Origin of the sequence: Bradyrhizobium sp. JYMT SZCCT0180, assembly GCF_018130165.1 — a bacterium.
Classification (GTDB): Bacteria; Pseudomonadota; Alphaproteobacteria; order Rhizobiales; family Xanthobacteraceae; genus Bradyrhizobium.
The window spans coordinates 1-56,085 of sequence record NZ_JAFCLZ010000004.1 but is presented as its reverse complement, the minus strand read 5'-3'; the positions used below and the strand labels follow the sequence as shown (position 1 = coordinate 56,085).

General features: G+C 63.0%; 54 protein-coding genes (1 of these 54 only partly in view). 29 read left to right on the top strand and 25 right to left on the bottom strand.

What is annotated here, in order from left to right; genetic code table 11:
• Together JQ641_RS07185 and JQ641_RS07180 are read left to right on the top strand one after the other, a co-directional pair.
• A protein-coding gene (locus JQ641_RS07185; RefSeq protein ID WP_211995318.1) for an aminotransferase class I/II-fold pyridoxal phosphate-dependent enzyme crosses the window boundary here: on the top strand, window positions 1-284 show its final stretch. It extends 832 nt beyond the left edge of the window; only the last 284 of its 1,116 coding nucleotides appear in the window; its start codon lies beyond the left edge, outside the window; it ends in the stop codon at window positions 282-284.
• Window positions 281-1,126 (top strand): hypothetical protein, encoded by an 846-nt coding sequence (locus tag JQ641_RS07180; protein ID WP_211995317.1) that lies wholly within the window; start codon window positions 281-283, stop codon window positions 1,124-1,126. Before JQ641_RS07185 ends, JQ641_RS07180 begins: the two co-directional genes overlap by 4 nt.
• Here JQ641_RS07180 and JQ641_RS07175 read toward each other — a convergent pair.
• Window positions 1,123-2,337, bottom strand: coding sequence for a penicillin-binding protein activator (locus tag JQ641_RS07175; RefSeq protein WP_211995316.1), 1,215 nt, complete (start codon window positions 2,335-2,337; stop codon window positions 1,123-1,125). The genes JQ641_RS07180 and JQ641_RS07175 overlap by 4 nt on opposite strands.
• 366 nt (window positions 2,338-2,703) lie before the next feature.
• Between JQ641_RS07175 and rsmI the strand changes: the two genes are divergently transcribed.
• The 10 genes from rsmI to JQ641_RS07125 all read left to right on the top strand — a co-directional run bounded on the left by rsmI (window position 2,704) and on the right by JQ641_RS07125 (window position 13,645).
• Complete coding sequence (rsmI, locus tag JQ641_RS07170) at window positions 2,704-3,663, top strand: 16S rRNA (cytidine(1402)-2'-O)-methyltransferase (protein WP_211995315.1); 960 nt, start codon at window positions 2,704-2,706, stop codon at window positions 3,661-3,663.
• Complete coding sequence (locus tag JQ641_RS07165; RefSeq protein ID WP_211995314.1) at window positions 3,650-4,063, top strand: YraN family protein; 414 nt, start codon at window positions 3,650-3,652, stop codon at window positions 4,061-4,063. The genes rsmI and JQ641_RS07165 overlap by 14 nt, the downstream gene beginning before the upstream one ends.
• Window positions 4,064-4,099: 36 nt before the next feature.
• Entirely contained in the window at window positions 4,100-5,047 is a 948-nt protein-coding gene (gene gshB / locus JQ641_RS07160; protein ID WP_211995313.1) for a glutathione synthase, read from the top strand.
• 156 nt (window positions 5,048-5,203) lie between these two features.
• Entirely contained in the window at window positions 5,204-6,175 is a 972-nt protein-coding gene (locus JQ641_RS07155) for an MBL fold metallo-hydrolase (protein ID WP_211995312.1), read from the top strand.
• Window positions 6,176-6,463: 288 nt separating this feature from the next.
• The gene (locus JQ641_RS07150; protein ID WP_211995311.1) at window positions 6,464-7,057 is read left to right on the top strand and encodes a calcium-binding protein; all 594 of its coding nucleotides are present in this window, start codon (window positions 6,464-6,466) and stop codon (window positions 7,055-7,057) included.
• A gap of 319 nt (window positions 7,058-7,376) precedes the next feature.
• On the top strand, window positions 7,377-7,688 hold the full coding sequence (locus JQ641_RS07145; protein WP_192736149.1) for a hypothetical protein: 312 nt from the start codon (window positions 7,377-7,379) through the stop codon (window positions 7,686-7,688).
• A 120-nt stretch (window positions 7,689-7,808) separates the two neighbouring features.
• Window positions 7,809-8,114, top strand: coding sequence for a hypothetical protein (locus tag JQ641_RS07140; RefSeq protein WP_211995310.1), 306 nt, complete (start codon window positions 7,809-7,811; stop codon window positions 8,112-8,114).
• 91 nt (window positions 8,115-8,205) lie between these two features.
• Window positions 8,206-9,744 (top strand): YifB family Mg chelatase-like AAA ATPase, encoded by a 1,539-nt coding sequence (locus JQ641_RS07135; RefSeq protein ID WP_211995309.1) that lies wholly within the window; start codon window positions 8,206-8,208, stop codon window positions 9,742-9,744.
• A 1,033-nt stretch (window positions 9,745-10,777) separates the two neighbouring features.
• Window positions 10,778-11,245, top strand: coding sequence for a hypothetical protein (locus JQ641_RS07130; RefSeq protein WP_211995308.1), 468 nt, complete (start codon window positions 10,778-10,780; stop codon window positions 11,243-11,245).
• A gap of 150 nt (window positions 11,246-11,395) precedes the next feature.
• On the top strand, window positions 11,396-13,645 hold the full coding sequence (locus JQ641_RS07125) for a PAS domain-containing hybrid sensor histidine kinase/response regulator (protein ID WP_211995307.1): 2,250 nt from the start codon (window positions 11,396-11,398) through the stop codon (window positions 13,643-13,645).
• A 101-nt stretch (window positions 13,646-13,746) separates the two neighbouring features.
• On the opposite strand, the gene coaA is transcribed toward JQ641_RS07125, so the two are convergent.
• From coaA to hisB, 7 genes are all read right to left on the bottom strand, one after another.
• A complete protein-coding gene (gene coaA, locus JQ641_RS07120) occupies window positions 13,747-14,703 on the bottom strand; it encodes a type I pantothenate kinase (RefSeq protein WP_192736144.1) in 957 nt (318 codons plus the stop codon).
• Window positions 14,704-14,718: 15 nt separating this feature from the next.
• Window positions 14,719-15,042 carry a phosphoribosyl-ATP diphosphatase gene (locus JQ641_RS07115; RefSeq protein ID WP_192736143.1) on the bottom strand — a complete coding sequence of 108 codons (324 nt, stop codon included), beginning with the start codon at window positions 15,040-15,042 and terminating at the stop codon, window positions 14,719-14,721.
• Window positions 15,043-15,122: 80 nt separating this feature from the next.
• Window positions 15,123-15,899, bottom strand: a complete 777-nt coding sequence (gene hisF, locus JQ641_RS07110; protein ID WP_192736142.1) for an imidazole glycerol phosphate synthase subunit HisF — start codon at window positions 15,897-15,899, stop codon at window positions 15,123-15,125.
• A 10-nt stretch (window positions 15,900-15,909) separates the two neighbouring features.
• Entirely contained in the window at window positions 15,910-16,650 is a 741-nt protein-coding gene (gene hisA / locus JQ641_RS07105; RefSeq protein WP_211995548.1) for a 1-(5-phosphoribosyl)-5-[(5-phosphoribosylamino)methylideneamino]imidazole-4-carboxamide isomerase, read from the bottom strand.
• Window positions 16,647-17,297: an imidazole glycerol phosphate synthase subunit HisH gene (gene hisH / locus JQ641_RS07100; RefSeq protein WP_192736140.1), complete on the bottom strand. Its 651-nt coding sequence runs from the start codon at window positions 17,295-17,297 to the stop codon at window positions 16,647-16,649. The genes hisA and hisH overlap by 4 nt, the downstream gene beginning before the upstream one ends.
• Complete coding sequence (locus JQ641_RS07095; protein ID WP_211995306.1) at window positions 17,294-17,824, bottom strand: DUF2628 domain-containing protein; 531 nt, start codon at window positions 17,822-17,824, stop codon at window positions 17,294-17,296. The genes hisH and JQ641_RS07095 overlap by 4 nt, the downstream gene beginning before the upstream one ends.
• Before the next feature lie 137 nt (window positions 17,825-17,961).
• Window positions 17,962-18,555, bottom strand: coding sequence for an imidazoleglycerol-phosphate dehydratase HisB (gene hisB / locus JQ641_RS07090; RefSeq protein ID WP_211995305.1), 594 nt, complete (start codon window positions 18,553-18,555; stop codon window positions 17,962-17,964).
• 179 nt (window positions 18,556-18,734) lie between these two features.
• On the opposite strand from hisB, the gene hslV reads away from it, so the two are divergent.
• The 5 genes from hslV to JQ641_RS07065 all read left to right on the top strand — a co-directional run bounded on the left by hslV (window position 18,735) and on the right by JQ641_RS07065 (window position 23,004).
• Entirely contained in the window at window positions 18,735-19,292 is a 558-nt protein-coding gene (hslV, locus tag JQ641_RS07085) for an ATP-dependent protease subunit HslV (protein WP_211995304.1), read from the top strand.
• 3 nt (window positions 19,293-19,295) lie between these two features.
• Window positions 19,296-19,778: a GNAT family N-acetyltransferase gene (locus tag JQ641_RS07080; protein ID WP_211995303.1), complete on the top strand. Its 483-nt coding sequence runs from the start codon at window positions 19,296-19,298 to the stop codon at window positions 19,776-19,778.
• On the top strand, window positions 19,775-20,386 hold the full coding sequence (locus JQ641_RS07075; protein ID WP_211995302.1) for a DUF2585 domain-containing protein: 612 nt from the start codon (window positions 19,775-19,777) through the stop codon (window positions 20,384-20,386). Before JQ641_RS07080 ends, JQ641_RS07075 begins: the two co-directional genes overlap by 4 nt.
• Window positions 20,387-20,435: 49 nt before the next feature.
• Window positions 20,436-21,737 (top strand): ATP-dependent protease ATPase subunit HslU, encoded by a 1,302-nt coding sequence (gene hslU, locus JQ641_RS07070; RefSeq protein WP_192736134.1) that lies wholly within the window; start codon window positions 20,436-20,438, stop codon window positions 21,735-21,737.
• Window positions 21,738-21,879: 142 nt separating this feature from the next.
• Window positions 21,880-23,004, top strand: a complete 1,125-nt coding sequence (locus JQ641_RS07065; RefSeq protein ID WP_211995301.1) for a hypothetical protein — start codon at window positions 21,880-21,882, stop codon at window positions 23,002-23,004.
• On the opposite strand, the gene JQ641_RS07060 is transcribed toward JQ641_RS07065, so the two are convergent.
• The 3 genes from JQ641_RS07060 to JQ641_RS07050 are packed head-to-tail and all read right to left on the bottom strand — an operon-like array spanning window position 23,001 to window position 25,841.
• Window positions 23,001-23,597, bottom strand: coding sequence for a Smr/MutS family protein (locus JQ641_RS07060; RefSeq protein WP_211995300.1), 597 nt, complete (start codon window positions 23,595-23,597; stop codon window positions 23,001-23,003). The two genes, JQ641_RS07065 and JQ641_RS07060, sit on opposite strands and share 4 nt — an antisense overlap.
• Window positions 23,594-25,159, bottom strand: coding sequence for a murein transglycosylase A (gene mltA, locus JQ641_RS07055; RefSeq protein WP_502754934.1), 1,566 nt, complete (start codon window positions 25,157-25,159; stop codon window positions 23,594-23,596). Before mltA ends, JQ641_RS07060 begins: the two co-directional genes overlap by 4 nt.
• Window positions 25,137-25,841 carry a Tim44/TimA family putative adaptor protein gene (locus JQ641_RS07050; protein ID WP_211995298.1) on the bottom strand — a complete coding sequence of 235 codons (705 nt, stop codon included), beginning with the start codon at window positions 25,839-25,841 and terminating at the stop codon, window positions 25,137-25,139. The genes mltA and JQ641_RS07050 overlap by 23 nt, the downstream gene beginning before the upstream one ends.
• Before the next feature lie 438 nt (window positions 25,842-26,279).
• On the opposite strand from JQ641_RS07050, the gene secB reads away from it, so the two are divergent.
• Window positions 26,280-26,768, top strand: a complete 489-nt coding sequence (secB, locus tag JQ641_RS07045; RefSeq protein WP_192740657.1) for a protein-export chaperone SecB — start codon at window positions 26,280-26,282, stop codon at window positions 26,766-26,768.
• A gap of 34 nt (window positions 26,769-26,802) precedes the next feature.
• Here the strand turns inward: secB and dnaQ are convergent, their stop codons facing one another.
• The 4 genes from dnaQ to JQ641_RS07025 form a co-directional block, all read right to left on the bottom strand.
• On the bottom strand, window positions 26,803-27,501 hold the full coding sequence (gene dnaQ, locus JQ641_RS07040; protein ID WP_211995297.1) for a DNA polymerase III subunit epsilon: 699 nt from the start codon (window positions 27,499-27,501) through the stop codon (window positions 26,803-26,805).
• 93 nt (window positions 27,502-27,594) lie between these two features.
• Window positions 27,595-28,194 carry a dephospho-CoA kinase gene (gene coaE, locus JQ641_RS07035; RefSeq protein ID WP_211995296.1) on the bottom strand — a complete coding sequence of 200 codons (600 nt, stop codon included), beginning with the start codon at window positions 28,192-28,194 and terminating at the stop codon, window positions 27,595-27,597.
• Window positions 28,195-28,216: 22 nt separating this feature from the next.
• On the bottom strand, window positions 28,217-28,825 hold the full coding sequence (locus tag JQ641_RS07030; protein WP_211995295.1) for a Maf family protein: 609 nt from the start codon (window positions 28,823-28,825) through the stop codon (window positions 28,217-28,219).
• Window positions 28,826-28,898: 73 nt separating this feature from the next.
• Window positions 28,899-29,738 carry a pyruvate, water dikinase regulatory protein gene (locus tag JQ641_RS07025; RefSeq protein ID WP_192740653.1) on the bottom strand — a complete coding sequence of 280 codons (840 nt, stop codon included), beginning with the start codon at window positions 29,736-29,738 and terminating at the stop codon, window positions 28,899-28,901.
• A 453-nt stretch (window positions 29,739-30,191) separates the two neighbouring features.
• Between JQ641_RS07025 and hemJ the strand changes: the two genes are divergently transcribed.
• The 7 genes from hemJ to JQ641_RS06990 all read left to right on the top strand — a co-directional run bounded on the left by hemJ (window position 30,192) and on the right by JQ641_RS06990 (window position 38,628).
• Window positions 30,192-30,638 carry a protoporphyrinogen oxidase HemJ gene (gene hemJ, locus JQ641_RS07020; protein WP_211995294.1) on the top strand — a complete coding sequence of 149 codons (447 nt, stop codon included), beginning with the start codon at window positions 30,192-30,194 and terminating at the stop codon, window positions 30,636-30,638.
• A gap of 254 nt (window positions 30,639-30,892) precedes the next feature.
• A complete protein-coding gene (gene rho, locus JQ641_RS07015; RefSeq protein WP_074821153.1) occupies window positions 30,893-32,158 on the top strand; it encodes a transcription termination factor Rho in 1,266 nt (421 codons plus the stop codon).
• 323 nt (window positions 32,159-32,481) lie between these two features.
• Entirely contained in the window at window positions 32,482-33,813 is a 1,332-nt protein-coding gene (gene mnmE, locus JQ641_RS07010; RefSeq protein ID WP_211995293.1) for a tRNA uridine-5-carboxymethylaminomethyl(34) synthesis GTPase MnmE, read from the top strand.
• A 167-nt stretch (window positions 33,814-33,980) separates the two neighbouring features.
• Window positions 33,981-35,864 (top strand): tRNA uridine-5-carboxymethylaminomethyl(34) synthesis enzyme MnmG, encoded by a 1,884-nt coding sequence (gene mnmG / locus JQ641_RS07005; protein ID WP_211995292.1) that lies wholly within the window; start codon window positions 33,981-33,983, stop codon window positions 35,862-35,864.
• A 221-nt stretch (window positions 35,865-36,085) separates the two neighbouring features.
• Window positions 36,086-36,751 carry a 16S rRNA (guanine(527)-N(7))-methyltransferase RsmG gene (gene rsmG / locus JQ641_RS07000; RefSeq protein WP_211995291.1) on the top strand — a complete coding sequence of 222 codons (666 nt, stop codon included), beginning with the start codon at window positions 36,086-36,088 and terminating at the stop codon, window positions 36,749-36,751.
• Window positions 36,751-37,593 (top strand): ParA family protein, encoded by an 843-nt coding sequence (locus JQ641_RS06995; protein WP_211995547.1) that lies wholly within the window; start codon window positions 36,751-36,753, stop codon window positions 37,591-37,593. Before rsmG ends, JQ641_RS06995 begins: the two co-directional genes overlap by 1 nt.
• A gap of 150 nt (window positions 37,594-37,743) precedes the next feature.
• Window positions 37,744-38,628: a ParB/RepB/Spo0J family partition protein gene (locus JQ641_RS06990; RefSeq protein WP_211995290.1), complete on the top strand. Its 885-nt coding sequence runs from the start codon at window positions 37,744-37,746 to the stop codon at window positions 38,626-38,628.
• 185 nt (window positions 38,629-38,813) lie between these two features.
• On the opposite strand, the gene holA is transcribed toward JQ641_RS06990, so the two are convergent.
• The 3 genes from holA to leuS form a co-directional block, all read right to left on the bottom strand.
• Window positions 38,814-39,842, bottom strand: coding sequence for a DNA polymerase III subunit delta (gene holA, locus JQ641_RS06985; protein WP_211995289.1), 1,029 nt, complete (start codon window positions 39,840-39,842; stop codon window positions 38,814-38,816).
• 145 nt (window positions 39,843-39,987) lie between these two features.
• On the bottom strand, window positions 39,988-40,539 hold the full coding sequence (locus tag JQ641_RS06980; RefSeq protein WP_211995288.1) for an LPS assembly lipoprotein LptE: 552 nt from the start codon (window positions 40,537-40,539) through the stop codon (window positions 39,988-39,990).
• The gene (gene leuS, locus JQ641_RS06975; protein ID WP_211995287.1) at window positions 40,526-43,150 is read right to left on the bottom strand and encodes a leucine--tRNA ligase; all 2,625 of its coding nucleotides are present in this window, start codon (window positions 43,148-43,150) and stop codon (window positions 40,526-40,528) included. Before leuS ends, JQ641_RS06980 begins: the two co-directional genes overlap by 14 nt.
• Window positions 43,151-43,435: 285 nt before the next feature.
• Between leuS and JQ641_RS06970 the strand changes: the two genes are divergently transcribed.
• On the top strand, window positions 43,436-44,425 hold the full coding sequence (locus JQ641_RS06970; RefSeq protein WP_211995546.1) for a GGDEF domain-containing protein: 990 nt from the start codon (window positions 43,436-43,438) through the stop codon (window positions 44,423-44,425).
• 157 nt (window positions 44,426-44,582) lie between these two features.
• Here the strand turns inward: JQ641_RS06970 and JQ641_RS06965 are convergent, their stop codons facing one another.
• Window positions 44,583-46,274 (bottom strand): diguanylate cyclase domain-containing protein, encoded by a 1,692-nt coding sequence (locus tag JQ641_RS06965; protein ID WP_211995286.1) that lies wholly within the window; start codon window positions 46,272-46,274, stop codon window positions 44,583-44,585.
• A gap of 106 nt (window positions 46,275-46,380) precedes the next feature.
• On the opposite strand from JQ641_RS06965, the gene JQ641_RS06960 reads away from it, so the two are divergent.
• Window positions 46,381-47,070: a YggS family pyridoxal phosphate-dependent enzyme gene (locus JQ641_RS06960; RefSeq protein WP_211995285.1), complete on the top strand. Its 690-nt coding sequence runs from the start codon at window positions 46,381-46,383 to the stop codon at window positions 47,068-47,070.
• Window positions 47,071-47,189: 119 nt separating this feature from the next.
• On the opposite strand, the gene JQ641_RS06955 is transcribed toward JQ641_RS06960, so the two are convergent.
• Both JQ641_RS06955 and JQ641_RS06950 read right to left on the bottom strand, forming a co-directional pair.
• The gene (locus tag JQ641_RS06955; protein WP_211995284.1) at window positions 47,190-47,975 is read right to left on the bottom strand and encodes a 2-keto-4-pentenoate hydratase; all 786 of its coding nucleotides are present in this window, start codon (window positions 47,973-47,975) and stop codon (window positions 47,190-47,192) included.
• A gap of 25 nt (window positions 47,976-48,000) precedes the next feature.
• Window positions 48,001-48,570, bottom strand: a complete 570-nt coding sequence (locus tag JQ641_RS06950; protein ID WP_211995283.1) for a L,D-transpeptidase family protein — start codon at window positions 48,568-48,570, stop codon at window positions 48,001-48,003.
• Between the two features lie 260 nt (window positions 48,571-48,830).
• Here JQ641_RS06950 and JQ641_RS06945 point away from each other — a divergent pair, with 260 nt between their 5' ends.
• Together JQ641_RS06945 and JQ641_RS06940 are read left to right on the top strand one after the other, a co-directional pair.
• Window positions 48,831-49,517: a response regulator transcription factor gene (locus JQ641_RS06945; protein ID WP_044539278.1), complete on the top strand. Its 687-nt coding sequence runs from the start codon at window positions 48,831-48,833 to the stop codon at window positions 49,515-49,517.
• A 48-nt stretch (window positions 49,518-49,565) separates the two neighbouring features.
• Window positions 49,566-50,006 (top strand): Crp/Fnr family transcriptional regulator, encoded by a 441-nt coding sequence (locus JQ641_RS06940; RefSeq protein WP_192740640.1) that lies wholly within the window; start codon window positions 49,566-49,568, stop codon window positions 50,004-50,006.
• Between the two features lie 6 nt (window positions 50,007-50,012).
• Here the strand turns inward: JQ641_RS06940 and JQ641_RS06935 are convergent, their stop codons facing one another.
• The 4 genes from JQ641_RS06935 to JQ641_RS06920 all read right to left on the bottom strand — a co-directional run bounded on the left by JQ641_RS06935 (window position 50,013) and on the right by JQ641_RS06920 (window position 55,642).
• Window positions 50,013-50,828 (bottom strand): exodeoxyribonuclease III, encoded by an 816-nt coding sequence (locus JQ641_RS06935; protein WP_211995282.1) that lies wholly within the window; start codon window positions 50,826-50,828, stop codon window positions 50,013-50,015.
• Between the two features lie 142 nt (window positions 50,829-50,970).
• Entirely contained in the window at window positions 50,971-51,810 is an 840-nt protein-coding gene (locus JQ641_RS06930) for an outer membrane lipoprotein carrier protein LolA (RefSeq protein WP_211995281.1), read from the bottom strand.
• Between the two features lie 142 nt (window positions 51,811-51,952).
• Window positions 51,953-54,403 carry a DNA translocase FtsK gene (locus JQ641_RS06925; RefSeq protein WP_211995280.1) on the bottom strand — a complete coding sequence of 817 codons (2,451 nt, stop codon included), beginning with the start codon at window positions 54,401-54,403 and terminating at the stop codon, window positions 51,953-51,955.
• A gap of 12 nt (window positions 54,404-54,415) precedes the next feature.
• Window positions 54,416-55,642, bottom strand: coding sequence for an aminotransferase class I/II-fold pyridoxal phosphate-dependent enzyme (locus JQ641_RS06920; RefSeq protein WP_211995279.1), 1,227 nt, complete (start codon window positions 55,640-55,642; stop codon window positions 54,416-54,418).
• Window positions 55,643-56,085 lie beyond the last annotated feature (443 nt).

Here is a 56,085-nt window from a genome sequence, read left to right as displayed (position 1 = left end):
TGCTGGAACGTCACGACGTGTTCGAGCTGCCGCGCCGCTACAAAACCGTTCAGCGCGAAGCGGCCATTCAAGTCGGCCAACGCCTCGGGCTGACGCTCCTACCCTGCGACGTCACCGTGCTCGCCCAAGCAGAAGCAAACGCCACCACCGACCGCGCGCTTGCGGATTTCCTGCGTCGCCCGGCCGGAGATCCCGATGCACGTTTGCGGCTGTGCCTGACGCCAACGATGGCCGAAATGATCGGCACCGCCGGGCCCATCGCCGCCCCTGGAGGCGCGTCGTGAAAAACCTGGTCGTCCTGACGGATGTAAAAGAGATTCACCGCCACGTTCACGGTCTGTGGCGCAGCGCGCCGATCCGTGCTTCCCACACTGATGGCGGATTCATCCACGACATCGTCGAGCAGTTCGCGAGTCTGCCGCGGCTGTTCTGCGACTCCACCGACGACCGATTGGAACGCGCGCATTTCTGCTCCTGGTGGGGCGTCACAATGAACCGCACTTACGACAATCCCGCGATCGAGGACCTCTACCGATTGCATGAGATGTTCCACGCGGCGTTCATGCCCTACTTTCCCGGCATCGGTTTCGATGCCTTCCACCGCAAGATGGAAGACAATGAACTGAAGGCCAGCGTCTGTTCGGAAATCCGCGTCTATTTCGAACTGCCGCATTTGCGCGACCAGGCCTTTGCGCATCCGATCTATGCGGACCGCTATTTGTCCGATCCTGCGATGCAGACGCTGTGGGCCAGGAACAAACCCGTTGCGATCGAAACGCTGCAGGAAGCGCGGCGCGACGTGATGTTTTCAAAACCCGAACACGAGATGGATTTGACGGAGCGCTGGATCCGCCGCTTCGCGCTGCAGAACCGTCAATGGTCGACCTGCTGGTACGATCGCTATCTGGAGATCGAGAGCCACATGTTCGAATTCCAGATCAGGGCGTTGCGCGGTGATCGCTCGGGCGCGATCGCACATCATGCGGCATGGATCGAGGCGCAGGCCAGTCAGGATGCCGACGACCACATCCCCTACCGCCAGGAAGCGGCGCTGTTCGCCAACATCTATTGGAGCAACCGGCGCCGTTACGAGGCGGAATTCGCGAACGCGAAAGCGGCTAATTAAGCCCCAAAACTCTTCGGCGAGCCCGCAACCGGCGTGCCGCCGCCTTGCGCCACCTTCATGACCGCAAGCCCGCGTTCGTTGCTGCCGTCGGAGCGGAACCGGAACAGCCCGTCGATGCCGGCAAAGCCCGACGGATTGGTCAGCGTTTCCGGCGCGAAACGTTGCGGACCTTGTGTGCGCGACAAGGCGGCGACCAGCGCAACGGCGTCATAGGCCAGCGTCGCGGTGCGCACCGGCTCGCCGCCATATTTGGTGCGGTAGCGGCCGGCGAAACTTCGAAAACCCGACGGATCAGGTGCCGCGTAGAGACCGCCCTGCAGCGCCGGGCTCGCGAACACCCGCGGATTGTCCCACAGGCCGGTGCCGAGCAACTGGATGTTGCGCAAATTCACGCCCGCCGCGGTGAGCGCATCGGCCGTCGCCACCACCGAATCGCCGTCATCGGCCATGAACAGCGCATCGGCCTGGCCGAGCGACTGCGAGACGGTACGCACGGCGGCCGAGCGGTCGGCGCCATATTTTTCGAACGCGACGATGCGGCCCTTGCGCGCCGCCGCCTGCTTGAAGGCGGCCTCCACGACATTGCCATAGGCGTTGTCGGGCAGCAGCGCCGCAAAGGATTTCTTGCCGATGCCGGCTGAGTAATCGACGATGCGGTTGACGTCGGATTCCGGCAGGAAGCTGAGCAGATAGACGCCGCGTCCGGCCACGCTGGAATCGGTCGAGAACGCAATCACGGACACGCCCTTCGCGCGCGTCTGCTGCGCGACCGCGGGAACCGACTGCGCAAACAGTGGGCCGAGGATGATCTCCGCGCCTTCACCGAGCGCCTGCTGGGTGGCCTGGCTGGCGCCTTGCGGGCTGCCGCCGTCGTCCTTGATCAGAAGCTGGATGTTGGGATTCTGGAACTCGGCCAGCGCCAATTCGGCGGCGTTCTTCATCGACTGCGCGGCGACACCGGCATTGCCGGCGGCCGAGAGCGGCAGGATCAGGCCGACCTTGACCTGCCCGGTGCCGACCGCGAGCGGTTGCTGCTGCGGCCCTGCGGGCCCGGCCTCGGGTTGCGGCGAGGAGAACGGGTTGGAAAACTGGCCAAAGCTCTGCTGCACGCTGGAGCAGGCGCCAAGCAGCGGCGCGCCGAGAATAAGGCCGACCGCCGTCCGCCGGGTTGCCCCTGACGGCTGAGGTTTGCGAATGAGCGGGCCCACCATCTTATCTCTTCTCTTGACCGACCTTGATCGGCCAGTCCTTGAACCTCAAGGACTTAAACCCAAAGGACCTGAACCTTAAGGCTCCAACCTCCGGAATAAAGGCGGGCGGATTCAGGCATATTGTCGGCGAATAGTTAACCAAAACAAAAGGATTATGGTCCCGCGGCCCCGTCGCCGGTTGCGGATACCTGCCCCCTTCCCGTCATGCGTAGCACCAACGTTGCCACCGCGCTGTGGCGCTGGCGCTACTCCCACTGTGTTCCGGTTCTGATCTTATCAGAACCGGAACACCCGGTCTTTGTATTGACGCGTTTTCTTCACGCGAACCGGTATCCACTTCGCTCGAAAACGCTCTAGATTGGTATGATGCGCGCAAAAACCAGCTCCAACTACGGGTCTGAAGCCGAACCGGGTTCCGTGATCAGGACATTTTCGATTGGCGGCCACGTCCTGACCGCCCCAAAGCCGGTTCCCGGGCTCTATCTGGTAGCCACCCCGATCGGCCACCTCGGCGACATCACGTTGCGTGCGCTTGAAACCCTGGCCGGCGTCGACATCATCGCCTGCGAAGACACCCGCATCACCCGCCGGCTGACCGAGCGCTACGCGATCTCAGGCTTGCTCAAGCAATATCACGAGCACAACGCCGCGATGGCGCGGCCAAAGATCCTGGAAAAGCTGGCGCAGGGCGCCTCGATCGCGCTGGTCTCGGACGCCGGCACGCCCTTGATATCAGATCCCGGCTTCAAGCTGGTGCGCGAGGTATGCGCCGCCGGCCATACCGTGATCGCGGTGCCGGGCGCCTCCTCGGTGCTGACGGCGCTCTCGGTGGCAGCACTGCCCACCGACCGGTTTTTCTTCGAGGGATTTTTGCCCGCCAAGCAGCAGGCCCGCCGCACGCGGCTGGCAGAGCTTGCGCGGATCGATGCCACGCTTGTGATGTTCGAATCCGGCAACCGTATCGCCGACACGCTGGGCGATCTTGCCGGGATCATGGCCGAGCGGGATGCCGCGATCTGCCGCGAACTGACAAAACTGCATGAGGAAATTTTGCGCGCGCCGGTCGCCGAACTGGCGAAGCTCGCCGATACGCTGGAAACCCGCGGCGAGTTCGTGCTGGTCGTCGGCCCGCCCCGGGCGGATGCGCTTGTCATGACCGAGGCTGATCTCGACGACCTGCTGCGGTCATCGCTTGGGCAGGACAGCGTCAAGGATGCGGTCGCCCATGCCGTTGAATTGTCCGGCCGGCCGCGCCGCGAGGTCTATGCCCGCGCGCTCGAGCTTGCGAAAGAAATTCGGGATGGAGAGGACGATGGCGAAGACTGACGGCGCCACGCCGCCCGACCCTTCCACAAAACTCGCCGCGCCCGAGCGGGTCGCGGCGTTCCAGACCGGGCTTTCGGCCGAGACCCGCGCCGCCGCGTTCCTGATGGCCAAGGGCTACCGCATTCTCGCCAAGCGTTTCAAAACCCCCTATGGCGAGATCGATCTCGTCGTCAAAAAGCGCAATCTGATCGCCTTCATCGAGGTCAAGGCGCGAGCCCGGCTCGACGACGCCGCCTATGCGGTGACGCCGCGCCAGCAGGCCCGCATCATCGATGCCGCGCAGGCCTGGCTGATGGCGCATCCCGAACATGCCGAATTCGAGCTGCGATTCGACGCCATCCTGATTGCGCCGCGGCGTTTGCCACGCCATCTGTTAGCGGCATTCGACGCCAGCGTATAAGTATAAATAGACCCCTCCAGAGACCCGGATCGTCCCATGAAATTGAATGTCGCCGTCCAGATGGACCCCATCGCGCGTATCAACATCCGCGGCGATTCGACCTTTGCCCTGATGCTGGAAGCGCAGAAGCGCGGCCATGGACTGTTCTATTTCACGCCGGACCAGCTCTCGCTGCGCGGCGAGGAACTGGTGGCGCCGGTGCAGCTGGTGACCGTGCGCGACGAGCCCGGCAACCATTTCACCCTCGGTGATCCCAAGCGCACGGCGCTGAACGGCTTCGACGTCATCCTGCTGCGGCAGGAGCCGCCGTTCGATATCGCCTACATCACCTCGACGCATCTCCTGGAACGAATCCATCCCAAGACGCTGGTCGTCAACGATCCCGCCAGCGTGCGCAACGCGCCGGAAAAGATGTTCGTGCTGAACTTTCCGCAGCTGATGCCGCCGACGCTGATCTCGCGCGACCTCGACGAAATCAATTCGTTCCGCGACGAGCATGGCGCGGTGGTCATGAAGCCGCTGCACGGCCATGGCGGCGCGGCGGTGTTTCGCGTGATGCCGCAGGACATGAATTTCGGCTCGCTGTTCGACATGTTTTCCGTCACCTTCCGCGAGCCCTGGGTGATCCAGCGCTTCCTCCCCGAGGTCAAGCACGGCGACAAGCGCATCATCCTGGTCGACGGCGAATTCTCCGGCGCCGTCAACCGCGTGCCGGCCGCCGACGATCTGCGCTCCAACATGGTGCGCGGCGGCGCCGCTGAGGCCACCGACCTTACCCCGCGCGAGCGCGAAATCTGCGCCACGCTCGGCCCGGCGCTGCGCGAGCGCGGCCTGCTGTTCGTCGGCATCGACGTGATCGATGGCAACCTGACCGAGATCAACGTGACCTGCCCGACCGGCATTCGCGCCATTGCACGGCTCAACGGGCCTGACGTCGCTGCAAAGGTTTGGGACACCATTGAGGCGAAGCGATCCCAGAAGTAATTTTCTTCGCGCGGTTGTCCGCCTGCACATCTCGTCTGCACGCCTGTTAGGCGTCTAATCCTACTTGCCAATTTCAGGGCGCGGGAGCAGCCTGTAACCGCGGATGAATCTGTCCGGGCGGCAACGCCAAATTCCATAAAAAGTGGAGGAAGACCCATGACGATGGACGTATCGCGACGGTCCCTGCTTGCTCTCGGTGCGGGGCTCGGCGCCTCGACCATGCTCGGGGGCAGCGCGCTAGCGAAAGCACCCAAGCTCGGCACGCAGACGCCCTACTGGCACCGCTTCGTTCTCGGTGACGCCGAGGTAACCGTGGTCTCCGACGGCCCGCTGCCGCTCGGCCCGCCAAAGGGCACCTTCGTCGGCGTGTCCGACGACGAAGTGAAGAAGATGCTGACCGAGAACTTCCTCGACCCCGAAAATGTCGTGCTCGAGCAGAACTCGCCGATCGTCAACACCGGCGACAAGCTGATCCTGTTCGATACCGGCATGGGCACTTCGAAAGCGTTCGGCCCGACCACCGGCCGCCAGCAGAAGAGCATGGCGGAAGCCGGCATCAAGCCCGGCGATATCGACGCCGTGGTGTGCTCGCACGCCCATATCGACCACATCGGCGGCCTCGTCGGCGCCGACGACAAGCCGCTATTCCCCAACGCGCAGGTCTACATCACCCAGAGCGATTTCGATTTCTGGACCGATGAAGGCAAGCTCGGCAGTCCGCTGAAGGATTTTGTGATTCATGCCCGCAAGAATTTGATGCCGGTGCGCGATCGCATCGTCTTCATCAAGGACAACCAGGAATTCCTGCCCGGCGTGACCGCGATCGCGGCGCCCGGCCACACGGTGGGACACACCATCTTCATGGTGAATTCGAAAGGCAAATCCTTTGCCTTCCTCGGTGACCTCACCCACCACCCGATACTGCTTCTGGAAAAACCGCGGATGCAATTCTCCTACGACTCGGATCCGAAGCAGGCGGCGGACACACGCGTTAAACTGCTCGACATGATCGCGGCCAACAAGACCCCGGTCATGTCCTATCACTTCGCCTGGCCCGGCTTTGGTCACATCGGCAAGACCAGCGAAGGTTTCCATTACTATCCGTCGGCGATGGTGATGAACCTCTGAGCCGGAGAAGCGTTCGGGGGCGCGCTTCGGCGCGCCCCTCATCCATCCGGATTTGCGAGAACGATTCGCAGCCGCACGCCTTGCCCTGATTGTGCATCCTGATCGCGCCTCGTTGGCGACAACGGGGAATCGCGACAAGCGAATCCGCGTCCTCTCCATCTGTTCGTCCGTGACGGCGATCACGGCGCGCGCGCCGACAATGCGGCATCGTCTGTTCCCGATGGGATGGCCCATCGCGGAGGGACATACAACGCTCCCGTTTCCGCTCACTCAGAACAGGAGAATTGAATGTCTAACCTTTATGGCACTTATACCTGGCGCACGCGCTACGGCCTCGACGATTTCGTCTCCGATACGTTGCGCGGCGGCAGCGGTGACGACGTCATCCGCGGCTATGGCGGCGCTGATACTCTTTACGGAAACGGCGGCCATGACGAAATCTATGGCGGCCGCGGCGACGACTGGATCAGGGGCGGCACCGGCTGGGACACGTTGAGCGGCGGTTCCGGACAAGACACCTTCGAGTTCTACAGGGGCCATAGCGGTCCCAGCTACGACCAAGCCGACGTCATCACCGACTTCAATACGAACGAGGACTCGATTCTCTTCCAGACCAGTTCGCCCCGCGGCTCCCAATCCAACTATCATGAATTCCTGTGGACTGGCGACGACCTCGGCAGCGACGAGGCCAATTTCAACGAGATGAAGCAACTGGCCCAGGAAGACTTCAACGACGACAGCAGCCTCTGGTTCGTGTTCGGCACCAACGGAACGGACGGCTACCTGTTCGCCGACCTCGATGGCAATGGCACGATCGACACCAGCATCGAGCTGCCCGGTCTGAACTCGACCGGCGACTTCTCGGCCACCAACATCTTCTGAGGGGAGGCCGGATACCGGCGCATCGCCGCAGAAGTGACGGCGGGCCAGCGACGCTCGGCCCGCCGTCACCTTCGGGACCACGGCCGTCTTTTCGGTGAGCGCTTTGCGTCGACCTTCAGCCGCGCTGCCTTCCTCATGCCAAGCCGCCGCGCGGTCGGCTGCCGGGCTGGAATTGATGCTATATCGCGCGCTCGTCCCTGTGCTGGCGCTGGAAAGGCTGCACCGACGATCGTCGGGACGGCCGCGGTCGAATAGCGTAAGGGGGGATCAGCGAACCGCCTCTTACCGCGATGCGGGGAGAGCCCCAAGGAGAGTCACGATGACCGACCAACCGAACCCCAAGCCGGGCGACCTTGTCTATGAAGACACCGGCGCCGCCGCCCCGCTGGTCTATTTCGACATCGTCGGGGCCTACGGCACCATGAACGGCTCGGTCGAGATCGAACTCGCCACCCGCATTCTCATTCCCAAGACTGACGGTTCGACCGAAGTAAAATTCATCTCCTCAGGCCGCCTGCGCTGCAGCCAGAACGCCGCCGTCAATTTGCGCAACGGCCTCGATGCCGCGCTGAAGATGCTGGAGCAGCCGGCGGCGAACGTGGCGGTCGTTGCGGCGAGTAAGCTGAACTAAGGCTCGAAACCTCCGAATTTGGTGTTATAGTACCGTACTTCGCCTCCTTAAAATAAATAAGTAATCACTATATATTTTAAGAACGAGTATGATGCGCTAGATTCCCAGTCGGAGGCTCCGATGGATATTCAGTTTGAGGGTTGGGCCCGGAAGCATGGCCGCCTGAGCATCGCTTCATTCGACCTGACCAAAACGACGGCAGGTCCGCCTGGCACGGACTTTTCAAAGGAAGAGCCGCTCATCGTTCTCTCCGGCGACGGTGGGGTCGTCGAGCGCATAACGGTGAATTGCCACACCAACGTCCGGCTTGGCGGTGACTATCAGGCGATGGTCACCCTCTCGAAGAAAGAGATAGCCCGGCTTTATTATCTGACGCACCAGATGGAAGTAGACGGCCTGATCAAAACGCTGCCCATCGCACGATGAACTGGCTTCCTGGCCGGAATCCCCATGTTCCCGTAATGTTCTTGCACTCACCTTCCTGTTCCGCTACCCTCGGTAGAAGCATGGGGTCGGCATGGTTCAGCGGGTTTCTACCGTAGCCTTTGAGGGGATCGAGGCCCGCGCGGTCGATGTGCAGGTGCAGGTCGCGCCCGGGCTGCCGGCATTCGCGATCGTCGGGCTGCCGGACAAGGCGGTTTCCGAGGCGCGCGAGCGGGTGCGCTCGGCGCTGATCGCCTCGGGGCTGGCGCTGCCGGCGCGGCGGATCACAGTCAACCTCGCTCCCGCTGATGTTCCCAAGGAAGGCAGCCACTACGATTTGCCGATCGCGCTCGGCCTGATGGCCGCCATCGGCGCGATCCCGCCGGACGCGCTCGCAGGCTTCACCGTGCTCGGCGAGCTCGGGCTCGATGGATCGATCGCGCCGGTCGCGGGGGTGCTGCCGGCGGCGATCGGCGCCAATTCGCGCGACGAAGGGCTGATCTGTCCCGCCGCCTGCGGCACGGAAGCGGCCTGGGCGAGCCCGGATATCCAGATCATCGCCGCAAAATCGCTGATCCAGATCGCCAACCACTTTAAAGGCACGCAGCTATTGTCGCGGCCGCAGCCGAAAGTGCACGAGCGCGAGGAAACGCTGCTCGATCTGCGCGACATCAAGGGCCAGGAGAGCGCCAAACGCGCGCTGGAGATCGCGGCGGCCGGCGGACACCATTTGCTGATGATCGGCTCGCCCGGCGCCGGCAAATCGATGCTGGCGGCGCGGCTGCCCTCGATCCTGCCGCCGCTGTCGCCGTCCGAATTGTTGGAAGTCTCGATGATCGCCTCCGTCGCCGGCGAGATTCGCGACGGCGCGCTGACGGCGCGGCGGCCGTTTCGGGCGCCACATCATTCGGCGAGCATGGCCGCGCTGACCGGTGGCGGCATGCGGGCAAAACCCGGCGAGATTTCGCTGGCGCATCAGGGCGTGCTGTTTCTCGACGAATTGCCGGAGTTCGATCCGCGCGTTTTGGACTCGCTGCGCCAGCCACTGGAAAACGGCGAGGTCGCGGTGTCCAGGGCCAATCACCGCGTCACCTATCCGGCGCGCTTCATGCTGGTGGCGGCGATGAACCCGTGCCGCTGCGGCCATGCCTATGAGCCCGGCTATTCCTGCAAGCGCGGGCGGATCGACCGCTGCACAGGGGATTATCAGGTTCGTATCTCCGGCCCGATGATGGACCGCATCGATCTGCGCATCGAAGTGCCGGCGGTGACCGCCGCCGACCTGATCCTGCCGCCCCCGAGCGAAGGCTCGGCCGAAGTCGCCGCCCGTGTCGCCGCCGCGCGCGACGTTCAGCTCGCGCGCTACGCCGCGGCCGGCATGCCGCATGTCCGCACCAATGCGGAAGCGCCGGCATCGCTCCTGGAAACCATCGCGCAGCCGGATGCGCAGGGCCAAAAACTGCTGCGCGACGCCGCCGAGACCATGAAGCTGACCGCGCGCGGCTATCACCGCGTGCTGCGCGTCGCCCGCACGCTGGCCGATCTCGACGGCGCGGAAAAGATCGGCCGGCTGCATCTGGCGGAAGCGTTGTCGTATCGCGCATTGGCCGATGATTCGCGGCGTGCGGCGTAATCGGCTCAGCAAACGGTCCGTAGGGTGGGTGGAGCGCAGCGATACCCACCAGCTTCGTCGCCAGCCATTGATGGGTATCGCTTACCGAACGATCACCTCTTGCACTCGGGAAACAGAAAGCCGAAACAATTCAGCTGCGGTTGTTGCCTTAGGACTGTGCCGGACCCGCAGTCGCCAAGTCGTCACTCTGGCACCACGTAAGCCGTCCCGGCGGGCCGCTTTCTAATCCTGTCGCGACAAATTGACACGACGGGCAAATCAATTCTGAGTTTCAGAAATCGCGTCAAGTAGAAAATTTCTGTAAATCAAAAATATTTCTGTTGTCGGCCGACCCAAATCAGTGCGCATCTATCGCCATCCCGTCCTGGTCAGAAGGGCGTCGGCCGTCGTCACGGACGTTGGGCGGGTTGCGGTGGACGCTGGGCGCACGTCTGACGACGGCGTGGATCGAGCGTACGGCAAAACCGTGTGGTCCTGGCACCCGTTGCTGGTGTCAAACTGTCGGAGAAGCGCAAGCGGAAACGGCAGCGACGGAGTCAACCAAGAACTCGTCTCCGGGGAGATCACGGCATAAGCCGTAAAGCCATTGCGCAGGGAATGTCGGATGTTCTCCGCTGCCCTGTATGCTCGTGTGCACACTTTTCTGTGCAAACCGCACACGAGACCGCGGGTGCAGCGCGCATCCGGCATTCCCTGCGCCCTCTCGATAAGAGGGCGGGAAGTTTCTGGCAAAGCTCGGGCGCAATGCGTCGCGAGAACGCGAACACATATTCCCGTCGTCCCGGACAAGCGAAGCGCGATCTCAGATGCGCAATTGCGCATCGGGGGACCCATAACCACAGGGAGAAGTTTTGCGAATGGTCTCCGCTACCGAGCCTCATCGAGAGATCCCGCGGTATGGATCCCGGCGTTCGCCGGGACGACACGTGGAGCGAGCGACATCTCGGCTCATAAACCCCGTAGTAACGAGTTTTCTTTACCCTCTGCCAACCATAAGCCCCCTGTCGCGGGCTTGTGCTGAGTGGGTAGTGTCATGTTGCGTCTCAAGGTTTTGGCCTCGGTGGTTCCGCTGGCCGTCGTCGCCCTGTTCGCCCGCGGCGAGTTCTCGACCGGTCCGCGCCCCTGCATCGAGATTGCGGGCGCTTCGGTCCAGATCGCGGCCCTGTCCTGGCAGGCCGAACGTCACGTCAGTTTCACTCATGATCCCGGCCGCGCCACCGTCCGCGTCCAGATCTCCGACAGCGCGGAAGCGGCGGACTTCACCGTCATCGACGACATCGACAGCACCGAGCCCGGCGCCTGTGAGAGCCATTCGCCGCCGCATCTGGTCGCGATTTCCAGCTCGCCGTCGCCGTCCGAGCCCGTCATCTATCTCTCGACGGAGGGACCCGCCGATTACCGCATCTTCGTCCGCTCGAAGAGTTTTTCGGCGCGCGACGCCGCCGCCCTCATCGTCAGCGCCCGCGGCGCACAGCCTCGCGTCGTGGCCGCCTCGCTGTGAGTTAACGTTTCATCAACCCTGTTTTTATCGCACCCGCGAAAGGCAACCAACCTCAAGCACTTTTCAAGGTCGGCGACGCATCGTCTCTCGGGACGCACCGGGCGAATCGAGCCGCCTCAATTCGAGTAAACAATCTCAGGGTAACTGACGATGGGGCGGACTTACCGGATCAAACTATACTTTCGCCGCTTCGGCCGCCGGCATCCCTGGGTCAGCTTCACCCTCCGCTCGTTCGTCGTCTTTTCCGCCACCTTTGGCGGCGCCTACGGCTTCATTACCGCAAGCCGCTCGGAAATATCCGGCTACAATCCGCACACCTTTGCGATCGGCATCAGTTTCCTGTTCGCGATCGCCTGCGTCGCGCTGGCCGCCCAGAGCGCCCGGTTTCGCTTCCTGCGCAAGAAGATGCAAAAGGTCGCCTTGCACAATGAAGCGATGGCCGACCGCAACTGGGAACTGCAGGAGGCCGAGCAGCGCACCCGCCGCCTGTTCGAATCGCAGGGCGATCTGATCATCCTGCGCGACACCGATGGCCGCATCACCTTCGTCAACGATGCCTATTGCGAACTGGCGCAAACGCCGCGCGAAGCCCTGATCGGCAGCACCGCCACGCTCGAAGTTCTGGAACAAGGCGACAGCGTGCTGGAATGGAACGGCACGCGCATCCACGACCAGAAGATCACGGGTCCCGAGGGGCCGCGATGGATCGCCTGGCGTGAAGCGCTGGTACGCAACGACGCCGGCGGGCCTTCCGAAATGCAGAGCGTCGGCCGCGACGTCACCAACCGCACCGAGAGCGAGCGCGCGCTGGCCGAGGCCCGCGACCAGGCCGATGCCGCCAGCCGCGCCAAGTCGCGCTTCCTCGCCATGGCGAGTCACGAGATCCGCACGCCGCTGAACGGCATCATCGGCATGAGCGGCCTGCTGCTGGATACGCCGCTGACGCCGGAACAGACCACCTACGTCAAGGCGGTGAAGACCTCCGGCGACGCGCTGCTGTCTCTGATCGAGGAGCTGCTGGACTATTCCAAGATCGAGGCAGGCAAGATCGACCTCGAACATCGCGCCTTCGCCCTGCCGGAGCTGATCGAGGGCATCACCGAATTGCTGGCGCCGCGCGCGCAGGCACGCAAGCTTGAGATCGCCGCCTATATCGACGAGCGCCTGCCGATGGAAGTGGTCGGCGACGCGGCGCGGCTGCGGCAGGTGCTGCTCAATCTTGCCGGCAACGCGATCAAGTTCACCGCGACCGGCGGCGTCGCATTGATTGTCGAGCCCGGCATCCGTCCGGGTGAAGTCAGCTTTGTGTTGCGCGACACCGGCATCGGCATCGCGCCCGAGGCGCAGGAGCGCATCTTCCGCGAATTCGAGCAGGCCGACGACCGCATCGCGCGCAGCTATGGCGGCACGGGATTGGGTCTCAGCATCAGCGACCGCATCGTCAAGCGGATGGGCGGCCGCATCACGCTGGAGAGCAAGCCCGGTACCGGTTCGACGTTCGCGGTGACGATCCCGCTGCCGGCCTCCGATTCCGGCTCGCCGAAGATTTTTGCCGCACCCGACCTGACCGGCCAGTCGATCATGCTGGTGTCACCGCAGAGCATCGAGGCCTCCTTGACCGCACGGCGGCTGCAGCGCTGGGGCGGCCAGACCTGCATGGTTTCCGACGCCGACGTCGCCCAGGCGCTGTTGCCGGAGCGTCCCTGGCACGCCATCCTGATCGATCATGCGCTCGGCACCAAAACCATCGAGGCGTTCGGCGAGGCCGCACGGCTGCACGCCACGCAGCGCATCGTGATGTTCACGCCGGCCACGCGGCAGGAGCTGCAGCCATCCGCGGCATCCCCCTTCACCGGCTATCTGGTCAAGCCGCTCCGCGCCGCTTCGCTCGCGGCGCGCCTGACGGCAACGCCCGAGATTTCGGCACCGAGCGTCGTCAGCGATGCCATGACCGGACTGGACGAGCCTGCCCCGACGCCGGCACCGGCGAGCAAGGGGCTTTCGATCCTGGTCGCGGAAGACAACGAGATCAACGCGCTGTTGATGCGCTCCTTGCTGAGCCGGCTGGGGCACCAGGCCGTCATCACCACCAATGGCGAAGAGGCGCTGGAATCCTGGCTGTCGGCCAAATCGGCCGGCGCGGGCTATGATCTGGTGCTGATGGATATCCAGATGCCGCAGCTCAACGGCATCGAAACCACCAAGCGGATGCGCACGCTGGAATCCGGCCTGCCCGGCCGCCGGACGCCGATCCTGGCACTGACCGCCAACACGCTGGTGGAGGACCGGTATGCCTGCTTCGAAGCCGGGATGGACGGCTTCCTGATCAAGCCGCTCGATCGCGAGAAACTGGCGGAGGCCATCGCAGGCCTAGCGGCCTCGCGGCACATCGCGGCGTGATAAGTTTGTAGGGTGGGCAAAGCGAAGCGTGCCCACCATCAAGAGCAAGGTCGCAATGGTGGGCACGGCGCAACGCGCCTTTGCCCACCCTACGAAGCTAGCTACAGCCGCCGCAGCGCGACAGTCTCGACGACGTGATCGGCGCCCTTCTTGAGGATCAGCGTCGCCCGCGGCCGCGTCGGCAAAATGTTGTCTTCGAGATTGGCAAGGTTGGTACGTTCCCAGATCGCCAGCGCGGTTGCCGTCGCCTCCTCGTCGGAGAGCGGCGCGTAACGATGGAAGTAGGACCGCGGATCGGTAAACGCCGTGTCGCGCAACGCGAGGAAGCGCCGCACATACCATTGGCGCAGCACCGCCTCGTCGGCGTCGATGTAAACCGAGAAGTCGAAGAAGTCGGAGACCACAGGCACCGCCTTGCCGTCGCGCGGCAGCCGGCCGGTCTGCAAGACATTTACGCCTTCGACGATCAGGATGTCGGGGCGGTCGACCTCGATCCACTGGTTGGGAACGATGTCGTAGGTCAAATGCGAATAGACCGGCGCGCGCACCGGCCGCCGGCCGGCCTTGATGTCGCTCAGGAACGACAGCAGCATCGGCAGGTCGTAGCTCTCCGGAAAGCCCTTCTTCTGCATCAGGCCCTGCCGCTCGAGCACGGCGTTCGGAAACAGAAAACCGTCGGTCGTCACCATTTCGACCTTGGGCCGCGGCGACCAGCGCGCCAGCAGCGCCTGCAGCACGCGCGCGGTGGTGGATTTGCCGACCGCGACCGAGCCTGCGACGCCGATGATATAGGGCACCTTGCGGTCGCGGATGCCGAGGAACTGGCGCTGCGCCTGGTAGAGCCTCAAGGTCGCATCGACATAGATCGACAGCAACCGCGACAGCGGCAGGAAGATGTCCTCGACCTCCTGCAAATCGAGGCGGTCGTGCAGCGAACGCAGCCGTTCGAATTCGCCCGGCTCCAGCGTCATCGGCGTGTCGTCGCGCAATCGCGCCCACTGCTCGCGGGTGAAGATCCGGTAGGGGTTGTATTGCTGGTCCGTCGCCCGAATGTCCATGGCGTCGCCTCTTGCTCAATCGCGCTTGCGCGCGGCTTTTTCTTCCAGCCCGGATTGGTTGGTACGTTGCCCGAGCGCGGTCTCGACTTCTTCCAGCGTCACGCCGCGCGCTTTGAGCAGCACCAGCAAATGAAACAGCAAATCGGCGCTTTCGGCGATCAGGTGGTCGCGATCGTTCTCGACCGCGGCGATCACGGTCTCGACCGCTTCCTCGCCCAGTTTCTTGGCGCAGTGCTCCGCGCCCTTGTCGAGCAACTTGCGGGTGTAGGACGCCTCTCCCCCCGATGCGGCCCGGGCATCGATGGTGGCGGCCAGATCATGAATCGTGAAACGTGGCATCAACTGAACTCAACAATTGCGCCGGCTGAAGGCCCGCGCCATCCCGATCACGGACTTAGCACTTTTGTGACGGGGAGTCGTCAGGGATCGAGCCGCATCGGCAGCCCGGCGCGCACCATGTGCTCCTTGGCTTGGCGAATGGTAAATTCGCCGAAGTGGAATATCGAGGCCGCCAGCACCGCGGTAGCGTGGCCCTGGCGGATGCCGTCCACGAGGTGGTCGAGGTTGCCGACGCCGCCGGACGCAATTACCGGTACGGGAACGCTGTCGGCGATGGCCTGCGTCAGCGGCAGGTCGAAGCCCTGTCTTGTGCCGTCCCGGTCCATCGAGGTCAGCAGGATTTCGCCGGCGCCGAGCGAGACCACTTCCTGGGCATATTCGATGGCGTCGATCCCGGTCGAATTGCGCCCGCCATGGGTGAAAATCTCCCAGCGGTCCGAACCGCCGGCGCGCTTGACCCGCTTGGCGTCGATCGCGACCACGATGCACTGCTCGCCGAACTTTTCGGCGCCCTGCTTGACGAATTCGCGGTTGGAGACCGCCGCGCTGTTGATCGAAACCTTGTCGGCGCCGGATCGCAGCAGCGTCTTGATGTCCTCGATGGTCCGCACCCCGCCGCCGACCGTCAGCGGCATGAAGCAGGCCTCCGCCGTCCGCCTGACAACGTCGAGCATGGTGCCGCGGTTCTCGTGGGTCGCGGTGATGTCGAGGAAGCAGAGCTCGTCGGCGCCGGCGGCGTCATACGCAATCGCCGCTTCGACGGGATCGCCGGCGTCGCGCAGATCGACGAAGTTGACGCCCTTGACCACGCGGCCGTCCTTGACGTCGAGGCAGGGGATCACGCGGACCTTGAACATCTTGGTCTCCCTAGGCCGCGCTGCGCGCGTTGCGAATCAGCGTCAGCGCCGCGGCAGGATCGAGCCGGCCGTCATAGAGCGCGCGGCCGGCGATGGCACCCGCCAGCTTTTTGGCGCGCGGCTCCAGCAGCGCCTTGACGTCCTCGATGGAAGCAAAGCCGCCGGAGGCGATGACTGGAATGGAGATGCTCTCGGCCAGCGCAATCGTCGCGTCGAGGTTGAGGCCCTTGAGCAGACCATCGCGCGCGATGTCCGTAAAAATGATCGCGGCGACGCCGGCGTCCTCGAACCGCTGCGCAATTTCGAGCACGGTCACCTGCGAGGTCTCGGCCCAGCCTTCGACGGCGACCTTGCCGTCGCGGGCGTCGAGACCGACCGCGACGCGGCCGGGGAATTTTTTTGCGGCGCTCTTCACCAGTTCCGGGTCGCGCACCGCCGCGGTGCCGATGATCACCCGCGCAATGCCCTTGCCGAGCCAGGCCTCGATGGTCTTGAGGTCGCGAATGCCGCCGCCGAGCTGCACCGGCATCGTGACCGCTTTGAGCATCCCTTCGACCGCCAGCGCATTCATCGGCTTGCCGGCAAAGGCGCCGTCGAGATCGACGACATGCAGATATTCAAAACCCTGCTCGGCGAAGGCGCGCGCCTGCGCCGCGGGATCGAGGTTGAACACGGTCGCCCGCGCCATGTCGCCCTGTTCGAGGCGCACGCACTGGCCGTTCTTCAGATCGACAGCGGGGAAAAGGATCACGGCTTCCATTTCAAAAAGTTCGAGATCAGACCCAGTCCGAAACGCTGGCTCTTTTCCGGGTGGAATTGCGTACCGATCGCGGTGTCCTTGCCGACCATCGCCGTTACCGGCCCGCCGTATTCGGCGCGCAGCAGTACATCCGCTTCATTGGAGGCGTTGAGGTGATAGGAGTGCACGAAATAGGCGTGGCGGCCCTTCGGCCCGAGCGGCAGGCGCTCCAGCACCGGATGCTCGCGCACCATGTCGAGCGTGTTCCAGCCCATGTGCGGAATTTTCAGATTCTCCTCGCGCGGCGTGATCTTTTCGACGTCACCTGCGATCCAGTTGAAGCCGTCGGTGGTGACATGCTCCTTGCCGCGCGTTGCCATCAGCTGCATGCCGACGCAGATGCCGAAGAACGGCCGCGCCTTGGAGCGGACGGCTTCCGTCATCGCCTCGAGCATGCCGTCGACGGCATCGAGGCCCCTGCGGCAATCGGCGAAGGCGCCGACGCCGGGCAACACGATGCGATCGGCGCGAAACACCGCTTCGGGATCGCGCGTCACCATGATCTTCGGCGGATTCTCCATGCTCCGCGCGGCGCGCTCGAACGCCTTGGCCGCCGAGTGCAGATTGCCCGAGCCGTAATCGATGATCGCAACGCTCATCGTGATCCTCCCGGCTCGGGAAACAGCCCGATGATGCCGCCCTGCGGCATCGGCGGCGGCTTCGAGAATGGTTGTCCCGGAACGTTGCGGGTCGGCGGCGGCCCGCCCCGCTCGACCGCCCATTGGTCGTTGGTGAGGCCGCGCTGCCTTGCAGTCCAGCGATCGAAGAAGCGCTGCTCGGCGGCTTCTTCATTGTCGGCTACCACGATATCGAGCTGCCGCCATTTGCGCCGCGAGAACGTCCAGCGGCGCAGGCTGGCCGCTTCAAAGCCCATCAGAACCGCAACCAGGAAATTGGCGAACAGGACCGTACCACCGCTGGCGCCGAGCGCCCTCAGGCCGAATGCGAGCGCAACTGTCAGCGCGATCCAGCCGATCAGCGCCAGCCACATACGATGCCAGACCAGCCACGGCACGCTCGCCACCGCGGCCCAGAAATGGAAGCCGTCGCGGACGAACATAAACCTGTCGGTCGTCGCCAGATCGGCGCCGCCATTGACCGGGGCATGCACTGTATAGACCGGCATCGTCACTCTCCGCCGCGAACCAGATCGAGCTGATTGGTCAGTCCGATCAGCCTTTTAGTTCAAGCATGGACCGTTTCGGGAGAACCGGTTCCCACTTTTCGCCAGCGGGGCCCTCGGGTCCAGATCATGGTCCAAAATCAGCCGCCGAGCTGACCCTTGGTGGATGGCACTTCGCCCGCGGTTTTTGGATCGATGGCAACCGCCGTCCGAAGCGCCCGGGCCAAACCCTTGAAGCAGGATTCGGCGATATGATGGCTGTTCTCGCCATATAGGGTTTCGACGTGCAAAGTCACGCCAGCGTTGGTCGTGAACGCATTGAACCATTCGCGAACCAGCTCGGTGTCGAATTCGCCGATCTTGTCGCGCGGAAAATCCACCTTGAACACCAGCACCGGCCGGCCCGAAATGTCGATCACGACGCGCGTCAGCGTCTCGTCCATCGGCATGTGGATCGAGGCATAGCGGGTAATCCCGGCCATGGTGCCGAGCGCCTGCTTCACGGCCTGCCCCAGCGCGATGCCGACGTCCTCGGTGGTGTGGTGATGGTCAACATGGAGATCGCCATCCGCCTTGACCGTGATGTCGATGCGCGAATGCCGGGCCAGGAGGTCGAGCATATGGTCGAAGAAGCCGATACCGGTCGAAACCTTGGACACGCCGGTGCCGTCGAGATTTACCGCCACCTCGATGTCGGTCTCCTTGGTCTTGCGCTTGATGGTCGCTGTGCGCATGAAATGTGCTTTCCTTTGCCTCTTCCCGGCCGAAAACGCGGCCCTTTTAACAGGCCAAAGTCGCCTTCGCCACTGCGGGATCATGCTTAAAAGGCTCAACTTCCCCGTATAGTGACCAAATCCGGCCGATTGTAACGGTGCGCTCGAGCCCCTAAATCTGGTCGGACACGAGGTATTCCATGCAAGCATCCCCCAACGAGCCGTCGGTCTGGCACGGCACCACCATTTTAACGGTCCGCAAGGGCGGCAGAGTGGTGATCGGCGGCGACGGCCAGGTCTCGATCGGCCAGACCGTGATCAAATCCAACGCCAAAAAGGTTCGCAAACTCGGCAAGGGCGACGTCATCGGCGGCTTTGCCGGCGCCACCGCTGACGCTTTCACCCTGTTCGAGCGGCTGGAGAGCAAGCTGGAGCAGTATCCGGGTCAATTGACCCGCGCCGCGGTCGAACTTGCCAAGGACTGGCGCACCGACCGCTATCTGCGCCGCCTGGAAGCGATGATGATCGTCGCCGACAAGGATGTCTCATTGGTTCTGACCGGTACCGGCGACGTGCTGGAGCCGGAGGCCGGCGTGATGGCGATCGGCTCCGGCGGCAATTATGCGCTGGCCGCCGCCCGTGCGCTGATTGACACCGACAAGGATGCCGAGGCCATCGTTCGCCGCGGGCTGGATATCGCCGCCGATATCTGCGTCTACACCAACCGCAACGTGACCATCGAGGCACTGGGCGGCTGATCGATGGCGGCTTACGTCTTTCGCCCCATGACCTCAGCGGACCTGCCGGTGATCCGGCAATGGCTCGCGCATCCCCATGTCCGGGAATGGTGGGGCGATCCGGACGAGCAATATGCGCTGGTCAGCGGCGATCTCGACGAGCCGGCCATGGATCAATTTGTCGTTTCGACAAACGGCGCCGATTTCGGCTACATCCAGTGTTATGATCTTACCGCCTGGAATTCCGGCTTCGGCACTCACCCCAAGGGCACCCGTGGCATCGATCTCTTTATTGGTGAACCCGGCATGATCGAACGCGGCCATGGCTCGGCACTGATTCGAGCCTTCGTCGACGCGCGGCTGGCGCACGGCGCGCCGCGCATGGTCACCGATCCCGACCCCGCCAACCACCGCGCCGTGCGCGCCTATGCGAAGGCCGGATTCGAAAGAGCCCATATGGTCGATACACCAGATGGTCCCGCGCTGCTGATGGTCCGCAACCCATGACCACAGGCAGCGCCGCGGCACGGCCTCCCCTCGCCAGCAGTGTTACGGCCTGGCACTGGCTGTTGATGGCCGCCGGCATCCTGGTGCTGCAGGCCTTGATCCTCTATGCGATGGGCCGCCTGCCGATCTGCGCCTGCGGCTACGTCAAACTCTGGCACGGCGTCGTGCAGAGCTCGGAGAATTCGCAGCACATCGCCGACTGGTACACGCTGTCGCATATCCTGCACGGCTTCCTGTTTTATGGCGCGGCCCATCTTCTGTTTCCACGTCTCGCCTGGCCCGCACGTCTGATACTTGCGATGCTGGTCGAGGGTGCTTGGGAGCTGGTCGAGAATTCGAGTTGGATCATCGATCGCTATCGGACCGGCACCATCTCGCTGGACTATTTCGGCGACACCATCGTCAATTCAATTTCCGACAATTTCGCCATGATCGGCGGTTTCCTGTTGGCCAGGAAGCTGCCGGTCGCGGCCACTGTGGCGCTGGCGCTGGCGTTCGAAATCGTGTTGGCGCTGCACATTCGCGACAATCTGGCGCTGAACATCATCATGCTGCTCTACCCTTTCGAGGCGATCAAGCAATGGCAGGCCGGGCCGCCGATAATCTAGGCGGTTTGTTCGCCTTGCCGAGAACGAGATTTCACCCTAGCTAAAGCCGATGACCAACTTTTCTCCCCGTGAAATCGTCTCCGAACTCGACCGCTTCATCGTCGGCCAGGCCGATGCCAAGCGCGCCGTCTCAATTGCGCTGCGCAACCGCTGGCGGCGGCTGCAGCTCACCGGCAGTCTGCGCGAGGAGGTGCTGCCGAAGAACATCCTGATGATCGGGCCGACCGGCGTCGGCAAGACCGAGATCGCGCGACGGCTGGCGAAATTGGCCGGTGCCCCCTTCATCAAGGTCGAGGCCACAAAGTTTACCGAGGTCGGTTACGTCGGCCGCGACGTCGAGCAGATCATCCGCGATCTCGTCGAAGTCGCGATCTCCCAGACCCGCGAGCGCAAACGCAAAGACGTGCAGGCCCGCGCCCAGCTCGCGGCCGAGGAGCGCGTGCTCGACGCACTGGTCGGGCCGGCTTCGAGTCCCGCCACCCGCGATTCCTTCCGCAAGAAACTGCGCGCCGGCGAGCTGAACGACAAGGAAATCGAAATCGAGACCTCGTCATCGGGCGGCATGCCGATGTTCGAAATCCCCGGCATGCCCGGCGCCCAGCTGGGTGCGATTTCGATTGGCGATATCTTCGGCAAGATGGGCGGCCGGACCAAGACCCGCCGCCTGACGGTTGAGAATTCACACGAGACGCTGGTCAACGAGGAATCCGACAAGCTCCTGGACAGCGATCAGCTGGTGCTGGAAGCGATCAACGCGGTCGAAAACAACGGCATCGTGTTCCTCGACGAGATCGACAAGATCTGTGTGCGCGACGGCCGCACCGGCGGCGATGTCTCGCGCGAAGGCGTGCAGCGTGACCTGTTGCCGTTGATCGAAGGCACCACCGTCTCGACCAAGCATGGCGCCGTCAAAACCGACCATATCCTGTTCATCGCGTCCGGCGCGTTCCACATCGCGAAACCGTCGGACCTGTTGCCCGAGTTGCAGGGCCGGTTGCCGATCCGCGTCGAGCTGGAAGCGCTGACCCGCGACGACATGCGCCGCATCCTGACCGAGCCGGAGGCGTCGCTGATCAAGCAATATATCGCGCTGATGCAGACCGAAGGCGTCACGCTCGACATCACCGACGGCGCCATCGACGCGCTGGCGGACGTCGCGGTCGCCGTCAACTCCACCGTGGAAAATATCGGCGCGCGGCGCTTGCAGACGGTGATGGAGCGCGTGCTCGACGAGATTTCCTTTGCCGCCCCGGACCGCCACGGCGAGACCATCAAGGTCGATGCCGACTACGTGCAGAAGCATGTCGGCGATCTCGCCAAGAACGCGGATTTGAGCCGGTTTATTTTGTAGTAGCCGTCGTCCCTGCGCACGCAGGGACCCATAACCCCGGTCTTCTATTGTTGAAACAAGCCATCGGCCGTTGTGCTAGACAATCGCGGCCGCGGCGTATGGGTCCCGGCTCGCGCTTCACTTGGCCGGGACGACGATGACGATGAATTTGCGTTTCCGGGAAAACCCCTGGCGCTTGATGCTGGCCGTCAATGTCGCCGTGTTCGTCGGGGTATTCCTGCACAAGATCGCGCTGCCCCCTTACGTCCCCTATATCCATCTTCTCGTCGACTATCATTTCGGCTTTACCAAGCGCGCGCTGATCGGCGCCATCGTGGCGCTGTTCACCGCGAAAGTGCCGGTGTGGCTGGTGTTCGCGCTCGGCGGTGCCGTCTGGCTCATCACGGCGGCCCTGTTCGTGCGACTGTTCAAAAGGACATTCGGTTTCGACGACGCGCATCTGCCGCTGTTCGTGTTCATGGCCGGTTCGCCGTTCTTCCTGAAGAATTTCATGCACACGCTCGGGCATTTCGATATCTATGGATGCCTGTTCGCAATCGTCCTGTTGCTGATTCCGGCGCGCTCGCTGTTCTATGTGCTGCTCGCCACGCTGTTCTCGATGATCCTCGTGCTGATCCACCACATTCATCTCTTGATGTATGTGCCGACTATCGCGGCTATCGTGGTGCTGCGTTATTACCTGGCGCGGGGGGCGGATCGATTGGAAATCGTCACTGGCATCGCCGCGCTTGCGGCGACCGGTTTGCTGTTCGTCACCGCACAATTTCTCGGGACGATGGCAGTGCCCGAGGCTGACTTCGTCAGCTACCTACAGAGCCGCATGACCGACCCCATCCGCACCAATCTGCTGAGCTTTGCCTATATTTGGTACCAGCCGCTGGCGAAGGAGGTTGCCGACACCTGGGCGCGCCTGCCGCATAATCTGCTCGGCTTTCCGATCTTCGCGCTGTTGATCTGGTTGCACACGCCGCTGTGGCGATATTTTTCGAATTCAATCACGGCCCTCTCGGCCAACGTCCACCGCCGCATCGTCATCGCGGCGATCACAATCATCACGCTCGGCTATCTCGTGATGTTTGCGATGGTGTTCGATTATTCGCGCTGGATTTCGAACTGGGCGGTATGCCTGTTCCTGCTCCTGCATGCGGTCAAAGCCCTGCCCGCGTCGCGCGAGGTGGCGTTGATATCAACGAACGATCGAAAAACCACGATCTTCGGCTGGGTCGTCACGCTGATCCCGCGCGTCGGAATCGTACGGCCGTTCTAACGGATTCTGCGCACCCGCACGTACAGCGCGCCCTCGCCGCCGTGGCCGATATGAGCTTCCTCGAATCCGACCACCAGCGAGCGGAATTCCGGCAGGCTGAGCCATTGCGGCACCTGACGGCGCAACACGCCGCGCTCGGCCTCTGAGCCGCCCACTTTGCCCTTACCGGTGATGACGAGCACGAAGGTGAGGCCATCGCTGTGCGCCCGCTGCAGGAAGGTCAGCAGCACGCGGTGCGCGCGGATCTGCGTCATGCCGTGCAGATCGAGCCGGGCGTCGATATCTTTCCGGCCACGCGAAAGCTGTGAGCGTTCACGGCGTCCGATCGGCGCCAGCGGTGGCGGCTCCGGCCGTGACGGAGCAATGATTCGTGGCGAAGGCATCGCCTTCGGTGATGCAACAGGCCTGGCAGCGACACTGGCTTCCGCCTCCGGCGCGGCTGCCGGCGGCTTCACGGTGCGGTGCCGCTTGCGCAGCGGCTTGACCTGCTTGGCCACGCTTTCCCACAGCGCGCGATCTTCCTCGCTGAGGCCGCGCTTGCGCCGCGGCGGCATTGGTATTTCGGGGATCGAGCTCGACGTCCGGCGTTTCATTGACGGTGGTGGCGGAAGCGGCGGATGTGGCGGTGGCGGACCGGTTCGGAAGCCGGTTTGACACCGGGCCGGGCCGCCGGCAGCGGCACCGGTTTTACGACGGCAGCCTGCGCGGCGGATGTGGGTGCGGTCGCGGGCGGTGTTGCAGCGGGAGTAGCGGGAGCGGCGTTCTTCGGATCCTTCAGTGGATCAACCTGCGGAAACAGCTTTGCGATTTTTTCCGACGGCCGTTCGTCCGGCACTGGCAGCTTGCGGCCCAGCGCGGAGGGATCGAGGCTCTTCGGCAACAGCATGACAAAACGCATGGGGTGGCGGAAGCGGCCTGCTACCTTGCCGGCATCGGCTCCGGCGCCGAGATAGAGATCGGCGCGGGCGGGCCCGACGATCGCAGACCCGGTGTCCTGCGCGATCATCAGCCGCCGAAACGGCGTCCTGGACGTGTCGGTATCAATCGGCAACTCGCCCTCGATGAAGAACGGCGTGCCATAGACATGCAGCGCCTTGTCAACCGCGATCGAGCGGCCCGGCGTCAGCGGCACACCCTGGGCGCCAACCGCTTCGTCCTTGTCGGAGAGGTTAACCTCGCGGAAGAACACGTAGGAACGGTTCTGGCGTCGCAACTCGTTGGCGCCGTCGGGGTTCGCCGTCATCCACTCCCGGATCTTCTGCATCGACATCTGATCCCTGGGAATGATGTTGCGTTCGATCAGGATGCGGCCGACCGGCGTATAGGGATAACCATTGTGCGCATCGTAATTGATGCGAACCGTCGAGCCATCATCGAGGCTGACCCGCGCCGAACCCTGGATCTGCGAGAACAGCAGATCGGTCTGGTCCTTCAGAAAGCAGATTTCGAGGCCACGGCCCTCGATCGCACCGTCCTCGATCTCGGCGCGATCGTAATAGGGCACCAGCTTGCGGCGGCCAATCTTGCGAAACACCTTGCCGCCGTTGGGCAAGCCCACCGAGCTCTGGGTGACGCCGCGAACGAACAGGTTGGACGGCCGGCGATAGACCGGCACCTTGTAGACCTCGTTCTCCGTCCGCGAGCCATCGACGATGGGCTCGTAATAGCCGGTGACAAAGCCCTCGGGCTCGCCGAGCCGCGATATCCGCAGGGGCAGAAAATGCTCCTCGAAAAACGCTGTCGCCCTGGCGCCGTCGGTTAGCTCGAGGCTCCTGGCGACGCGGCATGGATCGCGCAGCGACGTACCGATCGCTTTCGGTTCGGATGGTGGTTTGGTTTGCGCTGCTATCGGCTTGCAGCTGTCGCGAAAGGTCTTGTAGGCGGCGAGGTGATCGTCTTCGTGCCAGCCGGTAACGTCGGACCAGGCGACCGGCGCATATTGGGTGTTCGTGATCTGGAACGGCAAATCCAGCAGCGGATAAGGAAGGTGTCGCTCGGATACCGGATGCGGCGGCGGATGTGAATGCGACCGCGCCCGACGCGCGGCAGATGCGTCCAGGGGAGCTAGTGACAACGCGATAGCGATCGCAGCCAGCGCCGGCCTTGCAAGCGACCTTACAAGGCTGTGCGCGCTAACTGGCGCTTCCGGTGCCAACCAACTTCCAGTTCGGATCGCGGGAACTCGTGTCGCGGGCAAATGTCCAGACATCGGTGATATCGGCGACCTTATCCGGCGTTCCATCGACAATGGCGCCGGTCTTGTCGCGGGTGACCGAGATCATCTGCGACACGAACCGCACCGTCAGCTGCGCAGCCTTGTCGCGGGCTTCCGCACCCACCAGTTCGGCCTTGTCGATCGAAACAAACCGCGTTTCGGTTTTCTGCTCGTGCTTCTCGCGATCCTTGATCACGGTATCGAAACTCTCATAGACCTCGCTCGACAACAGATCCTTGAGCGCGCGGCGGTCGCCATTGGCAAACGCCAGCACGATCATCTCGTAGGCGCTGCGGGCGCCGGAGAGGAAGTGACGGGGATCGAACGAGGAATCCTGCGCGACAAGCGCGTCGAGGCCTTGCGCCAGCGGCGTGCCCGCTTCCGCAATGCCCTTCCAGCGGTCGGTCGCCGGCACGACGTCCGCGGTCGGCGCCAAAGGCGTCTGATCGATCACGGCACCGGGCATCGGCACGACGTTGTTGTCCTGCGTACGCTGCACGACGTTCGGCGCGGCGCGATCATAGGGCGGCCGTTCGCTCCCCGTGCGCTGTCCGAGGACGCTGCGCAGGCGCAGGAAGATGAAGACGGCCAGCGCCAGGAAGATGATAGTGTAAATATCCACGTCGTATTCGCTTTCTGGTTCTAACGCCGGCAACGGGTCCGGCGGTCGAGGGTTCCCTCAAGAGCCCGGGAACGGCAGAGATTACATCTTCAATCGAGACTGCAGCATGTAGGCACGAAACTTTGCCCGGCCAATGGCGCGTTTTGGCGCGGGTGAATTGTAGCGCGTTTTGGCCGCGAGGGGAAATCCGATCATTTCCGGAAATCACGCATATTCAATTATTTAGGATGACCCCAAAGGGGCTCGCTGGGAGGCCGGCCGCGCGCTATTAGCCATATCTGTCACAAATGGCGGTTGGCCGGACCCGCCTTCAGTCCGTCGTCCTTGTGGAATAAGGCGGGGCTATGATAGCCACTCGCCCGGCAAGGCATTTCCGCCCGCCGAGCGAATTCAGACAGTAACCCGGGCTCCGCTCGCCAGCGTTTTTAGGAGAGTTTCATGACCAACGGTAACGGCGCGCCCGCAGAGCAGGCCCCCGCCCAGCTCAACGTATTGGCGCAGTATACCAAGGACCTGTCGTTCGAGAATCCGAACGCCCCGGGTTCGCTGGCGCCTCAGCAGCAGCAGCCGGCCATCAACATCCAGATCAATGTCGGCGCCAATAATCTCTCCGAAAGCGAGTTCGAAGTGACGCTTTCGATCGAGGGCAAGGCGGAAAATGCCGGCAAGCTCATGTTTTCGTTCGACCTCGCCTATGCGGGCGTGTTCCGCATCGTCAATGTGCCGAAGGAAAACCTGCACCCGCTGGTCATGATCGAATGCCCGCGGCTGTTGTTCCCGTTCGCACGCGAAATCATTGCCACCGCGGTACGTGACGGCGGGTTCCCCCCGCTGATGCTCGATCCCGTCGATTTCGTCGGCCTCTACCGCCAGAACATGGAGCGGCAGGCGGCAGAGCAGGCTGCTTCGGGCGCAAAGCCCAGCTAACCGGCACTCAGCGGCTAAACGCCGCTGCAGCGTTTCAAGCGGCTCCCAGAAACTCGTTCCAGATCGCTTTGTCGCCCAGCGTGGCGACAAAGGCCCGGTGCGCCTCGCGGTCGGCATCCGTGATTCGGGGTGCGAGCGGAGTCTCGCGCTGCCGGCGCGGCATGTCGCCGGTCCGCTCCGCCCGCGACTCGCGGGTCTCCGAGGCCAGGATCAGCTGCGACTGCCGTGCGCCGATCAGGTCGATATAGACCTCGGCCAGCAATTCGGAATCAAGCAGCGCGCCGTGCTTGGTGCGGCGGGAATTGTCGATCGAATAGCGCGAGCAAAGATCATCGAGCCTGTTCGAGACGCCCGGATGCTTGCGGCGCGCCAGCAGCAAGGTATCGACCAGCCGATCGCGTGCGATCGCCGGCCGTTTGATGCGGTCGAGTTCGGCATTGATGAAGCTGATGTCGAACGATGCGTTGTGGATCACCAGCGGCGCATCGCCGATGAATTCCAGGAACTCCTCGACCACTTCCGTGAACAGCGGCTTGGTGGATAGAAACTCAGCGGAAAGTCCGTGCACGGCAAACGCTTCGGCCGGCATGTCGCGCTCAGGATTGATGTAGACGTGAAACGTCTGTCCGGTCGGCATGCGGTTGTAGATCTCGATGCAGCCGATTTCGACCAGGCGGTCGCCGCGCAGCGGATCAAGGCCGGTGGTTTCAGTATCGAGAACGATTTCACGCATGGGTTTTCTCTAAAGCGTTTTCGAGCGAAGTGGGTACCGGTTCGCGTAAGGAAAACGCGTCAAACAAAAAGACCGGGCCGGAAAGTCAGCGAATCACGTCCGCCGCTGCGGCATCTTAACAACCTCGGCCAGAATGTCCCTGATACGGGCCCGGACGGGGTCGAGACCATGCGAAGTATCCACCACGAAATCGGCGCGCTTGCGCTTTTCCGCATCAGGTAGCTGCCGCGCCACAATGGCGTCGAACCTCGCTTCGTCCATCGTGCCGCGCGCCAGCACGCGTTCGCGCTGGATTTCGGGCGTCGTCGTCACCACCACGACCGCATCCACGCGCTTCTCGCCGCCGGTCTCATACAGCAGCGGGATATCCAACAGCACCACCGGCTTGCCCGCCGCTTCCGCATCCTCGAAGAATTTCTTTCGCGAGGCGCCGAGCATCGGATGGACGATCTGCTCGAGCTGCTTCATGGCGTCGGGATCGTGCACCACCTGGACGGAGAGCAGCGCGCGATCGACCTTGCCATCCACGGTGGTGCCCGGAAACGCCGCTTCGATCGCCGGCGCCGCCTCACCCTCATAGATTTTGTGCACCTCCGCATCGGCGTCGTACACGGGAACCCCTGCCTCCGCGAACAATTTTGCGGTGGTGGATTTTCCCATTCCGATCGAGCCGGTCAGTCCAAGGATCAGCATTCAGATTGCCGTTGTTTGAGGCTCAGACACCAAGCAGCCGTTCGCTGCGCAAAAATGCGAGCAGCGGCAGCAGCGGCAGGCCGAGGATAGTAAAGTGATCGCCTTCGATACGCCCGAACAGATGCACGCCGAGGCCTTCCAGCTGATAGGCGCCGACGCTGGTCGTTACCGCCTCTCCCGCCTGGTCCAGATAGGCCTCGATTTCGTCCTTGTTGAGAGATCGCATGGTCATGTGTGCAACGCTAATATCTCCGGACAGTATCTTGCCGTCGCGGGCAACGGCAAATGCCGAATGCAATTCGTGGCGCTTGCCGGCGAGCAAACCCAATTGCTCCGCTGCTGCGGCGCGCCCGGCGGGCTTGCTGAACAACCGGTCTCCGAGTGCGAGCGTCTGGTCGGCACCGACGACGTAGCGGCCGGGTTTTTGCCGCGAGACCCACAGCGCCTTTTCCCGCGCCAGCAATTTTGCGATCTCGCCGGGTGCGACAAGCCCGGAATTCTTTTGCACGGCGCGCTCGTCGATATCGGCCGGAACAGCTTCGAAGGAGATGCCGGCGTTGGCCAGCAGCATCTGCCGCGCGCGACTCTGCGAAGCCAGTACCAGCGGGTCTTTTCCAAGCCAGATGCTCATAGCCGACGATTGTTGTTTTGACGCGTTTTCTTGACGCGAACCGGGGTCCACTTCGCTGGAAAACGCTCTGGTTTCATTCCGGAAGCCGTTGCCGCTGCCGGTCGGTGAAAAGTTTCAGGATCGCGGCCGCGGTTTCCTCGATCGACCGCCGCGTCACGTCGAGCTGCGCCCAGCCGAACTTGGCACTGAGCCGCCGCGCATACGCCACTTCATCGGTGACGGATTGGCGATCGATATAATCGTCATTGCCGGAATCGGCGCCCATGCTCAGGAGCCGGTTTTGCCGAACCTGAATCAGGCGCTCCGGCGTCGCGTGGAGGCTGACCACCAGCGGCTTCTTCAGCGTCTCCAACTGATGCGGCGCCGGAATACCGGGCACCAGCGGGACATTCGCGGTGCGGATGCCGCGGTTGGCAAGATAGATCGAGGTTGGCGTCTTTGACGTACGGGATACGCCGACCAACACGATGTCAGCGTCTTCGAGGCCTTCCACATGCTGCCCGTCGTCATGGATCATCGTGTAATTCAGCGCGTCGATGCGCTTGAAATATTCGGCATTGAGCACGTGCTGGGCGCCGACGCGTCCCGTCGTGGCCGCACCGAGATAGGCTTCGAACAATTGCATCACCGGCCCGATGATCGACAGGCTCGGGATGTTGATGTCCTTGCACTTGGTCTCGAGCCGGCCAACCAGATCCTTTTCCAGCAGCGTGAAAAGCACGATGCCCGGCGCTTCCTCGATCTCATCGAGCACACGGTCGAGCTGCTTCTGGCTGCGCACCAAGGGATAGACATGTTCGACCGCGCTGACGTTGGCGTACTGCGCGGCCACCGCGCGCGCCACGGTGATCAGCGTCTCACCGGTCGAATCGGAGACCAGATGAAGGTGAAAATAATTGCCGGTCGTGGGCACCAAAACCCCTGTGTATCCTGTGAATCCTTGTGGACCTTAGCCCAGAGATTTGGCCCTGGATCGCCCTCTCGGGGATAACCCGGCTTTTTCTACACAGGGCTCCCAAAAGGATAAGTCAGATCCCTGATCCGAACGATAGTGAGAATATGTGGATTTGTCTCTGCATAAGCTGCCGATAAATCGGCGCAAGCATTTGATGCAAGGGGTGTTATTCGAACAATCCAATTCTCTTGCAGAAATGGTGATGGATGTGAACAAGCCGGGAGAACTGCGGGACGGTTTGTTGTGAGTCCAATTCACCGCTACTTAGACTCAAACCTAAGATTCTAAAAATATTAGTTTAGAGAAGCGGTGCATGAGGATATGTCTCCGTCCCACGCTGGCGGAAGCTTTTCAGGCAATGCTGAGAGCGTCTGAACGTTCCAAGCGGCGATGAGGACGAGGCGACGCGCGATGTACGAATGGATCACGATCACGGCGTACCCGTGGATCAAGGCACTGCATGTGATTGCGGTCATCTCCTGGATGGCCGGCATGCTCTATCTGCCGCGGCTGTTCGTCTATCATTGCGAGGCCGAGGTCGGATCGAAGCAATCCGAGACCTTCAAGGTGATGGAACGGAGGCTGCTGAAAGCGATCATCAACCCGGCGATGATGATCACCTGGCTGGCCGGGCTGTATCTGGCCTGGAGCGGACATTGGTACATGTCCGGCTGGTTTCACGCCAAATTCGCGCTGGTAATCGTGCTGTCCGGCGTCCACGGCTTTTTTTCGCGCTGGGTGAAGGATTTTGCCGCCGACAGGAATACGCGTGATCATAAATTCTATCGTATTATCAATGAGGTACCGACTGTTCTGATGATCGGGATCGTAATTCTGGTCGTGGTCAAGCCGTTCTAGGCGGCCTTTTAGGCGCGAGGAGTACTTCAGGCCTGCTTGCGGAGCGCCGGGCGATTTTCTATATTAGCCAGATCCCACCCCACGCAGGCGGATGTGGTTGTGTCCCGGTCTCCTCGTTGAGCCGGCCACCGCATCAGGTTTGAAGCCTCACCGGCACTTTCCTCGCTTAGACCTGCGGACCTTCCGTTTTTCGTGTCCGCTTTTCCTAAAAGCCTAGCACCCCTCCTCTAGTTATTCTCCACAGGACCACCCCAATGCGGGAAATGAAACTCCAAGACCTCAAAGCAAAAACGCCGGCCGAGCTCGTCTCGTTCGCGGAAGAGAACGGGGTCGAAAATGCCAGCACCATGCGCAAGCAGGAGCTGATGTTCGCTATCCTCAAACAGCTTGCGATCCAGGAGACCGACATTATCGGCGAGGGTGTCGTTGAGGTTCTCTCCGACGGCTTCGGCTTCCTGCGCTCGCCGGACGCCAATTACCTGCCCGGCCCGGACGATATCTACGTCTCGCCCTCGCAGATCCGCCGCTTCGGCCTTCGCACCGGCGACACCATCGAAGGCCACATCCGCAGCCCGAAAGAAGGCGAACGCTACTTCGCGCTGCTCAAGGTCAACACGCTCAATTTCGAAGACCCGGAAAAGTCCAAGCACAAGGTCAATTTCGACAATCTGACGCCGCTGTTTCCGGACCAGCGCTTCCGCCTCGAACTCGAGGATCCGACGCGAAAAGACCTTTCTGCAAGGGTTATCGACATCGTTGCCCCGATCGGCAAAGGCCAGCGCGCCCTGATCGTGGCGCCGCCGCGCACCGGTAAAACCGTGCTGATGCAGAACATCGCGCACTCGATCACCGCAAATCATCCTGAATGCTACCTGATCGTGCTTCTGATCGACGAACGTCCGGAAGAAGTCACGGACATGCAGCGTTCGGTGAAGGGCGAGGTCGTCTCGTCGACCTTCGACGAGCCCGCCGTGCGTCACGTCCAGGTCGCCGAGATGGTGATCGAAAAAGCAAAACGGCTGGTCGAACACGGCCGCGACGTCGTGATCCTGCTCGACTCGATCACGCGTCTGGGCCGCGCCTACAACACCGTGGTGCCGTCATCCGGCAAGGTGCTGACCGGCGGTGTCGACGCCAATGCGCTGCAGCGGCCGAAGCGCTTCTTCGGTGCCGCCCGTAACATCGAGGAGGGCGGTTCGCTCACCATCATCGCGACCGCGCTGGTCGATACCGGCAGCCGAATGGACGAAGTTATCTTCGAAGAGTTCAAGGGCACCGGTAACTCCGAACTGATCCTGGATCGCAAGGTTTCCGATAAGCGGACCTTCCCGGCGATCGACATCTCGCGCTCCGGCACCCGCAAGGAAGAGCTCATCACCGATCCGCAGCTGCTCAAGAAAATGTACGTGCTGCGCCGGATCCTCAATCCGATGGGCACCATGGACGCGATCGACTTCCTGCTCGACAAGCTCCGCAACACCAAGAACAACTCGGAATTCTTCGATTCGATGAACACCTGATCCGTCAGGCGAGGTTAGGGAAGGGCGCCTTGTGCAGATGGGGCGCCCTTTTCGTTGCCCTGTATGTTGCAGCAATCGCTGCAGCAAAGGTGCAGCACGGCTCCACGCGCGCGTTGATCCGTGAGGTTCAGATAAGTATTTGATATTATTGGGTTTAGTGATTGTGAGCTGCGAAACCCAACTAGGTCACGGGTTTTAGCGGCAAATTTGCTGCGCCATTGCTGCAGCAAACGGAGCTGGTACGGCGGATTTCGCTGTCTGCTTGGCGGAGCTCCCAAACTCAAATTGCGTTGCCTTTTCAAGCACTCCTGCACAAATAGGCGATGCATCCGCGGGATCAGACCATTTTTGCGCTGTCGTCGGGCCGTGCGCCGAGCGCGATCGCCATTGTGCGGGTGTCGGGGCCGGGAGCGGGTCCGGCGTTAACGGCGCTGGGGGGCACAATCCCGCCGGCGCGGACGGCGACCCGGATGCTGCTCCGCGACGTCAGCGGTCAGCCATTGGACGATTCGGTGGTGCTCTGGTTCCCGGGACCGGCGAGCGCCACCGGCGAGGACGTCGCCGAGTTCCACGTCCATGGCGGACGGGCCGTGCTGGCCTCGATCTTTGGGGCGCTGGCTGCCCATGAAAACATGCGCGCTGCGGAGCCTGGGGAATTCACCCGCCGGGCGTTCGAGAACGGCAAGCTCGATCTGACCGAGGCCGAGGGTCTCGACGATCTCATTCACGCCGACACCGACCGGCAACGGCGCCAGGCGCTACGTCAGCTCAAGGGATTGCTCGGCGACAGGGCGCGCGACTGGCGCGGGCGCATCATCGAGGCGTCAGCGCTGATCGAAGCCGGCATCGATTTTTCGGATGAGGGCGATGTGCCTGCGGAATTGATCGCGCCGGCGCTGGTGAAGATCAAGGCGCTACTGGGCGAGATCGAAGAAGTCCTTGCGGCACAGGGCCAAAGTGAACGGCTGCGCGATGGTCTCGTGGTGGCGATCGCGGGTCCCCCGAATGTCGGCAAGTCGACCTTGATGAATCAGCTGGTGCGGCGCGAGGTGGCAATCGTATCGCCGCACGCCGGCACCACGCGCGACGTCATCGAGGTGCAGCTCGATCTCGACGGTTATCCGGTGACCGTCATCGACACCGCCGGCATTCGCGAGACCGACGATCCGGTGGAGCAGGAGGGTGTGCGTCGCGCGCGGGCTCGTGCCGCGGAGGCCGATCTGGTGCTGTGGCTTGCCGACCGGGCGGACGCGAGAATCGATCACGCCGGCACCGCGCCGGTCTGGCGCGTGCGCAACAAGATCGACCTGGATCCGGCCAGTCGGCCATTGGCCGAGGTTTCGGACCGGGGCGAGTTTGCGATTTCGGCCAGGGGCGGGGATGGGCTTCCCGAGCTGATCGCGGCCCTGGTCCAGTTCGCGCAGGATTATTTTGGGGCCAGCGAGGGCGGATTGATCAGCCGGACCCGACAGCGTCAGTTGCTGGAACAGGCGGCGCTTTCATTGCAGCGCAGCATTGCTGTGGTCGGGGAGGGCGAGGAACTGGCGGCCGAGGAGCTACGCGTCGCCGCGCATTCCCTTGGGCGGCTGCTGGGGCGCGTCGATGTCGAGGACATCCTCGACGTGATCTTCCGGGAATTCTGTGTAGGAAAGTAATATTTCTTATTGCTAGTATTTCATTCATTTCATGGTCAACCTGTTTCACGTGAAACACTTTCTAAGGCGCCGCTGGAGCCGGCTGTTTCACGTGAAACAGATCCATTCCTTCAATTTCCCGCAACTTCCCGCTTCCGCGATTTCTGACTCCGCGATAGAAGTCCGTCATGATTTCGCGCCCAGATTCCTTCGACGTCATTGTCATCGGCGGCGGCCATGCCGGCTGCGAGGCCGCGAGCGCCGCTGCCCGGATGGGCGCAAGGACCGCGCTGGTGACCCACAGTTTCGCGACGGTCGGCGCGATGTCCTGCAACCCCGCCATCGGTGGCCTGGGCAAGGGTCATCTGGTCCGTGAAGTCGACGCCCTCGATGGTCTGATGGGCCGGGTCGCTGATGCCGGCGGGATCCAGTTTCGGATGCTGAACCGCCGCAAGGGTCCGGCGGTCCGGGGGCCGCGGGCCCAGGCTGACCGCAAACTCTATGCGGCCGCGATGCAGGCGGCGATCATCGAGACCGCCAATCTGAGCGTGGTCGAAGGCGAGGCGGACGAGCTGATCGTTTCCAACGGGCGTGTCACCGGCATTCGTCTCGGCGATGGTCGCCAACTTGGCTGCGGTGCCGTCGTCATCACCACCGGGACCTTCCTCCGTGGTCTGATCCATCTCGGCGAAAAGAACTGGCCGGCGGGCCGGGTCGGCGAGGCGCCGGCGATGGGACTTTCGGCTTCCTTCGAGCGGGCCGGCTTCAAGCTCGGCCGTCTCAAGACCGGTACGCCGCCGCGGCTGGATGGTACGACCATCGACTGGTCCGCGGTCGAGATGCAGCCCGGCGACGATCCGCCGGAGCCGTTCTCGGTGATGACCGACCGGATTACGACCCCACAGATCGAATGCGGGATCACCCGCACCACGCCGGCGACCCATGAGGTGATCCGGGCCAATGTACATCGCTCGCCGATGTACTCCGGCCAGATCAAGAGCAGCGGTCCGCGCTATTGCCCCTCCATCGAGGACAAGATCGTCCGCTTTGGCGACCGCGACGGCCATCAGATCTTCCTGGAGCCGGAAGGCCTGGACGACACCACCGTCTATCCCAACGGCATCTCGACCTCGCTTCCGGAAGAGGTCCAGCTTGCGATCCTCTCGACCATTCCCGGTCTTGAGCGGGTCAGGATGGTCCGTCCGGGCTATGCGATCGAATACGACCATGTCGATCCCCGGGAGTTGGAGCCAACTCTGCAGGCCAAGCGGCTGCCGGGACTGTTCCTGGCCGGGCAGATCAACGGCACCACCGGCTATGAAGAGGCCGCGGCACAGGGAATTGTTGCGGGACTCAATGCGGCACTGTCCGCCAGCGGCGGCGATGCGGTGGTGTTCGACCGTGCCGACGGCTACCTCGGCGTGATGATCGATGATCTCGTGACCCGCGGGATATCCGAGCCCTATCGCATGTTTACTTCGCGGGCGGAGTATCGCCTGACGCTGCGGGCGGACAATGCGGACCAGCGGCTGACCGACAAGGGGATCGCCTTGGGTTGCGTAGGGCAGGCGCGTTCGCAGCGCCACGGCGCCAAGATGACCGCGCTCGAAGCCGCGAAGTCGCTAGCCAAGTCGCTGACGATCACTCCCAACGAAGCCGGCAAGCACGGCCTGGCGCTGAACCGGGATGGCCATCGCCGCTCGGCGTTTGAGCTTCTCGCCTATCCTGAGATCGAATGGTCCGCACTGCAGGGTATCTGGCCCGATCTATCAGCCATTGACCCAGCGATCGCCGTCCACCTTGAGATCGATGCCAAGTACGACGTCTATCTGAAGCGCCAGACCGCCGACGTCGACGCCTTCCGGCGCGACGAGGGCCTGGTTCTGACCGACATCGATTATTCCGATGTGCCCGGTCTCTCGAATGAAGCGCGCTCAAAGCTTGAGGCGGCGCGGCCGCGGACCGTGGGGCAGGCGGGTCGGCTGGATGGATTGACCCCGGCCGCACTCGGCATCCTGGCGGCCTATCTGCGGCGCGAAGCCCGGCGGAAGACTTCGAAGGCGCCGGCGTAAAACGTTTCACGTGAAACGGGGGGCCGCATGGTTCGAGACGCGCGGTTCCGCGCTCCTCACCATGAGGGTCTCACACCTCATCCTGAGGAGGCCGCGAAGCGGCCGTCTCGAAGGATGGGCCCCGTCCCTTCGCGAGGTGGATTGCTTCGCCTCGCTTGCAATGACAGCTTTAGCCCGACGGGATCCAAGCGAATCGCCATGCGCCCAATCGACAGAAATCAATGACGACCACCGACAAAGCCGCCGCCCTCGCCCTCACCCCCGTTTCACGTGAAACAGAGGAGCGGCTGGATCGCTATGTCGACCTGCTACGGGAATGGCAGGCGAAAACAAACCTGGTGGCGCCGTCGACGCTTCCACATCTCTGGACCCGCCATATCGCCGACTCGCTGCAGCTCTTGAGCCTGGCCCCGAGCGCGACCAGGTGGGTCGATCTCGGTAGTGGCGGTGGCTTTCCCGGCGTGGTCCTGGCCTGCGCTTTGGCGGAAACACCGGGCGCCAACATTCAACTGGTCGAACGCAACGCCAAGAAAGCAGCGTTCCTGCGCGAAGCAATTCGTGTGACTTCGGCGGCCGGGACCGTGCATCTCGCTGACATCGGGGATATCGTGGATAGAATCGCCGGGCCTGTCGATTGCGTCACTGCGCGGGCGCTGGCTCCGTTACATCAGCTCATCGGTTTCGCGGAACCGCTGGTAGGAAAGGGCGCAAAAGCGTTATTTCTAAAGGGCCAAGATGTAGAGGCTGAATTGACCGAAGCCACTAAATATTGGAATATTAAGCCGCAACTTCATTCCAGCCGCACGGGCGGACACGGCTGGATCGTCGAACTCGATCGTATCGAGCGACGCAATCAGGCCGCATTGGGCACTGGGGTACGAACGTGATTGATGAGGTATATCAAGAGGATAGGGCGACCGCACCGGCTGGCCATCCGCGTATTTTGTCGCTCGCCAACCAGAAAGGCGGCGTCGGCAAAACTACCACCGCGATCAATCTTGGCACCGCACTCGCTGCGATTGGCGAGCGGGTGCTGATCGTCGACCTCGATCCCCAGGGCAACGCCTCCACCGGCCTGGGCATCGATCGCCGCAACCGCAACTGCTCGACCTATGACGTCTTGATCGGCGAAGCCCCGCTGCGCGAAGCAGTCGTGGTGACCGCCGTGCCGCGTCTGCATATCGCGGCTTCAACGATGGATCTGTCGGGCCTTGAACTCGAACTGGGTACGACGCCCGGCCGCGCCTTCCGCCTGCGCGACGCCATCGCGGCGCTGAACAACGATGCAGCGCCCGGATCCGATTACACCTATGTGCTGATCGATTGCCCGCCGTCGCTCAACCTCCTCACCGTCAACGCGATGGCGGCGTCCGACGCGATCCTGGTGCCGCTGCAATGTGAGTTCTTCGCGCTCGAAGGTCTGTCGCAATTGCTGCAGACCGTAGAGCAGGTGCGCTCGACGTTGAATCCGAACCTGTCGATCCACGGCATCGTGCTGACCATGTTCGACTCGCGCAACAATTTGTCGAACCAGGTCGTCGCCGACGTCCGGCAGTTCATGGGCGCCAAGGTCTACAACACCATGATCCCGCGCAACGTGCGCATCTCCGAGGCGCCGTCCTACGGCAAGCCGGTCCTGGTTTACGATCTCAAATGCGTCGGCAGCGATGCGTATCTCAAACTGGCAACCGAAGTGATCCAGCGCGAGCGTGAGCTGCGAACGCATTGACCGAATTGTAGGGTGGGCAAAGGCGTCTTCGCCGTGCCCACCATTCCACGTCGTAGCATCTCGGTGGGCACGCTTCGCTTTGCCCACCCTACGATCTGAAAGTGAAATTCTAATTCCGGAGTATGCTGCGTGAATCCAAGGGAGCTGGCGATGGCCGACGAAGCGCGTTCGCGACTGGGCCGCGGTCTTGCAAGTCTGATCGGCGATGTCGGCGGCGAGGCCGCGCACGTCGAGCGTCCGCGCAATCAGCGCAAGGTGCCGATTGAATTTCTAAAGGCAAATCCGCGCAACCCGCGCCGGACATTTGCCGATGCCGAACTCGGTGAGCTCGCGGCTTCCGTCAAGCAGCATGGCGTGATCCAGCCGATCGTGGTGCGTCCGGTGAAGGGCGCCAATGATCGCTACGAGATCATTGCCGGCGAACGCCGCTGGCGCGCCTCGCAGCTGGCCGGGCTGCATGAAGTTCCGATCGTGCCGATCGAGGTCAGCGACAGCGACGCGCTCGAGATCATGATCATCGAGAACGTGCAGCGCGAAGACCTCAATGCGATGGAAGAGGCGCAGGGCTATCACGCGCTCGCGGAAGAATTCAAACGCAGCCAGGAAGAGATCGCCAAGGAAGTCGGCAAGAGCCGCAGCCATGTCGCCAACATGATGCGGCTGACGAAGCTGCCGGCAGAGGTGCAGGCTCTCATCTCCACGGGTGAACTGTCCGCCGGCCACGCCCGCGCGCTGATCGGCGTGCCGGATCCGCTTGCCTCCGCAAAGCGTATCGTCGCCGAAGGCCTCAACGTCCGCCAGGCCGAGGCGCTGGCGCATGAAGAGGGCGTGCCGGAACGCAAGCCGCAGAAAGCCCGCAGCAGCGGCGGCAAGACCAAGGACCCCGATACGATCGCGTTGGAGAAACGCGTCAGCGACGCGCTGGGTTTGAGTGTGACCGTCAGCCACCGCGATCCCGGCGGCAGCGTCCAGATCAGCTACCGCAACCTCGAACAACTCGACGAAGTAATGCGGCGGCTCGCGAAGGGCGGTTGACGTTTCCCAACCTCGCCCCGCTTGCGGGGAGAGGTCGGCGCGTAGCGCCGGGTGAGGGGGTACAGGACTCTCAACGATATCAGTGTTCGCGGATAGAAGTGCCCCTCACCCCAACCCTCTAAGAGCGAGCATAGCTCGTCTCGACCCCGCAAGCGCGGGGCGAGGGAGCGAGAGACCACCCGCACTCATCCCCGCCGCTTCGCATTCGCCGCGATCGACAGCAGCGCGCGCTGCGCGATGGCGGCTGCCAGCGTGGCCTGTTTGCGCATGTCGAATGCGGCGGTCGCGAGCTGGTCGATAATCGCGACCAGCCGCGCGGCGCTGAAATTCCGCAGCGCAACTTCAACCGCGCCCTTGCGCGAAAAATGCAGTCGCGGATACCCGCTCTCCAGCAACGTCGAGACCGGCGTGCCTTCGGCCACGGCTAGCGCCGATTTGTGCAGCCATGCGGCCTGGCGTTGGGCTGCCGAAATGATCACGCCGGGATAGGTGCCGGCGATCATGGCTTTGGCGAATTCGCTTTCGACCAGATCAGGCTTTCCCGCAAACGCGCCGTCGACGATCGGATCGAGCTTCAGCTCGGAGGCGTCAGCGACCACCGCCATCACGTCGTCGATCGACACCTCGCCCTGGCCGTGGGCGTAGAGCGCGAGCTTGCGCAATTCGTTGCGCGAGGCTTGCCGGTCGCCGCCGAGCAGTGCGGTCAACACGGCGCGGGCGTCGGGCGCGATGCGCAGGTTGGAGGGCCGCAATTCGTCATCGATCAGCTTGGCGAGGTCGCGTTCGGTGTCGGGATAGCAGGCGATCGCGACCGCGGTCTTGGCGCGCTCGCAGGCCTTGCGCAGCGGCGATTCCGGCCGGAGTTCGCCGGCCTCAATCACGATGCGGCAATCCCTGAGCGGCATCTCCGCCAGCGTGTCGATACCGCCGGCAAAACTGCGTGAGCCGGCACGCACGCGGATGGCGCGGCGGCCGCCGAACAGCGGCACCGTCATCGCTTCATCGACCAGCCGCGACGGTTCGGCCGACAATTCGTCGCCGTCCAGCCGCACCATTGAGAATGGATCGTTGGGATCGTCGACGGCGGACGCCAGCAATGCGTCGGCGCGTTCACGCACCAGGCCGGCGTCCGGACCGTACAGCAGAATGATGGGACGGCCGGAATCAGGCCGAGCGAGAAAAGCGTCGATTTCTTTTCCGCGAAGCGCGACCATTGAATTTCGACCAATCCGAGCTGCGTCATCCTGAGGTGCGAGCCACTTCGGCGAGCCTCGAAGGATGATTGTGAGCGATGATGTGGCCATCCTTCGAGGCGCGCAAGTGCGCGCACCTCAGGATGACGTCGAGTGTGTGGAGAGATCAGGTGCCGGCGACGAAGAACGACGCCAGCCGGGTCTGGATGTTCTCGGCGATCTCGTTGGCGGAGCGATCCTCGGCGTCGCGGAAGGCGCGGGCACGGGCGAAACGCTGCATCTGGCCCGGGATGTCATAGGACACGCGGGAGAAGGTCGTGCCGGTCATGACAGACTTGTTCGTCGCCAGATCGATCAAATTGTACTGCGCGTCGATGCCGTAATTCTCGCTCGACGGCAGCGCGGTGGTCGGATCGAGGATCAGCGACGAGCGGCTGGTGGAGAACCGCAGCACCAGCCGATGGGTCGGCGGCATGCCGGTCGCATTGCCATAAAGCTTGAACGCCAGCTGGTTGCGGATTTCGACCTGGACGCGGGCCTCGCGGGAGGCGTTGTTCTTGTCGACGGGCGGGATTTCCACGCCCATCAGCTTTTCGCGCAGGCCGGGCAAGCCGTCGGTGCGTTCGGCATACATCGGCTGAAAGCAGCCGGCCGTCAGCGCCGCCAGAGCGACAACCGCCAGCAGCCGAGCGGCGATCCGGGTCCTAGCCAACGACATTCACGATCCTCATGGGAACAACAATCACCTTGCGGACGGCCTTGCCGCCCAAGGCCAGTTTTACCGCATCAAGGGCCAGAACGGCAGCCTCAATTTCCAGATTTTGGGCGCCCCGTGGCACGGTTACATCACCCCGTTTTTTGCCATTGACCTGAACCACCAGCGTCACCGTGTCTTCAACCAGCAAATCGCGTTCGATTTGGGGCCAATTGGCCTCCGAAATCAGCCCGGATTGGCCCAATACCGTCCAGCACTCCTCGGCCAGATGGGGCATCATGGGCGCGAACAGTTGAACAAGGATGACCGCGGCCTCCCGGACTGACCAGGCCAGATCCGGCGCCGGCTGCCCCTCGCGCCCCAGCAGCTCGGCCAGCGCATTGGTGAATTCGCGGATATGGGCGAGGCAGACGTTGAAATGCAGCCGCTCGATGCCGTTCGAGACCTTGTCCAGCGCGCCATGGGCCGCCTTGCGCAGGCCCAGCGCGTCGTCACCGAACGAGGCCGGCCGGGCGGCTGGGGCCTCCTTGGCGATCTCGGCCGATTCGTTGACCAGCCGCCACAGCCGCTGCACGAAGCGCGAGGCGCCCTGCACGCGCTCGTCGCTCCAGATCACGTCGCGATCGGGCGGTGAGTCCGACAGCATGAACCAGCGCGCGACGTCGGCGCCGTAGGTGGCGATGATGTCGTCGGGGTCGACAGTGTTCTTCTTCGACTTCGACATCTTCTCGATCGCGCCGATGGCGACCTCTTCACCCGTCGTCAGCAGCAGGGCGCGCTTGCCGTTGCCGCCGGTCTCGACCTTCACTTCGGCGGGCGTGACGTAAGAGCCGTCGGCCTTCTGGTAAGTCTCGTGCACCACCATGCCCTGCGTGAACATGCCGGCGAACGGCTCGTCCATGGCGATGTGGCCGGTCGCTTTCATCGCGCGGGTGAAGAAGCGGCTGTACAGCAGATGCAAGATCGCGTGCTCGACACCGCCGATATACTGGTCGATCGGCAACATCCGATTCACCACATCAGGCGTGGTCGGCGCGTTCTCGTTCCAGGGATCGGTGAAGCGCGCAAAGTACCAGGACGAGTCGACAAACGTGTCCATGGTGTCGGTTTCGCGCTGGGCCTTGCCACCGCATTTCGGGCAGGTGACGTGCTTCCAGGTCGGATGATGGTCGAGCGCGTTGCCGGGCTTGTCGAAGGTCACGTCCTCCGGCAGCACCACCGGCAGGTCGATGTCCGGAACCGGCACCACGTCGCATTTCGGGCAGTGGATGACAGGGATCGGGCAGCCCCAATAGCGCTGACGAGAAATGCCCCAGTCGCGCAGGCGGAAGTTCACCTGCCGCTCAGCCACCGGCATGTTGCCGCGCAGTTCACTTTCCAGCCGCTTTGCGATCTCTTCCTTGGCCTGCTCGATGGTCATGCCGTCGAGGAAGCGCGAATTGATCATGCGGCCGTCACCGTCATAGGCGGTGTCCGTGATCACGAACGTCTTCGGGTCCTGGCCTTCCGGACACACGACGGGCGTGACGCCGAGCGCGTATTTATTGACGAAATCGAGGTCGCGCTGGTCATGCCCGGGGCAGCCGAAGATGGCGCCGGTGCCGTATTCCATCAGCACGAAGTTGGCGACATAGACCGGCAGCTTCCAGTTCGGGTCGAACGGATGCACCGCGCGGATCCCGGTGTCGAAACCCTGCTTCTCGGCGGTGTCGATGATTTCCTGGGCGGTGCCGATGCGTTTGACCTCGGCGATGAACTCCGCGAGTTTTGGATTTTTCGCCGCAGCTGCGATCGCCAGCGGATGGTCGGCCGCGATCGCCATGAACTTGGCGCCGAACAGCGTGTCGGGCCGCGTCGTGAAAATCTTCAGCTCGCTCTCGCCGGCCGGCGTCGTTGCCGGATCCAACGCGAAGCGCACCAGCAGGCCCTCGGAGCGGCCGATCCAGTTGCGCTGCATCAGCCGCACCTTGTCGGGCCAGCGGTCCAGCCCATCCAGGGCGTCCAGCAGTTCCTGCGAGTATTTCGTGATCTTGAAGACCCACTGGCTCATCTCGCGCTGTTCGACCACGGCGCCGGAACGCCAGCCGCGGCCGTCGATCACCTGCTCGTTGGCGAGCACGGTCATGTCGACCGGGTCCCAGTTCAGCTTGCGCTTCTCGCGCTCGGCGAGCCCGGCGCGCAGCATGTCGAGAAACATCTTCTGCTGATGCTTGTAATAGCTGGGGTCGCAGGTCGCGAATTCCCGGCTCCAGTCGAGCGACAGTCCGATCGACTGCAGCTGCTTCTTCATCGCGGCGATGTTGTCGTAGGTCCAGGCCTTGGGCGCGACCTTGCGCTCGATCGCGGCGTTCTCGGCCGGCAGCCCGAACGCGTCCCAGCCCATCGGGTGCAGCACGTTGAACCCCTTGGCGCGCATGAACCGCGCCAGCACGTCGCCCAGCGTGTAGTTGCGGACATGCCCGATATGGATGCGCCCGGACGGGTAGGGGAACATCTCGAGGACGTAGTATTTCGGCCGGGAATCGTCGTTTTTGGAGGCGAAGATCGCCTTCTGGTCCCACTGGCGTTGCCAGCGCGGCTCGGAGTCACGGGCGTTATAGCGTTCGGAGGTCATGGAATCGCTGGGCTTTTATGGATTCGGGGCCGTCTAAAAGACGGCGGACTAGGCCACAAAAGCGGTTGCGGGGTCAACGGGTTGGCGCAGGTCGGCAGGCCCCCTTGGGGCGGCTGGAGCCGCATTCCGGCGGGCCGGTTGATGGGCATTTAACGAATTCATGGGAACCTGCCTATGAAAAGAGCACCAATTCACCGGTAGGAAGCCATCAGAGCCGTGACCGCGGGATTCGACGAGCTCGATTTCGAGTACGCGACGTCGGTCGCTGAAACGGCCATTCGCTCAATGGCCGAGCATCGCGTGCCGCCGACGCCGAACAATTTCCATGTCTGGTTCAATTATACGCTCGGCACGCCGCCGGTGCTCAAGCGCGCGATCGATATCCTGATCGGCAACAAGCGCAAGTTCGACGCCCAGACCAATCGCGAGATCTATGAGAGCTATATCGGGTCGAAAGCCACCGACGAGGCGGTGGCCTATGAAGTCTCCCAGCAACTGCATTCGGTGATGGCGTCGGCCAAGCAGTTCCTGACCACGGCGATTGCCGACAACCGCACGCAGATGGCTGCCATCAACGATGTTACCGAGCGCACCGAGGCTGGCGTCGATCCCAAGCAGCTGATCGAGAGTCTGATGGGCGAACTCGCCAAGGCGACGACGCGCGCCACCAAGCTCGAAGTCGGCTTTGTCGAGAAATCACGCGAACTGGCGACGATCCGCGATTCCCTGGTCAAGTCCGAGGAGCGGGCCAAGACCGACACGCTGACCGGCCTGCCGAACCGCCGGGCGCTGGAGGAGTTTTTCCGCAAGGCTCAGCTCGCGGCGATGGAACAGGACGATCCCGTGAGTGCGCTTCTGATCGATATCGATCACTTCAAGCGCTTCAACGACGAGTTCGGCCACGGGGTCGGCGACCAGGTGCTGCGCCTGATGGCGAGGGTGTTGCGCGAGGCCGTGCGGGACATCGATCTGCCGGCGCGCTACGGCGGCGAGGAGCTGATCGTCATCCTGCCGAACGCCGGCCTGACGACGGCCGCCACGATTGCCGAACGCATCCGGCGCCTGGTCGCCGAATGCCACATCTCCCGCCGCTCGACCGGCGAAGCGCTGCCCGGCATCACCATCTCTATCGGAGTAGCCCAGTTTCAGGGCGGCGAATCGATGTCCGACCTGATTGAGCGTTGCGACCGCGCCCTCTATCAGGCCAAGAAAACCGGCCGCAACCGGGTCGTCACCGAGGCCGAACTGGTGCCTGAGCAGCGGGCAACGGCCTAGCGTTCAGTTGGGCCGTGACGACGGTCCTTCCCGTGCTCTCGACGCAAACAGCAAAAGTGCTGCGAGTCCAAGCACATCCTTTCTTTGCATGGGGTTGTTTTCGCAATTTTGTGCCTGGGCCCTTGCGATGTACCGCTGGGTCCGAGACCCGAGATCGCTAACCCGCCAGCGCCATTCCGGCCTGATCCACCATCCGCGCAAAGCCGTGCTCGACCACGGTGTTGCGGCCGCGGTGTTTGGCGGCGTAGAGGGCGGCATCGGCCGCCTCGATCAGGTCGCCCGGGCGCTGCGTGTCGTTCGGCAGCGCGCCGGCCACACCGATGCTCACGGTGACGGTGTGATGGCCGCTGGTGTGGTGCGGTATTTTCAGGTCCAGCACCGCGGTGCGCACCATCTCGCCGATCGCCAGTGCCTTCAGCGAATCGGTGTTCGGCAGCAGCAGGCAGAATTCCTCGCCGCCATAGCGGCCGGCGAAGCCCATGGTGTCGGCGGCGATACCGGCCAGCGTTTCGCCGAGCCTGGTCAGGCAGGCGTCGCCCTCGGGGTGGCCATAGGTGTCGTTGTAGAGCTTGAAGTGATCGACATCGATCATCAGCAGCGACAATTGGCTGTTGTATTGCTGCGCCTTCATCCACTCGAAATCCAGACGGCTCTGAAAGCCGCGGCGGTTGGCAAGGCCGGACAACATGTCGATCGATGCGATCACGGTGAGGCGGTCGTTGTTGGCAAGGAGCTCGCGCTCGCGTTGGCTGAGCTGGGCGGCCATCGCGTTGAAGGCGCGCGCCAGCGGCATGAATTCAGCGGGCAGCTTGCTGCGTGCGACACGCGCCGACCGGTCGCCTTCGCCGAATCGCTTGGCCATGCCGGTCATCACCTCGATCGGGTTGATGATCAGCTTTTCCGCGCCGATCAGCGCGCCCAGCAGCACGAACAGGCAGACAAATCCCAATTGAAGATAGGCGTTGCGAATCTCGCGATTGATCGCTTCGGTCACCCTGGTTTCGTCGATGCTGACGATCAGGCGGGATTGCGTTCCGGAAATGCGGGAGAAACTGATCGTGCGATTCGAGCCGTCGGATGCGGTGAATGAAAGCGAGCCGGTCGGTGCGTCGGAGCTCAAGGCCTTCTCCGCCGCGGCGGACATCAGCGGCACCGAATCCAGCGGCCGGCCTATCATGCTGGTCTGATCGGTAGGCGCAGCGAGGACAACGCCGGCGCTGTCGACCAGCAACGACGAAATTCCCGGTCGCCCGCCGAGATTGGTCATGATCTTCGACAGCCAGTCGATATTGATGCCGGCAACGACGACGGCATCTTCCTCGGGATTGATGGCAGCCACCGGATAGGCCGCCATCATCATCGGCCGACCGTTTGTCTTGCCGAACAGATAGTCGCTGAAAACGAAATCGCGGCTTGCCTGCGCCTTCTTGAAATATTCGCGGTCGCCGATTTGCAGTCCGACCTGAATGTTCAAGGTCGAGCACTGCACGAGGCCGTCCTTGGACGCGATCATGATGCTGCGGATCCAGGGCAGGTTGCTCGGCAGGCTGGCGCGCAGGATTTCGCAACTGCGTCCGATGCCGCTGGAGGCGCGGATATAGGCCGCCGATTTGAGCATCGTCTCGACGGAGGAGACGACTTCGCGCTGGGTATCGGCGCTGTGCTGGGCGATGTTGAGGAATTCTTCGGTGGCAAGGGCGATTTGCTTGGAGCGGGTATGCTCGAGCGAACGGACGCGTTCCAGCATCAAGGGCGCCACCAGGATCAACGCCAGCAGCACCAGCCGCGTCCGGATCCCCAGAAGCTTCTTGAGTTTCACTCTGTTGCGGTTGAAAATAACGCTAGACATCCTGTTCCCCACCCCGCGTGGCAGGGTAAAGCGAAGGGTTCAAAAAGCCCTTCCCGAACTTGGTAAAATCCAAGGAAATGCCGTAAATGTACGAGCCACAATCGACATGACGCCTCCGACGACCAGCTCGCTAACAGAACCTTTACCTAGCGGTCTTGCTACGGTGGAGCAGGATATCGCGCGGGCTTGCAAGGAAGCGCGCCGCGATCGGGCGACGGTACAATTGATCGCGGTGTCCAAGACGTTCGACGCGTCGGCGATTTCGCCCATTATCGACGCCGGACAGCGCGTATTCGGCGAGAATCGCGTGCAGGAAGCCAAAGCGAAATGGCCTGGGTTAATGTCCGCTTACCAAGGGCTAACGCTGCATCTGATCGGGCCGCTGCAATCCAACAAGGCGAAAGAGGCCGTGGCGCTGTTCGACGCCATTCATTCTGTCGACCGCCCGAGCATTTGCGAAGCGTTAGCCAAGGAAATCAATTCCCAGAAAAAGCAGCCGGAATTGTTCGTCCAGCTCAACACCGGCGAGGAGCCGCAGAAGGCCGGCGTCCCGCCTGGCGAGGCCGATGCGTTCATCGCGAGCTGCCGGGAGAAATATGGCCTGCCGATTTCCGGATTGATGTGCATTCCACCGGTCGACCAGGCACCGGCACCGCATTTCGCACTGACCGCCAAGATCGCCGCGCGCAACGGCTTGAAGAATCTGTCGATGGGCATGAGCGCCGATTTTGCGATCGCGATCCAGTTCGGCGCCACACATATCCGCGTCGGCTCGGCGATTTTCGGGCATCGGTAGGCCGCGCGATCTATCCTTTCGTCATTGCGAGGAGCGCAGCGACGAAGCAATCCACTCTTTACTTTCTGCGGAGGGATGGATTGCTTCGTCGCTGCGCTCCTCGCAATGACGAGCGCCGCCTACTCGAACCCCACCGACACTTTCCCCAGCACCCCGAAATCAACCGCGCAGAAATCGCCAGCCTGGATCGGCAGCGGCGGATGGCAGGTGCCTGTGGTGACGACCCGGCCCGCCTTCAGCGTCACGCCCAGCTGGCGCAATTCGTTGGCGAGCCAGGTCAGTGCCAGCCGGGGATCGCCCAGCACGTTCTTGCCGTGACCGACGAATTGCTGGCCGCGTAGCGTGGTGACAGGCCGTTCCTCGACCAGATCGCGCGCGCGCCAGTCCGCCGTCGTGGCCGGGCCGAGCACGAACAAATGCGCGCAGGCGTTGTCGGCGATGATCTGGGCGTCACCGGCGCTGACGAAATCCGAAAAGCGCGAATCCGGAATCTCGATCGCCGGATGCAGCGTGTCCACGGCATCGAGCACCTGGCTCACCGTGTAGGGCGTCGATCGCGACGGCAGATCGTAGCGCATGCGAAACGCAAATTCCGGCTCGGCAACGCGCATTTCGTTGCCGGCCATCGACGCCGTGCCGCCGTCTGATATCACGGTCTCGGCGAGAATGCGTCCGGCCATCGGACCGTCGACATTGATGTGCTTCTGCCCGGCCTCGCTGGTGGCCGCGATCTTCCAGCCGAACAGATGGGCCGTCGAAAATCTTTCGATCGCGGCCTGGATCGCATATGCCTCGATGCGGTCCTGTGGCCGCAGCCGGGCCTCGAGCGCGTCAAGCTTGGTGCCGGCGCGCCAATGGTCGTGCAACGTCTGCGATGCAGACGCAATCTGATGTCTGTCCTGCATGATCCCCGCATCCCTGAAATGAAGTTCATCCAATAATGATTTTGGTTTGCGGCCCCATCCGCCGCAGCAACCGCAGCATCGCAGACTTTGTCATTGAAACGCAGCCTGCCGTCGCGGAAAAATTCGTGCGCGCCAGATGCAGGAACACCGCGCTGCCGCGGCCGGCAATACGCGGCGCGCTGTTGTGATCGATCTCGACGATGAAGTCATAGAGGTGATCGTCGCGCGTGAGGCGGTCGCCGGCCTCCTCGCGCATGAGCCGTATCGGCTGGTTGTAATGGCGGTCCTTGGGGTCTTCGCACCAGCCGTCCTCGGGCCGGATTGGCCGGACCGGCAGAAAGGTTGGCGGGCGCGAGTGGCGGTCGGCGCGCCACCATAATTGCAGCGGCCGGTAGGTGCCCCGCGGGGTGCCGCCATCGCCTTCGCGCTTGTTGGCGAGGATGCCGCCGCGGCCAAGTGCCACCGGGACGGTCCAGCCGTCCGCCGTCAGCCAGCCCCGGCGCGGGTCGCCGGCGGCGCGGTGAACCCTGATCGCCGAGAGCGGCCGATCACGCGCTTCTGTCTCATAAGTGATTGAAAAATTGGTGTTTCCCATGCCAAACGTCCAAATCCTGGGGTTGCGTCCCCGGCCGCAATTGCTCTATTTGACGCCCATTACAGGACATTCATCCAACAGCCTCTCGAATCTGGGATACACTGCGGTTCGCCTTGTGAAATTGTAACAATCTCCTACCTGATTCCGTACCCGATGACCGAGGTTCGCCCGCGAACCAGTTTCGTCATCGACCAACCGACCAAGACCGGCTTGAGACGCTCCCATTTGTGTCCGCCGCCTGCCTCTAGAGGATCGTACCTATGGCCAATGCCCGCAAGATCCTGATCGTGGATGACGATACCGATCTGCGCGACACGCTGGTTGAGCAATTATCACTGCATGAGGAGTTCGAAGCCTCCGCGGTCGATACCGGGGCCAAGGGCGCCAGCGCCGCCAAGGCCAATTCCCCAGATCTGGTGCTGATGGATGTCGGCCTGCCCGATACCGACGGCCGCGAAGTGGTCCGCTCCCTGCGCAAGGGGGGCTTCAAGGCGCCGATCATCATGCTGACCGGCCACGACACCGATTCGGATACCATTTTGGGCCTTGAATCCGGCGCCAATGACTACGTGGCAAAACCGTTCCGGTTCGCCGTGCTGCTGGCCCGGATCCGGGCGCAACTGCGCCAGCACGAGGCCAGCGAGGACGCGGTGTTCTCGGTCGGGCCCTACAGCTTCCGGCCTGGCTCCAAGATGCTGACCGGCGCCAACGCCCGGAAGGTGCGGCTGACCGAGAAGGAAACCGCGATCCTGCGCTTCCTGTACCGGGCCGGCCAGATGCCGGTGTCCCGCGAGACGCTGCTGCAGGAAGTCTGGGGCTATAATTCGGGTGTCACCACCCACACCCTGGAAACCCACATCTACCGGCTGCGGCAGAAGATCGAGAAGGACGCCGCCAATCCGGAGATCCTGGTCACGGAAGCCGGTGGCTACAAGCTGGTGCCGTGATACGATTCGGCCGACGAATCGTACCTCCCTGGGCATCACCGGTTCCGTATGTCGATCGAAGATGATGTAGCTCTGCTCGAGCGCGTCCCGACACTGCGCCTGTTGGGAACGACGGCGCTGCGCATGCTGGCGATCGGCTCGGAGCAACGCGAATTCGGCCGCGGCGACCAATTGTTCAACGCCGGCGACGAGGCGGATGCGGGCTATATCGTGCAGCGCGGTGCGTTCCGGGTCGAGGACGGCGGCGCTGAAGTTATCGCAGGCCCCGGCGCCCTGATCGGTGAGCTGGCGCTGATCGTGGCGATGAAGCGGCCGTCGAGTGCGATTGCGATCGAAAATTCCACCGTGATCCGGGTGTCGCGCAGCCTGTTTCAGCGCGTGCTCGAGAGCGACCCTGCCGCTGCGCGGGCGCTGCGCGACGAACTCGCCACCCGCACCAGCCAGCTTGCCAGCGATATATTGATGGCCGGCGCCAAGCTTAGCACCTGATCGCAATCACACCTCCAGCGTCACCGTAACCGGCACGTGATCCGACGGCCGCTCCCAGCCGCGGGCATCGCGGGTGATGCGGAAATCGCTGATGCCATCCTTCAGCGCCCGCGAAACCCAGATGTGATCGAGCCTGCGGCCGCGGTCGCCGACGGTCCAGTCGGCGGCGCGGTAGCTCCACCACGTGTAGACCTTCTCCGACATCGGGATGCGCTCGCGCGCGACGTCGAACCATTCGCCATGGGTCTGCGCCGCCAGCAGTTTTTCGCATTCGATCGGGGTGTGCGAGACCACCTTCAACAGCTGCTTGTGCGACCACACGTCGTTCTCATGCGGCGCCACGTTGAGGTCGCCGACCAGGATATGCCGGTCGTCGCCGCGGGGATGCAGTGGTTCGCAGGCTTTCATCTCGTCGAGAAATTTCAGCTTGTGATCGAACTTCGGATTGAGCGCGGGATCGGGGATGTCGCCGCCGGCGGGCACGTAGAAATTATGCAGCACCAGCGGCTTTGCGAGCTGGGCCTTTTCGCCGAACGCCACCGAGATGTGCCGCGAATCGATGTTGTCGCAGAAGGTGCGGATATCCTTGGTCTCGAACGGCAGTTTCGAGACGATGGCGACGCCGTGATAGCCCTTCTGCCCGTTCAGCGCGACATGCTCATAGCCGAGGCGCTTGAAGCGCTTCAGCGGGAAGGCACCGTCGATGCATTTGGTCTCCTGCAGGCAGAGGACATCAGGCCGCACCGATTTGAGGAATTTGGCGACGATGTCGATGCGCAGGCGCACCGAGTTGATATTCCACGTGGTCAGGGAAAAACGCATGCGGGCTGATGTATCAGGGCCTGATCGGAAAGACATCCTCATCCTGGAGCGGCCACTTGGCCGCGTCTCGAAGGATGAGTTGAGTGTGGGGCCATCCTTCGAGACGCGCGCAAGAGGCGCGCTCCTCAGGATGAGGTCTGAGCTAGCCTGGCGGCACCGAATAATTGGTGAAATCGATCTTGAACAGGCCGGGATCGACTTTCTTCGACGTATCCAGATTATAGACCGCGACCGTGGTGTCGTAGCCCTGCGGGTCGGTCACGGTCCATTGCTTGAGCTGGCCGTCCTTGGTGCCGACCATCAGCATCAACCGGCTGGTGCCGATCAGCGCCTGCTTCTCCTCGATGGTGACGCTGATGAAGACGTCATCGGCGGTGACGCTGACGACGTTGGTATCCTTCAACAGATCGATACGGTCCGACAGCAGGAACCGGAGCGGCGTCTGCGACAACGGATAGATGTCCTGGGTCGCGAGCTTCTTGTCGCGCACCGCGAGCGATGATCCGTCGGCAACGATCGCGATCTGGCTCGGCGCGTCATACTCGAAGCGCACCTTGCCCGGCTTCTGGATCACGAAGTCGCCCTTGGTCTTGCTGCCGTCCGGCCCGACCTGGACGAAATTTCCGACCAGTGTCTGCAGCGACGACAGATACGAACTCACCCTGGCGGCCTGCGCCTTCTGGTTGGCATCGAAGGTCGCGAAAATATTGGCGGGCACGTTGCGATTTGGATCGGGAATGAACGGGTTCGGCGGCGCTTGCATCGCCCCCGCCTTCGGCGGCGCCTGGGTCGCACCTGTCGTCGCCGGACCTTTTTGCGAATCCTGCGCGCTCAGCTGCACGCCGCCGTCGCGGGTCTTGGGTGCGGGCTTTGGGACCGGAACGTTCTGCGAAAAGCCTGATGTCGCTGCGCCGGCAACGGACGTGGCGATCACAAGCGCCAGTCCGTAACGGATGCCGCGATGGGTAAAGTAGTGTGTCATCAGGTATTTCGAATCTCTATTCAACGGATCGTCCCACTGCCGGTGGTTTTATCGCGCTTTCGACCAAAGGAGATATCGTTTTTCCGTGAGAATTATTACGCCAAATTCAGTTCGTTAGTGGGCCCAATCGCTTGAAATCGCTCTAGAAACCGCTCTCTTCTTCCTCGACCAGAATTTCGCGTTTGCCGGCGTGGTTGGCCTGGCCGACGATGCCTTCGAGTTCCATCCGCTCCATCAATGACGCCGCGCGGTTGTAGCCGATTTGCAGCCGGCGTTGAATGTAGGAGGTCGAGGCCTTGCGGTCGCGCTTGACGATCGCCACGGCCTGCTGGAACAGGTCGCCGCCGCCGTCACCGCCCATGCCGGTGGAATCGAATACCGCGCCGTCCTCGCCTTCGGCAGGTTCTTCCGCCGTAACGGCCTCGAGATATTCAGGCTGGCCCTGCGTCTTGAGATGGCGCACGACCTTTTCGACTTCCTCGTCGGAAGCAAACGGGCCGTGCACGCGGCTGATGCGTCCGCCGCCGGCCATATAGAGCATGTCGCCCTGGCCGAGCAGTTGCTCGGCGCCCATTTCGCCGAGGATGGTGCGGCTGTCGATTTTCGACGTGACCTGAAACGCGATGCGGGTCGGGAAGTTCGCCTTGATGGTGCCGGTGATGACGTCGACCGACGGACGCTGCGTGGCGAGGATCACGTGCAGGCCCGCGGCGCGCGCCATCTGCGCCAGCCGCTGCACCGCGCCTTCGATATCCTTGCCGGCGACCATCATCAGGTCGGCCATTTCGTCGACGATGATTACGATGTAGGGCAGCGGTTCGAGGTCGAGCTTTTCGTCCTCGTAGATCGCCTTGCCGCTTTCCTTGTCGAAGCCGGTGTGCACCGTGCGCGTCAGCTCCTCGCCCTTGCCCTTGGCTTCGACCAGACGCTGGTTGTAGCCGTCGATGTTGCGGACACCGAGCTTGGACATCTTCTTGTAGCGCTCTTCCATCTCGCGGACCGCCCATTTCAGCGCGACCACGGCCTTCTTCGGGTCGGTCACCACAGGCGTCAGCAGATGCGGGATGCCGTCATAGACGGAGAGTTCGAGCATTTTGGGATCGACCATGATCAGCCGGCACTGATCCGGCCGCAGCCGGTAGACCAGGCTGAGGATCATGGTGTTGATGGCGACCGATTTACCGGAGCCGGTGGTGCCGGCGATCAGCATATGCGGCGTGCGCGCCAGGTCGATGATGATGGATTCGCCGCCGATGTTCTTGCCGAGGCAGAGCGGCAGCTTGGCGTGCGACTCGTCTTTGAGCGACAGCAGCTCGCGCAGATAGACCTTTTCGCGGTGCGCGTTCGGCAATTCGATGCCGATGGCGTTGCGGCCGGCCACCACGGCGACGCGTGCCGACAGCGCGCTCATCGAGCGGGCGATGTCGTCGGCGAGGCCGATGACGCGCGAGGATTTGATGCCGGGCGCGGGCTCGAGTTCGTACAGCGTCACGACCGGGCCAGGATTGGCCTTGACGATCTCGCCGCGGACGCCGAAGTCGCCGAGCACGCCTTCCAGCGCGCGCGAATTGGCTTCCAGTTCGCTCTTGCTGAGCGGCTGGCGATCGGAGGCTTTTGGTGCCGTGAGCATCGAGACCGCGGGCAGCTCGAACTTGTCTTTGCGTGTCGATGCTTTTGGCGCTGCTGCCTTCTTGCGCGGGGCGCGGGCGACGGGGGCTTCCTCTTCCTCGTCTTCTTCCTCTTCCTCGTGCTCGTATTCTTCCTCGGCCTGCGGGGCAATCGATGGCGCCGGGCGGCCGCCGAGACTGGGCTCCTGCCGTTCGAACGAGGCGGTACGGGGCTGCGGCGCGCTTGCGACCAGCGAACGGTAGGCCGTCGACATCAGCCAGCCGAGCCGGGCCTTGGCGCTCATCAGGGCATGATAGACCCAGCCGAGCGAGACCGAACTGCGATCGCGCACTTCCTCGAACGGCGCGTCGTCGTCCTCGATCGGTGTCAGCTCCTCGTCGTCGCGCGGACGCGAACCCCAGCCGCTCGCAAACAGGAAGGTGGCGCACATCGCCGCGAACAGGATGATGCCGAGCACTAGGCGGTAGATGAAACCGGCGGGCCCGAAGATTACGGCCGGCGCACGCACCAGCGCATCACCGACAACGCCGCCAAGCCCGGTCGGCAGCGGCCATGCGCCGCCGTTCGGCCAGCAGCTGGCAAAGCCTGCCGCAATGATGGTGCAGAGGATCCAGCAGGCCAGGCGCAACGCTTCGCGGTCGAAGGTGCGATGGGTCAGCATGCGCCAGCCCCACACCGCGACGGGCAGGATCAGCATGATCGCGCCAAGCCCGAGAATCTGCATCAACAGATCGGCGCCGATCGCGCCGGGATAGCCGAGAACGTTGCGGATCGCACGCGAGGTCGCGTGGCTTAAACTCGGATCCTGCACCGACCACGTCATCAGCGCGGCGGCAGCGACGCCGGAGATCGCGATCAGGCACAGGCCTGCGACCTCCCGCAGGCGCCGCGCCAGCGCGTCGCGGATCGAGGCCGGCAGATGGCCGACCAGGGGAATGACACGTTCGATCGCTGGCATGCTCATGGGGCCCTGCGATTAAGCCAAAGTTTCGACCAGGCGGTGCAACGCCTCGGCCGTTGATTCACTGTCCGATACCAGCGCCAGGCGGATATAGCCGGCGCCGGGATTGCTGCCGTCGTTTTGCGGACGCGACAGATAGGTTCCGGGGATCACGCGCACGCCGGCATCGCGATAGAGCTGCACCGTCGCAGCCTCGTCGCCGCCGCGGTCCGATACATCGAGCCAGACGCAGAAGCCGCCGGCGGGTCTGGCATAGCCGTAGCGATTGCCGAGGATCTGATCGGCGAGATCGAACTTGATGCGATAGAGCCGGCGGTTTTCCTCGACATGCGCCTCGTCGCTATAGGCGGCGACCGCGACGTGCTGCAGCGGCACCGGCACCTGCGGGGCGGCGACGTTGCGCAGTTCGTGAAAGACGCTGAGAAATTTCTTGTCGCCGGCCGCAAAGCCGACGCGCATGCCCGGCAGGTTCGAGCGCTTCGACAGCGATTGAAACGCCACGACGTTGCTGAAATCGGATCCTGCGCATTCGAGCACGCTGCCCGGCGCCTGTTTGGTGTAGATTTCCGAATAACACTCGTCGCTCAGGATCATGAAGCCGTAGCGATCGGCGAGTTGCACCAGACGGGTGAAGTAGTCGCGCGAGGCGACGGACCCTTGCGGATTGGCGGGCGAGGCGATGAACATCGCAACCGTGCGCGCCAGCGTCGCCTCATCGAGCGCATCGAGATCCGGCAGAAAGCCGTTGGCGAGCGTGGTCGGCAGATAGATCGGTTCGCAATTGGCGGCGCGCGCGCCGGCGCCATAGGCCGGATAGAACGGGTTCGGCATCAGGATCGCCGGCCTGCCCTTGCGCGGGCCGACATAGCGCGCGGCGGTGATCGCGGCGAAGAACAGGCCTTCGCGGCTGCCGTTCAGCACCAGAATTTCGCTCTCGGGATCCATTGCCCGGCGCAGCTGGAACCGGCCCGAGAGCCAGTTTGCGACCGCCCGGCGGAACGAGTCGATGCCCTTGGCGATCGGGTAACGGCCGAAATCGGCGATGTGCTGGGCCAGCACCGGCCCGACAAAGCTCGGGACAGGATGCTGCGGTTCGCCTAACGATAACGCGATCAATGGCTTACCGGGTTGATAGGGAGCCAGAAGCTCGGCGGTCCGCAGAAACGGCGAACGGTCGGCCTGACCGGCAGCGGGGACACTGCCGGCGCCCTGCGCCACGCCGGAAGAGGCGGTCATTGCCATGTCTAAAACGCCAACACTTTCAATTGCGGTCGGGGGACGGACGGAGCGACCGGCAGCGGATCAAACCACCATAGATACGGCGAGGTTAAGACGCGATTAACCATCGGCGCCAGCGTCGATTTTGAGTGGATTTTGGGGGAGAAGGGCGGCGGTGCGGGCCCCACCCACCGATGTCGTCGCCCGCGAAGGCGGGTGACCCAGTACGCCGCGGCTTCTCGATTCAATCATTGGCGTCTCTGGGATACTGGATCACCCGCTTTCGCGGGTGATGACAACTGAATATGTAGCCGCGATCTCGCGACGCATTACGCCCGAGCTTTGCCAGAAATTCCTTGCCCTCTTATCGAGAGGGCGCAGGAAAGACCGGGTGCGCGCTGCACCCGCGGTCTCGTGTGCGATTTGCACTAAAAAAGCTGCACACGAGCATACAGGGCAGCGGTGAA

What these genes read in the sequence shown, in the direction of transcription:
- JQ641_RS07175 (WP_211995316.1), bottom strand. Translation starts at nt 2,337, where the DNA reads ATGGTGGGCCCGCTCATTCGCAAACCTCAGCCGTCAGGGGCAACCCGG.
- rsmI (WP_211995315.1), top strand. Translation starts at nt 2,704, where the DNA reads ATGCGCGCAAAAACCAGCTCCAACTACGGGTCTGAAGCCGAACCGGGT.
- JQ641_RS07165 (WP_211995314.1), top strand. Translation starts at nt 3,650, where the DNA reads ATGGCGAAGACTGACGGCGCCACGCCGCCCGACCCTTCCACAAAACTC.
- gshB (WP_211995313.1), top strand. Translation starts at nt 4,100, where the DNA reads ATGAAATTGAATGTCGCCGTCCAGATGGACCCCATCGCGCGTATCAAC.
- JQ641_RS07155 (WP_211995312.1), top strand. Translation starts at nt 5,204, where the DNA reads ATGACGATGGACGTATCGCGACGGTCCCTGCTTGCTCTCGGTGCGGGG.
- JQ641_RS07150 (WP_211995311.1), top strand. Translation starts at nt 6,464, where the DNA reads ATGTCTAACCTTTATGGCACTTATACCTGGCGCACGCGCTACGGCCTC.
- JQ641_RS07145 (WP_192736149.1), top strand. Translation starts at nt 7,377, where the DNA reads ATGACCGACCAACCGAACCCCAAGCCGGGCGACCTTGTCTATGAAGAC.
- JQ641_RS07140 (WP_211995310.1), top strand. Translation starts at nt 7,809, where the DNA reads ATGGATATTCAGTTTGAGGGTTGGGCCCGGAAGCATGGCCGCCTGAGC.
- JQ641_RS07135 (WP_211995309.1), top strand. Translation starts at nt 8,206, where the DNA reads ATGGTTCAGCGGGTTTCTACCGTAGCCTTTGAGGGGATCGAGGCCCGC.
- JQ641_RS07130 (WP_211995308.1), top strand. Translation starts at nt 10,778, where the DNA reads ATGTTGCGTCTCAAGGTTTTGGCCTCGGTGGTTCCGCTGGCCGTCGTC.
- JQ641_RS07125 (WP_211995307.1), top strand. Translation starts at nt 11,396, where the DNA reads ATGGGGCGGACTTACCGGATCAAACTATACTTTCGCCGCTTCGGCCGC.
- coaA (WP_192736144.1), bottom strand. Translation starts at nt 14,703, where the DNA reads ATGGACATTCGGGCGACGGACCAGCAATACAACCCCTACCGGATCTTC.
- JQ641_RS07115 (WP_192736143.1), bottom strand. Translation starts at nt 15,042, where the DNA reads ATGCCACGTTTCACGATTCATGATCTGGCCGCCACCATCGATGCCCGG.
- hisF (WP_192736142.1), bottom strand. Translation starts at nt 15,899, where the DNA reads ATGTTCAAGGTCCGCGTGATCCCCTGCCTCGACGTCAAGGACGGCCGC.
- hisH (WP_192736140.1), bottom strand. Translation starts at nt 17,297, where the DNA reads ATGAGCGTTGCGATCATCGATTACGGCTCGGGCAATCTGCACTCGGCG.
- JQ641_RS07095 (WP_211995306.1), bottom strand. Translation starts at nt 17,824, where the DNA reads ATGCCGGTCTATACAGTGCATGCCCCGGTCAATGGCGGCGCCGATCTG.
- hisB (WP_211995305.1), bottom strand. Translation starts at nt 18,555, where the DNA reads ATGCGCACAGCGACCATCAAGCGCAAGACCAAGGAGACCGACATCGAG.
- hslV (WP_211995304.1), top strand. Translation starts at nt 18,735, where the DNA reads ATGCAAGCATCCCCCAACGAGCCGTCGGTCTGGCACGGCACCACCATT.
- JQ641_RS07080 (WP_211995303.1), top strand. Translation starts at nt 19,296, where the DNA reads ATGGCGGCTTACGTCTTTCGCCCCATGACCTCAGCGGACCTGCCGGTG.
- JQ641_RS07075 (WP_211995302.1), top strand. Translation starts at nt 19,775, where the DNA reads ATGACCACAGGCAGCGCCGCGGCACGGCCTCCCCTCGCCAGCAGTGTT.
- hslU (WP_192736134.1), top strand. Translation starts at nt 20,436, where the DNA reads ATGACCAACTTTTCTCCCCGTGAAATCGTCTCCGAACTCGACCGCTTC.
- JQ641_RS07065 (WP_211995301.1), top strand. Translation starts at nt 21,880, where the DNA reads ATGAATTTGCGTTTCCGGGAAAACCCCTGGCGCTTGATGCTGGCCGTC.
- JQ641_RS07060 (WP_211995300.1), bottom strand. Translation starts at nt 23,597, where the DNA reads ATGAAACGCCGGACGTCGAGCTCGATCCCCGAAATACCAATGCCGCCG.
- secB (WP_192740657.1), top strand. Translation starts at nt 26,280, where the DNA reads ATGACCAACGGTAACGGCGCGCCCGCAGAGCAGGCCCCCGCCCAGCTC.
- dnaQ (WP_211995297.1), bottom strand. Translation starts at nt 27,501, where the DNA reads ATGCGTGAAATCGTTCTCGATACTGAAACCACCGGCCTTGATCCGCTG.
- coaE (WP_211995296.1), bottom strand. Translation starts at nt 28,194, where the DNA reads ATGCTGATCCTTGGACTGACCGGCTCGATCGGAATGGGAAAATCCACC.
- JQ641_RS07030 (WP_211995295.1), bottom strand. Translation starts at nt 28,825, where the DNA reads ATGAGCATCTGGCTTGGAAAAGACCCGCTGGTACTGGCTTCGCAGAGT.
- hemJ (WP_211995294.1), top strand. Translation starts at nt 30,192, where the DNA reads ATGTACGAATGGATCACGATCACGGCGTACCCGTGGATCAAGGCACTG.
- rho (WP_074821153.1), top strand. Translation starts at nt 30,893, where the DNA reads ATGCGGGAAATGAAACTCCAAGACCTCAAAGCAAAAACGCCGGCCGAG.
- mnmE (WP_211995293.1), top strand. Translation starts at nt 32,482, where the DNA reads ATGCATCCGCGGGATCAGACCATTTTTGCGCTGTCGTCGGGCCGTGCG.
- mnmG (WP_211995292.1), top strand. Translation starts at nt 33,981, where the DNA reads ATGATTTCGCGCCCAGATTCCTTCGACGTCATTGTCATCGGCGGCGGC.
- rsmG (WP_211995291.1), top strand. Translation starts at nt 36,086, where the DNA reads ATGACGACCACCGACAAAGCCGCCGCCCTCGCCCTCACCCCCGTTTCA.
- JQ641_RS06990 (WP_211995290.1), top strand. Translation starts at nt 37,744, where the DNA reads ATGGCCGACGAAGCGCGTTCGCGACTGGGCCGCGGTCTTGCAAGTCTG.
- holA (WP_211995289.1), bottom strand. Translation starts at nt 39,842, where the DNA reads ATGGTCGCGCTTCGCGGAAAAGAAATCGACGCTTTTCTCGCTCGGCCT.
- JQ641_RS06980 (WP_211995288.1), bottom strand. Translation starts at nt 40,539, where the DNA reads ATGTCGTTGGCTAGGACCCGGATCGCCGCTCGGCTGCTGGCGGTTGTC.
- leuS (WP_211995287.1), bottom strand. Translation starts at nt 43,150, where the DNA reads ATGACCTCCGAACGCTATAACGCCCGTGACTCCGAGCCGCGCTGGCAA.
- JQ641_RS06970 (WP_211995546.1), top strand. Translation starts at nt 43,436, where the DNA reads ATGGCCGAGCATCGCGTGCCGCCGACGCCGAACAATTTCCATGTCTGG.
- JQ641_RS06965 (WP_211995286.1), bottom strand. Translation starts at nt 46,274, where the DNA reads ATGTCTAGCGTTATTTTCAACCGCAACAGAGTGAAACTCAAGAAGCTT.
- JQ641_RS06960 (WP_211995285.1), top strand. Translation starts at nt 46,381, where the DNA reads ATGACGCCTCCGACGACCAGCTCGCTAACAGAACCTTTACCTAGCGGT.
- JQ641_RS06955 (WP_211995284.1), bottom strand. Translation starts at nt 47,975, where the DNA reads ATGCAGGACAGACATCAGATTGCGTCTGCATCGCAGACGTTGCACGAC.
- JQ641_RS06950 (WP_211995283.1), bottom strand. Translation starts at nt 48,570, where the DNA reads ATGGGAAACACCAATTTTTCAATCACTTATGAGACAGAAGCGCGTGAT.
- JQ641_RS06945 (WP_044539278.1), top strand. Translation starts at nt 48,831, where the DNA reads ATGGCCAATGCCCGCAAGATCCTGATCGTGGATGACGATACCGATCTG.
- JQ641_RS06940 (WP_192740640.1), top strand. Translation starts at nt 49,566, where the DNA reads ATGTCGATCGAAGATGATGTAGCTCTGCTCGAGCGCGTCCCGACACTG.
- JQ641_RS06935 (WP_211995282.1), bottom strand. Translation starts at nt 50,828, where the DNA reads ATGCGTTTTTCCCTGACCACGTGGAATATCAACTCGGTGCGCCTGCGC.
- JQ641_RS06930 (WP_211995281.1), bottom strand. Translation starts at nt 51,810, where the DNA reads ATGACACACTACTTTACCCATCGCGGCATCCGTTACGGACTGGCGCTT.
- JQ641_RS06925 (WP_211995280.1), bottom strand. Translation starts at nt 54,403, where the DNA reads ATGAGCATGCCAGCGATCGAACGTGTCATTCCCCTGGTCGGCCATCTG.
- JQ641_RS06920 (WP_211995279.1), bottom strand. Translation starts at nt 55,642, where the DNA reads ATGGCAATGACCGCCTCTTCCGGCGTGGCGCAGGGCGCCGGCAGTGTC.